This is a genomic window from Mesorhizobium newzealandense (genome assembly GCF_042682145.1).
GTDB classification, from domain to species: domain Bacteria; phylum Pseudomonadota; class Alphaproteobacteria; order Rhizobiales; family Rhizobiaceae; genus Mesorhizobium; species Mesorhizobium newzealandense.
This window is the reverse complement of record NZ_JBHUGZ010000006.1, coordinates 1-53,903: the sequence shown is the minus strand read 5'-3', so window position 1 is coordinate 53,903 and position 53,903 is coordinate 1. Positions and strand designations below refer to the sequence as shown.

Genomic DNA, 53,903 nt, shown 5'->3' with positions numbered 1-53,903 from the left:
GCGCTTTGGAAATTCCGGCCGTGATCTCCTTCGCGCTCGATGCCGCCGAGGGTGAGGGCACCGACTATGACGGCTTTGTCGCGCTTGGCACCGTGATCCGAGGCGAGACGCATCATTTTGATATTGTCGCCAACGAATCCGCACGCGCCTTGATGGATATGTCGGTGCAGGAATCGATTTGCGTCGGCAACGGCATCCTGACAACCGAGAATGACGAGCAGGCCTGGACACGCGCCCGGCGCACGGAAGGCGACAAGGGTGGTTTTGCAGCGCGTGCCGCGCTCACCATGATCGACGTCAAGAAACGGCTCGGAGCCTGACCGGCGTGACGCAATCCGGAGACAAGGACCGACCACCGGTGCGCCAGGCCAACAAGCGCGGCGCCGCCCGGCTGGCCGCTGTGCAGGCGCTCTATCAGATGGATGTCGCCGGCAGCGGCGTCTTCGAGATCACCGCCGAATACGAGGCCTTTCGTCTCGGCAAGGAAGTCGACGGCGCGCTCTACCGCGAGGCCGACGCACAATGGTTTCGCGCCATCCTGGCCGGTGTCGTCGAGAACCAGAAGACCGTCGATCCGATTATCCGCCAGGCACTGACCGAGGACTGGCCGCTGTCGAGGCTTGATTCGACGCTGCGCGCCATTCTGCGCGCCGGCGTCTACGAGCTGATGAAGCGCGAGGATGTGCCTGTTGCCGTCATCGTCTCCGAATATGTCGACATCGCCAAGGCCTTCTACGAGGAAGACGAGCCGAAGCTGGTCAACGCCGTGCTTGACCGTGTGTCTCGCCGGGTGCGTGGCGAGGGGCGCGGCAAGGACGCATCGTGACGGCAATCGCCGTCGGGGCGGGCAGGGAGGCGCGTCGCACCGCTCTGATCCTCGCCGCCTCGCAGGCGATCATCGGCTCGGCCGCACCCATCGCCATCTCGATGGGGGCACTGGCCGGGCAATATCTGCTTGGTCCCGACAAATCATTGGCGACGGCGCCGATCACCGGCTTCAACATCGGCGTGGCGCTCGGCGCGCTGCCGGCAGCGGCGATCATCCGCGGCATGGGCCAGCGCAGCGGCTTCATGACCGGCACGATCGTTACCGCGCTTGGCGGTCTGGTCGCTACTGCAGCGCTTTTCCACGGCAGCTTCTGGCTGTTCGCCTTCGGCCTGTTGGTGATCGGCGTCGGCGGTGCCTTCGTCCAGCAATTCCGTTTCGCCGCCGCCGACAATGCTCCGCCCGAGTTCAAGGCTCGCGCCATCTCGTTCGTGCTGGCCGGAGGCATCATCACCGCCATTCTCGGGCCGCAGATCGTCATCTTCACCCGTGAATCGTTCGCGCCGGTGATGTTTGCCGGTTCGTTCGCCGCCATCCTGCCGCTGGCCGCGGCCGGCGCCATCATCCTGTCGTTCCTGCGACTGCCGGCGAAGGCATCTGGCAAGGTGGAAATCGCCGACAGCGACGCAAGACCGTTGGCGGAAATCGTCACGAAGCCGCGCTTCGTCGCTGCGCTGTTCTGCGCTGTCGGCAGCTATGCGCTGATGAGCTTCGTCATGACGGGCGCCCCGCTGGCCATGGTTGGCTGTGGCCTGTCGGAGGACGATGCGACGCTCGGCATTTCCTGGCACGTCATGGCGATGTTCGCGCCGAGCTTCTTCACCGGCTCGCTGATCCATCGCTTCGGCGCCGAACGCATCGTCGCCATCGGCCTGGTCCTGCTCATCGGCTGCGCCATCGTCGCTTTGTCGGGCCTGGCGCTGTGGCAATTCTGGACGTCGCTGATCCTGCTTGGCCTTGGCTGGAATTTCAGCTTCATCGGCGCCACGGCGATGGTGGCGGCCAGCTATCGGCCATCGGAGAAGGGCAAGGTGCAGGGCTTCCACGATTTCGTCCTGTTCGGCGCCGTCGCCTGCGCTTCACTGATGTCGGGCATGGTCTACAATGCCTGGGGCTGGACCATGCTGAACTGGATGGTCTTCCCGGTTACCGCACTGTGCTTCGTCGCCCTCGGCGCGCTCAAGCTGACGGGCATTCGCAAAGCCGACGCCTGATCCTGGATTGCCGTTTGACCTGACACGATGCTGTCAGCATGGTCCCGGCGAAGCCGCCGCTGGCCGAACAAAATTATTGCGCCCATCCCCATTGTTATGAAACCGTATGCCCCGACGGGGCGTTGACGCCATGCTCATATGCGGCCGCCGCATTCCGGTTCACAGCAAGGGATTTCACAATGTTTTCAGTCAAGGTTCTGGTCCGCGCGGCATTGGCGCTCGGCATCACGGCAGCCTCCGCCAGCGCCCAGGTGGTTGTCTCGTCGAAGATCGACACCGAGGGTGGCGTGCTCGGCAACATCATCCAGCTCGTTCTCAATGCCAACAACATCAAGACATCAGACCGTATCCAACTGGGCGGCACCCCGGTGGTCCGCAAGGCGATCACTGCCGGCGAGATCGACATCTATCCGGAGTACACCGGCAACGCCGCCTTCTTCTTCGAGAAGGCCGACGACCCGGTCTGGAAGGATGCCGCCAAGGCCTATGAGACGGCCAAGAAGCTCGACTACGACGCCAACAAGATCGTCTGGCTGTCGCCGTCGCCGGCCAACAACACCTGGGCGATCGCGCTACGCAAGGAGGTCGCGGAGACCAACAAGCTCGCCACGCTTTCCGACTTCGGCAAGTATGTCGCGGGCGGCGGCCAGGTGGTGCTGGCGGCATCCGCCGAGTTCGTCAATTCCGCGGCCGCACTTCCGGCCTTCCAGACCACCTATGGCTTCACGCTGAAGCCAGAGCAACTGATCACGCTCTCCGGCGGCGACACGGCGGCAACCATCGCCGCCGCCGCCAACCAGACCAGCGGGGCGAATGCCGCCATGGTCTACGGCACCGATGGCGGCATCGCGCCGTCCGGACTGGTCGTGCTCGACGACGACAAGGGCGTGCAGCCCGTCTACCAGCCGGCGCCGATCATCCGCGAAGCGGTGCTGAAGGAACATCCCGAGATCGAGACGCTGCTGAAGCCGGTCTTCGCCAAGCTCGACCTCGTCACGCTGCAGGATCTGAACGGGCGCGTGCAGGTCGGCGGCGAGCCGGTCAAGGGCGTCGCCGAGGACTTCCTGAAGAAGAACGGCTTCCTCAAGTAGGACGATTCCGGCGCGCCGCATTCGTCGCGCGCCGGATCGACTGACGGGGGAGCGCGTGCAGATCCGGTTCGACAAGCTCGGCGTGGTCATCGCCGCGATAGCAGCCTATGCGGCGTTCGCCGCGTCCTTTGCCACGTTCCGTGCCAACCGCATCGTTCCCGGCCAGGCGCGCTCGATTCTCGAGGCGCTGCCGGCAACGACCGGAACGCTTCTGCTCGCCATCGTCGTCGCCGCAGCACTTGTCGCGCTGTTCAAGACGCCGCTTGTCCTGCGCCTTGCCGCCAGTGTGGTGGCACTTGCCGCGCTCGCACTGCTGATCGGCGTCGCCGGCACATTTCTCACGCCGCCCGGCAACACTTTTGCCAGGGTTTCGCCGGCCTCCGGTTTCTGGATACTGATCTTCACCTTCACGCTGTTGCTGGCCGATGTGCTGACACGGCTGAACCTGTCGCCATTGGCGCGGGTCGGCGTGCTTGTCGTCGCGGCTTTGGCGATCGGCCTGCTGTTGATCTCGGGAAGCTGGGACAATCTGTCGATCCTCAAGGAATACGCCAACCGCGCCGACAGTTTTTGGGCCGAAGGCTCCAAGCATGTGACGCTGGCGCTCGGTTCGCTGCTTGTTGCGGTGATCATCGGCCTGCCGCTTGGCATTCTCTGCCATCGCGTCGAAAGGCTGCGCGCCGGCGTTCTCAACGTGCTCAACATCATCCAGACCATTCCCTCGATCGCGCTGTTCGGCCTGCTGATCGCGCCGCTCGGTTGGGTCGCCACGCATGTGCCGGGGGCCGCGGCGCTCGGTATTCGCGGCATCGGCACGGCACCGGCCTTCGTCGCCTTATTCCTCTATTCGCTGCTGCCGGTGGTGGCCAACACCGTGGTCGGGCTCGCCGGCGTGCCGCGCGCCGCCAACGACGCGGCGCGTGGCATGGGCATGACCGACAGGCAGCGCCTGTTCGGCGTCGAGTTCCCGCTGGCATTTCCGGTCATCCTCACCGGCATCCGCATCGTTTTGGTGCAGAACATCGGCCTCGCCACCATTGCCGCGCTGATCGGCGGTGGCGGCTTTGGCGTGTTCGTCTTCCAGGGCGTTGGCCAGACGGCGATGGATCTGGTGCTGCTCGGCGCCGTGCCGACTGTAGCGCTCGCCTTTGCCGCCGCCATCATTCTCGACGCGGTGATCGAAATGACCGCCACCAAGCGCAGGGTTGAAACGGCATGATCGAGATCGAAGGCATTACCAAGCGCTACGACGCGACAACGGTGGTCGATGACGTCTCGATGGTCATCGAGCCGCGCACCATTGCCGTCATTGTCGGCACGTCGGGTTCCGGCAAGACGACGCTGCTGCGCATGATCAACCGGCTGGTCGAGCCGACCGCGGGCATCATCAAGCTCGACGGCGCCGACAATCGCTCGCTGCCCGGTTACGAATTGCGCCGCAGCATCGGCTACGCCATTCAGGGCCACGGCCTGTTTCCGCATCGCACGGTAGCGCAGAACATTGCCACCGTGCCGGTGCTGCTCGGCTGGGACAAGGCTCGCATCAAGGCCCGCGTCGACGAGTTGATGACGCTCTACCAGCTCGATCCCGAAGCCTTCGGGCCGCGCTACCCGCACGAATTGTCCGGCGGCCAGCAGCAGCGTGTCGGCGTTGCCCGAGCGCTCGCCGCCGAGCCCAACGTCCTGTTGATGGACGAACCGTTCGGCGCGCTCGACCCGATCATCCGCACCAAGGCGCAGGAGGATCTGCTGGCGATTCAGAAGAGCTTCGGCACCACCATCATCCTCGTCACCCACGACATGGAGGAGGCCGTGCACATGGGCGACAAGATCGCGGTGATGGATGCCGGCAAGCTTGTGCAATACGCCAAGCCCGCGGAGATCCTGGCAAACCCGGCCAGTGCCTTCGTCGAGACCCTGGTCGGCGCCAGCGAAAGGCCGTTCCGGCTGCTATCGCTCGGCCGCGTGCGCGACGCCGTGGAGAAGGGTTCCGCCGAAGGCGAGGCGATCCCGGGCGATGCCAGCCAGCGCGACGCGCTGGCTGAACTGTTGTGGTCGGGCCGGCCGGCGCTGCCGGTCAAAGGCGCCGACGGCAAGCCGCTTGGCCGCGTCACCGTCGACGGTCTGGTGAAACGCGCGGCGAGGCCGGCATGAAAGCCTGGCTTCCATCGCTGCTCAGGCTTGCTTTGGTGGTGCTGCTCGTTGCCTTTGTCACCAATCCCGGCTGGTTCGAACCGCTGCTGAAGCCGCTGACCGAGAACAATGCGCCGGTGATCTACAATCAGGGCAGCCTGCTGACGCTGACGTTGATGCATTTGCGCATCGTCCTGATCGCCACTGTGGCTGCGACCATCATCGCTGTCGCGCTGGCCATCCTGGTCACAAGGCCGGCCGGCGCCGAGTTCCTTGCGCTGTCGCGCAGCCTGGTCAACATCGGCCAGACCTTTCCGCCGGTGGCGGTGCTGGCGCTTGCCGTGCCGGCGGTCGGCTTCGGCGAAAAGCCGACGCTGATCGCGCTGTTTCTCTATGGCCTGCTGCCGATCTTCGAGAACGCGCTGACCGGGCTGACGACGCTGCCGGCCAATGTCATGGAGGCGGCGCGCGGTGCCGGCATGACCGGCTGGCAAAGGCTTACCAAGGTCGAGCTGCCGCTCAGCGCCCCGATCATCCTGGGCGGTATCAGGCTGTCGGTTGTCATCAGCCTTGCCACCGCCACCATCGGCTCGACGGTGGCCGCCAAGACGCTGGGCGAGGTGATCATCGCCGGGCTGTTGTCCAACAACCTCGCCTTCATCCTGCAGGGCGGCCTGATCGTGGCAGCCCTTGCGGTGCTGATCTATGACGGTCTGTCGGCAATCGAGCGCTACACCGCGCGACGCATGGGCAGGGAGGCAGAGTAGCCACGCGTTGCGTCAAGACCGATTTCAATCGATCTAATAGCACAATGCCGACGGCGGCGGTCTCGTGGCCCATGCCTTTTGGGCGAAAGCCGGGCAAAAACCGAACAATATCTTGACGTTCGCAGCCCTGTTTCGCATACACCGCTGCGAAGAGGCGGATTCCGTGCACGGATCCGGTCTTAGTCTCAACGGCCCAGGGAGGGGTTCTTTTGGGCCATCAATCGAGGAAAATCCGGCAATGACAATTATTTCCGTCGTCATCGCCTGCGGCCTGCTTTCAATCCTTTACGCCATCTGGGCGACACGTTCGGTCCTCGCGGCCGATCAGGGCAATGCACGCATGCAGGAAATCTCCGCCGCCATCCGCGAAGGCGCGCAGGCCTATCTGGCGCGCCAGTACACCACCATCGCCATCGTCGGCGTGGTCGTGCTGCTGCTCGCCTGGTGGCTGCTGTCGATCACCGCCGCCATCGGCTTCCTGATCGGCGCCGTTCTGTCGGGCGCCGCCGGCTTCATCGGCATGCATGTTTCGGTGCGGGCCAACGTGCGTACCGCGCAGGCGGCTTCCAACAGCCTTGCTGCCGGTCTCGACATCGCTTTCAAATCGGGCGCCATCACCGGCATGCTGGTCGCTGGCCTGGCGTTGCTCGGCGTGTCGATCTACTACCTCATCCTCACCCACTTCATGGGCCTTCAGCCCAATGACCGCATCGTCATCGACTCGCTGGTTTCGCTGGGCTTCGGTGCTTCGCTGATCTCGATCTTCGCCCGTCTCGGCGGCGGCATCTTCACCAAGGGCGCCGACGTCGGCGGCGATCTCGTCGGCAAGGTCGAGGCCGGTATTCCGGAAGATGATCCGCGCAACCCGGCCACCATCGCCGACAATGTCGGCGACAATGTCGGCGACTGCGCCGGCATGGCCGCCGACCTGTTCGAGACCTATGCGGTGACCGTCGTCGCCACCATGGTTCTCGCCGCCATCTTCTTTGGCGGCACCGCGGTTCTGGGGGCGGCGATGCTCTATCCGCTCGCCATCTGCGGCGCCTGCATCCTGACCTCGATCGTCGGCACCTTCTTCGTCAAGCTCGGCTCCAATGGCTCGATCATGGGCGCACTCTACAAGGGCCTGATCGTCACCGGCCTGCTGTCCATCGTCGGCCTCGGCGTGGCCACCTCGGTGACCCTTGGCTGGGGCGAGATCGGCACCGTTGCCGGCATGGCCATCACCGGCAAGAACCTGTTCATCTGCGGCCTGATCGGCCTCGTGGTGACCGGTCTCATCGTGGTGATCACCGAGTACTACACCGGTACCAACAAGCGCCCGGTCAACTCCATCGCCCAGGCGTCGGTGACCGGTCACGGCACCAACGTCATCCAGGGCCTTGCGGTCTCGCTGGAATCGACGGCGCTGCCGGCGATCGTCATCGTCGGCGGCATCATCTCGACCTATCAGCTCGCCGGCCTCTACGGCACGGCGATCGCGGTCACGACGATGCTCGGCCTCGCCGGCATGATCGTGGCGCTCGACGCCTTTGGCCCGGTCACCGACAATGCCGGCGGCATTGCCGAAATGGCCGGCCTGCCCAAGGAAGTGCGCCACTCCACTGACGCGCTCGACGCGGTTGGCAACACCACCAAGGCGGTGACCAAGGGCTACGCCATCGGTTCGGCCGGTCTCGGCGCGCTGGTGCTGTTTGCCGCCTATTCGAACGACCTGAAGTTCTTTGCCGCCAATGGCGACAAATATCCGTACTTCCAGGGCATGGGCGAAATCTCCTTCGATCTCTCCAACCCCTATGTCGTCGCTGGCCTGATCTTCGGCGGCTTGATCCCGTATCTGTTCGGCGGCATCGCCATGACGGCAGTCGGCCGTGCGGCGGGCGCCATCGTCGAGGAGGTGCGCAAGCAGTTCCGCGAGGATCCGGGCATCATGGCCGGCACCTCCAAGCCGAACTACGCCCGCGCCGTCGATCTTCTGACCAAGGCGGCGATCCGCGAGATGATCATCCCGTCGCTGCTGCCGGTGCTGGCGCCGCTCGTCGTCTATTTCGGCGTGCTGCTGATCTCGGGTTCGAAGGCGTCCGCCTTTGCCGCCCTCGGCGCCTCGCTGCTCGGCGTCATCGTCAATGGCCTCTTCGTCGCCATCTCGATGACCTCTGGCGGCGGCGCCTGGGACAACGCCAAGAAGTCCTTCGAAGACGGCTTCGTCGACAAGAACGGCGTCAAGCACCTCAAGGGTTCCGAAGCGCACAAGGCTTCGGTGACCGGCGACACGGTCGGCGATCCCTACAAGGACACCGCTGGTCCGGCCGTCAACCCGGCGATCAAGATCACCAACATCGTCGCGTTGCTGCTGCTGGCCGTGCTCGCGCACGGCTAAGCGATTAGCCAGGTCTACAAGACAAAACCCGCGGGGAGCGATCCTCGCGGGTTTTTGTTTGCGGCTACGACGGTCGCCTTCATTTCGTCCCTTCGCCTGCGGGCCTTGCCCGACCGATCCCCCGTAACAAAAACCCGCAGGATCGCTCCCGCGGGTCTTTGGTCGCCTGAGATGGTGTGGCTTCCGGAACGAAAGCCGAAGAGAATTAGGCGCCGCCACCTGGGAGGCCGGGGGCCAGCTTGCTGGCGCCGTTGATGATCTGGCTGAGGAAGTTCTGGTCCTTGCCGCCGGTCGGCGTGGTGCGCGAGATGAAGTCGAACATCTTGCCGTCCTTCAGGCCGTAATTGGCGATCTGGGTGACACGACCGTCGGCGCCGAAATAGACCGCCAGCACTTTCTGGTCGATGAGTCTCGGCTTGTCGAAGGCGACGTAGCGCTTGCGCGTCTGCGAAATGTAATAGAAGGCCTCATTGTCGAAGGTCGCCGTCGTCGACGGCGTGCCGAGCGCCAGAAGCACCTGCTCGCGGCTCGAGCCAACCGGCACCAGGTCGATCGCCTGCTGGTCGATGACGTAGCCCTGGGTGAGGGTCTCGCTCGGGTTGAGGTCACCGATCATCTTGGAGGTGTGGCAGGCGGACAACGCCGAAACGATCACCAGCAGCGAGATCGCGCCGGCGGGCCGGGACGAGAAGGTCGACTTGAAATTCAGCGCGCGCAACAACAACTCCATTAGCTGGCCGCAACTTGCGCTGGGCCGCAAAACCGGTAAACCAGCTTGCTGGCCGATGCAACAAGGCCACTTCAACAAACGGTCCCGGGAGACCATCCCCAATGTTCCAGCGCTTTTTTGGCCGCGAACGCCATGCCAACCGCGCTATCACCGAGGCGCTTTACGCACAAATCGTGGCGGCGGCGCGGCAGACTGTGTTTTATTCCCACTGGAATGTGCCCGACACGCCGCTTGGCCGTTTCGAGATGGTGTCGCTGCACATGTTCCTGTTCCAGCACCGCTTGCGCGGCGAGCACGGCGTGGCGCAAGAGGTCGCCCAGGTGCTGATCGACGAGTTCTTCCTCGACGTCGATCATTCGCTGCGGGAATTGGGCATTGGCGACGTCGTCGTGCCCAAACGCATGAAAAAGCTGGCAAAAATGTTTTATGGCCGAACCGCCGCCTATGACGATGCCCTGGAGAGAAACGACCGTGACGGGCTCACCGCTGCCCTTGCCCGCAATGTCCGGCCCGACGCCGGCGCCTGGCCGCAAGCGTCGCTGCTGGCCAATTATGTCACCGACGCCTGCAATCAGCTGGCCGCGCAGCCATCCGAATCGATTGTCTCCGGCACGGTGGCGTTTCCCGTCGCCAACGGAGGTTGATCAATGAAACACATTGACCCGCAAAGCCCGGTATCGTTCCGCGCAAACATTGCCCGCCTGCCGCACAAGGGTTTGCCGGTGGTGATCGAGGCCGACGCCGCGCAGCGCGCGGCGCTGGCCGAGGAGCACGGGCTGCTTTCGGTCGAAGCCTACCGCGCGGAGCTTCTGGTGACGTCATGGAAGCGCAATGGCGTGAAGGTCAGCGGTCGCGTCGAAGCCGACATCACCCAGGCCTGCATCGTCACGCTTGACCCTGTCGAAGCTCATATCGACGAGCCGATCGAAGCGCTGTTGCTGCCCGAGGACTCCAAGCTCGGACGGCAGGGTTTCGATGACGGCGGCGAGATCCTGCTCGACGCGGACGGACCGGACGGTCCCGAAACATTTTCCGGAGACACGATCGACGTCGGCGCGCTCGCCGAACAGTTCTTCGGGCTGGCGATCGACCCTTATCCACGCAAGCAGGGCGCGTCTCTGAGTGCCGGCGGCGAGGCCGAACCCGCGGAGAATGAATTTCAGCAAAAACTGCGATCCTTGCTGGGAAAATCCTGAAAACCTCGCCCGCGACGGAAAAGTCGGTTGTGCGGCAGCCCAAAACCGTTATTTTCGCCGAACCTTCGCGATCACTAAAGCGACCTGCCGCCTAACCGTGAGATAAATACCGCGTGATCAGGATTTCCATCGATGCCATGGGCGGCGATCACGGACCAGCCGTGGTCATTCCAGCGCTCATGACGGTCGCGACTCGCCGTCCCGACATCCGCTTCGTCATCTTTGGACGTGAAGAGTTGGTGCGCCCTGAACTGGCCAAATTCCCAAAGCTGGCCGAGGTCAGTGAGTTCTTCCATTGCGAGATCGCGGTCAGGATGGACGACAAGCCGAGCCAGGCACTGCGCCATGGCCGCTGGAAGTCGTCGATGTGGAAGGCCGTCGAAGCGGTCAAGGCAGGGTCGGCGGACGCCTGTGTCTCCGCCGGCAACACCGGCGCGCTGATGGCGATGTCGAAGTTCTGCCTGCGCACCATGGCCACCATCGATCGCCCGGCGATCGCCGCACTGTGGCCGACGACCCGTGGCGAAAGCGTGGTGCTCGACGTCGGCGCCACCATCGGAGCCGACGCGCATCAGCTGATTGATTTCGCAATTCTCGGCACCGGCATGGCGCGCTCCGTCTTCGGCGTCGCGCGACCGACTGTCGGCCTGCTCAACGTCGGTGTCGAGGAGATCAAGGGCCAGGAAGAGGTCAAGGAAGCGGGACGCATGCTGCGCGAGGCCAACATGGCCTCGATGAATTATCATGGCTTTGTCGAAGGCGACGATATCGGCAAGGGTACGGTCGACGTCGTGGTGACGGAGGGCTTCGCCGGCAATATCGCCCTGAAGACGGCGGAAGGCACGGCGCGCCAGATAGCGGGTTATCTGCGCGCCGCGATGAGCCGCACCCTGATGGCCAGGATCGGCTATGTCTTCGCCAAGGGCGCCTTCGATCGCCTGCGCGAAAAGATGGATGTCGGCCGTTCCAATGGCGGCGTCTTCCTGGGGCTGAACGGAATCGTGGTGAAGAGCCATGGTGGTGCCGATTCGGACGGTTTCGCCGCGGCGATCGAGCTTGCCTACGACATGGTGCGCAACAATCTGCTTGACCGCATCGAGGCCGACCTCGATCTGTTTCATGCGCGCAACCCGCATGCCCTGACATCTAGGAAATCCGACGTCGTTATCGACGCAAAGGAATAGGAAAGAACTTTGATCAGATCAGTCGTGCGCGGCACGGGCGCCGCGCTGCCCCGCCGAATCATGAAGAATGCCGATTTCGAAGGCATGGTGGAAACCTCCGACGAGTGGATCGCCCAGCGCACAGGCATCCGCCAGCGCCATATCGCCGGTGATGACGAGACGACGGCCTCGCTGGGGGAAGCAGCGGCGCGTGCCGCACTTGCCAATGCCGGCCTGACGCCTGCCGACATCGATCTGATCGTGCTGGCGACCTCGACGCCCAACAACACCTTTCCGGCCACCGCCGTCGAGATCCAGAACCGGCTCGGCATGCATCACGGCTTTGCCTTCGACCTGCAGGCGGTCTGCTCTGGCTTCGTCTATGCGGTAGCCACCGCCGACCTCTACATCCGCGGCGGCCTCGCCAAGCGCGTCCTGGTGATCGGCTCGGAAACATTCTCGCGCATCCTCGACTGGAGCGACCGTTCGACCTGCGTGCTGTTCGGCGATGGCGCCGGTGCCCTGGTCCTGGAGGCAGGCGAGGGGACTGGCTCGATCGCCGACCGTGGCGTCCTGGCGGCCAGCCTGCGCTCCGACGGTGCGCACAAGGACAAGCTCTTTGTCGACGGCGGGCCGTCGACCACGGGCACGGTCGGCCAGCTCAGGATGGAGGGCCGCGAAGTCTTCAAGCATGCGGTGGGCATGATCACCGACGTCATCGAGGCGACGTTCTCGCAGGCCGGCATATCAGCCGATGATCTCGACTGGTTCGTGCCGCACCAGGCCAATAAACGAATTATTGACGCTTCGGCCAGGAAGCTCGGGATAGCGGAGCAAAAGGTGGTGGTGACGGTCGATTTGCACGGTAACACCTCGGCTGCTTCGGTGCCTCTGGCGCTTGCGGTGGCCGTCGCCGACGGCCGCATCAAGAAGGGCGATCTCGTGCTTCTTGAGGCGATGGGTGGCGGCTTCACCTGGGGTGCTGTCCTGGTTCGCTGGTAAGTGCCAAACGGTCCGGTTTCGGTCCTTGACCTTGCCGGATCAATTACTTAGGCTCTGCCGTTGTTGTGCCGATTTTATGTTTTGAACTGATGGGACGGTCGCATGGGGGGAAAGACACTTACGCGCGCCGACCTTGCCGAGGCAGTTTACCGGAAGGTCGGCTTGTCGCGCACTGAATCGGCTGAACTCGTCGAAGCGGTGCTCGACGAAATCTGCGAAGCGATCGTCCGCGGCGAGACGGTGAAGCTGTCGTCCTTCGCGACATTCCACGTCCGCTCCAAGAACGAGCGCATTGGCCGCAATCCAAAGACCGGCGAAGAGGTGCCGATTCTGCCGCGCCGGGTGATGACGTTCAAGTCGTCGAACGTGCTCAAGAGCCGTATCTTGCGGTCCCATCAAAGCGGCAAGGCCAAAAGCGGCAAGTAGCCTCGTTCACCTGCGCGGTTGAAAACCGGCGCGCGCCATGACGCCGGGCTTGAATATTGCTTCACAAACCGCTGAAATAAGACCCGATTCGGTAGGTTAGACCGGATCATCGTCCAGCGTGAGGATTCGCCCATGGACAAGAGCCCCGACGCCTTTCGTACCATCAGCGAGGTCGCCGAAGATCTCGACCTGCCGCAGCATGTGCTGCGCTTCTGGGAAACGCGTTTCAACCAGATCAAGCCGATGAAGCGTGGTGGCGGCCGTCGTTACTACCGGCCGCAGGATGTCGAACTGATCAAGGGCATCCGCCATATGCTCTACGACCAGGGCTACACCATCAAGGGCGTGCAGAAGCTGCTGCGCGAGAACGGCAATCATTTCCTGGTCGCCATCGGCAATGGCGACATGGCTGCTGTCGAGGCGATCTCGCAGCGACGGCAGGCCGATCAGGTGCCGCTGACCCCTGCAGCCCAGCCGCGCGGCATGGATGACGAACTGGTTGGCCAGCCGCGTGTCAAACCCAGCCGCCGCTTTTTCGGCCTGGGCAAGAGCGATGAGGACGGTCCGGTGCAGGCGGACGCTTCGAAACTCTCGCGCGACAATCGCGCCTTGCTGCAGGAGGCGCTGTTCGACCTCCTGGAATGCAAGCGCCTGCTCGACCAGGTGCGCTGACCGCTCCGCACGGAGCGACTTGGAGCAATTCCAGGAAAAGTGTGAAACGGTTTTCCGTCCGGAATTGCGTCAAACCGCTCTGGTGTCTCGAAAACCGGAACCGGTCTTCCGGTGAGGCGTTACGTTTCCTTCTGCATAGCAAGGAAACACGTCATGGCATCATTTTCGACCCTCTCGGACATCGACCTGGACAAGCAGGTCGCGGCTCTCACCAGGGAATTGGCCGGCTTGAAGAAGGCGGTGTCCAGACGGGGCGGCGCTTACTACGAAGACGGTCGCGATGCTGCGCTCGACACCTATTCCGATCTTGCGGGGCGTCTGCGGGACGCGGTGCCGGCCATCCGCAAGCAGGGCAGGGTGATCGAGAAATCGGCCCGCGATCATCCGGCGGCGGCTGCCGCTGTCGGCCTTGTGGTGGTCGGTCTCGTTGCCAGCCTGCTGTTCAGCCGGCGCTAGCCCTCGGGCCTTGGCCGTCATCGGGAATACGCCGTCACAGGGATAACCCAGCCTTGTAGGCCAAGCCTGATCCGGTGGAGCGCGCCGGCCGGCAACATCCCTTTGCCGTATCGCGATTTGTCCTGGCGTAAGATTTCGCGAGCGCATCGGAGTCGGATTTACGCCGAGATCTGGACCAGCGCGGTGATTTCGACAGCGCCTGAGCCGTGTCGCGCTCGCATCGCATTGCCAAGAGAAGACGAGCCTTGAACAAGAAGCCAAGGCCGGCCTTCTCGTTGGCAGTCTGGTATGCTTATGCCTTCTTCATCGTCACGTGGTGGTGATGATGATGGTAGTGATGGCGGTGATGGACGGGATGGTACGGATGATGATGGTGGTGACGATGATGCTTTACCATCGGAGCCGCATCCGCGCTCGTCGCGCCGATCACCGGCACGGTGAAAGCAAGCGCAACTGCAAGCCCGAGGGCCGAGAGAAGGGACTTCTTCATGGATCGTTTCCTTTTTTAGCGGGCCGATTTGAATCGGTTCGATGATCCGATCGCCGCGAGTGGAATTACGCTCCTGAATTTTTTCCTCGGTATTTCCCGATTGTAGAATTTTGTTTCTGGACTGTTTCTACGGAACCGGGCTTCCGCCACCATCATCGCCGAGGCCGAGAAGCCGCGCTCTTGCGCCTGTTTTGCCTACATCGGCGGAACCACGCCATTGTTTCCCACCACCACGCGGCCGGAACTCAGCGTGCCGTCAGCCTCACGCTGGGCGGTAACGAAGACCGTCGCACCTGGCTTGAGGTCGGCCGGCGTGGCCGGCGCGAAGGTCACGACAGGTGTGGTGTCGGGTATCGCGATCTTCTTCGTCTGCCCATTATCATAGGTCAGCGTGACTGCTTTACCGTTGACATCGGTGACGTCGGCAACGGTGCCGTTGGTCATGCGGCTGTTTGGCTGCAGGTCCCAGGGGCGGTCGCCCTCACCAGTGCCTTTCAAAGCGGCCGGAAAGACCACCACCTCGAGCGCGCCACTGCCGCCATCCGCCTTCGATACGGAGGCGATGCCGAGGAAATCGCCTTGCTTGATGTCCTTCACGGATGCATTGGCGACGCCTGAAATCTTCCAGCCGGCATTGAGCTTGATCGCAGATGTATCACCCTGGCGGGTTTTCACGGTGAGCAGCGAAGGCTCGAAACTGGCCACTGTGCCGCGCACGCGCAGTATATCCGCCGCTTGAGCAGCGCCTGCACCGGCAGCGGAAAGGCTGGAAATCGTGCCGAGCACGACGATGAGTGTCTTCAAGTTCATTACAGAGATCCTTCCGGGAACGGGCTGGCTGGAACCGGATGGTTTCATGCCAGCGACCTCGGGATAACGAACGGGCGGGGCGAAACTGCCGAACAAAAGGCGATTGGACGGTCAAAACAACTTGATCGCTACGTGTGCGCGATCCGGCCGCGCAAGCCGCCTGGTTCACGATCCCGTGACGGTCAGATTGGGACTTGGCAAATCGCCGGCGAGCGGGCATCTTCCCGGTCGTCTCAGGCAACAACGTCATTTGATCAAACTCTTTCAGCCCACGGAGTTGCCAATGCCCCAAAATGCAAAACGCGAAGCCCTCTCCGAACCGTTAGCCAATGAGATCGGGCCAGATTACAACACCCTCAGAGCGATGCGGGAAACCCGCGGCTACAGTGTGGAAAAGCTTTCCCTGACATGCGGTCTGGCCGCCGACGAGATTGAAGATATCGAGAGCGGCAAAGTGACCGATCCGTCGAAGCTGCGTCGTATTGTGTCCGCGCTTCGACTTCCCCAGGACGCTTTGATCGCTTCGGCTGTGCACACGCCGGCCGCGCAAGGTCGATCCCTGGCATAGATCAACATCGGGCATGCCCGACAACCCGCCAAGGGTAACCTTGGCGGGTTTGTTTTTGTTGGTGCCGCAGCCTTTCTGCCCAGCCTGGGACTTGCCGATTTGTGAACCGCACGTGTTTATACGCACGGCGAACCGATCCGCTGCCAATCACGGCCGCCGTCCAAAAAATCTTGAACCGTGGGTTTTCGATATGAGCCTGGAATCCGTTCGTGCCTTCTTTGCCGCTCACGCGCCCGACATCGATGTTATCGTGACGGATGCAAGCTCGGCGACGGTGGCACTGGCGGCAGGGGCGCATGGCGTGCTGCCGGCGCAGATTGCCAAGACGATCTGCCTGCGCGTCGGCGACCGCACCATGCTGGTGGTGACCAGCGGCATCGCCAGGCTGGACAACCGCAAGTTCAAGGACCAGTTCGGCGGCAAGCCGCGCATGCTCGACGCCGCTGAGGTTGTCGAAGCAACCAGCCATCCAGTCGGCGGTGTCTGCCCGTTCGGCCTGCCGGCGCCGCTACCGGTCTATTGCGACGTGTCGCTGCGCGATTTCGACGAGGTCGTGCCTGCCGCCGGCGCCACCAACGCCGCCGTGCGGCTCAGCCCCCAGCGCATGGTCGACCTCACCGGTGCCGAATGGGTCGATGTCTGCCAAGGGTAGGTTGGAGGCTCGCCGACAGCCACGATGGCATCGGCGCGATAGTCGCCGAATTTCGGTTGACCCGAGCGGGGTTATCACGATACATCGCGACCGGTCCGGAGTGTAGCGCAGCCCGGTAGCGCACTTGACTGGGGGTCAAGGGGTCGTCGGTTCGAATCCGGCCACTCCGACCAAACAAAAACAAGGACTTGCCCCCAAAAGTCCGATCCCACTTTTCCCTCAGTTTCCAGCCAGGGTAACTTTAAGGGTAACAAAAAGGCCCGCCACCCAGGGAACAGGCAGCGGGCGCTAGTTCGGGAGGAGTCGGGCAGTCCCCTTTGCCCGTCAACAACGGTACGCCTCGCATAGCTGGATAATAAGCTCGCGCCGGTTGAAGCTCTGCATATTCAAGCTGCGTGACTTTTCTGCCACAAGATAGAGAAAGCCCGCCACCGTGAGGCCAGCGCGTGTGCCAGCGCGTGGTGCGTCGCGCCCGCGATTTCGCGCCTCGATTCTTAGTTTAGAGAATGTTAAATTAGCAATGCTGAAGCAAAAGAGAGAGGGAGGCCTTTATGCGTGCATTTCCAGTTTTTCTGTTAGGGGCGGTTCTGACCAGTTTTGCTTGTGGCTCTGCATGGGCAGACAAGCTGCCGAAGGATGCAGTCGAATTAACCGCAGACGAGGTCAAGGCGATATATTCAGGCAAGACCGGGTTTTATATCGTCTCCAACATATACTATGCACCTGACGGCACAACCAAAGGAATATTTGGAAAACCTAAGATAACGACAACTTTTAGGGGCACTTGGAGCGTAAGTGGTAATGAGATTTGCGCCAAGAACAAGGCAAAGGGTGACCCGAAAATCTACACTGATTGCAACAAATTTTGGCGTTCCGGGAAAAAAGTTTATGACCTTTGGACTGTCCACTATGATGGTTCAAAACCGGATCTGAAGGGTGGATATGCTACCGACACGCTGAAGCTATTTAAGAATGGCGATTCAGTGTCGAAAAAATACGCTGCTTCGGGCGGGGAATGACTGGAGCGTGTTGGAGCGCGCAAGGATAAGCCCGCCACCGAAGCAGCGGGCCAATCCTGCAAATTTGCCGGTTTATCAGGCTCGGCGTCGCTCCGCTGAGATGGTGTAAGCGACCGGCATCTCTCTGGGAAATTCGCGCGGCGCGCCGACCACCCGCCCCATGACGTTGACCGTTTGCCCAATGTCGGCCTTGGTATAGGTTATGCACCCGACGCGGAACGCCTCGGCGCCGGGGCGGATGAATTTTCCATCTTGGTCTTTCCCGGTTTTCGACCAGCGACCCATCATCGGAGTGCCGCCTAGCAATTGCCAGACGATCAAGCAGTCATCTTCGAGTGCGGCGAAGGGATCGATGGTCAGCAGCTCCTTGGCATACTTGGTGTCCATGACGTTGCCGCCGATCACGTCGGTGAAGGCCATGACATCGAAACAGAACTTGCCGGCCATCGTGTGGGCGATCACCTTTGCGAGCGGCGCGGTCATGACTGCACCAGAACTTCCTGCGACTTCAGATCATCGCCCCACATGACCGTTTCGCTGAAGTTGTCAGGCTCTGTGTCGCCGCCTTCCTCGTCGTCGCAGTTGTCGAGCTCCAGATCATCGAGGCAGCCAAGGGACGGCTCGTCGTCTGCGGTTTCCTCCAGATCGCAGTCGGCTTCCATCAGATCCAGCGCTGTTATCAGGCTCATGGCGCGGTCAACGCGGTCAAGAAGGTCATTAAGACGCTTCTCGACAGACTGGCGCCATTGGCGCGGGTCCATCCCTTTCGGCATCCCAAGGGGCTTCAGTGTCTTGATATGAGCGTTCATTTGCCGAACTCCCTCTCAAGGTTGTCCAGCACGCGGGCGCCAGCGTCATGCAGGGCGTTCGATGTCTTCAGAAGCACATAGGCGAGGCTGCAGCGCGCAAGGCGTGTCCGTAGGGCTGCTGCGGCCAGTAGCAGGCATATGGCGAGGTAGGTCATGACGGCCTCCGCTGGACGAGCAGGATGTGGCCGGAAAACCTTCCGATGATTGCTATCGCACCGCGCGAGCGATCCTGAGATGGTCAGTACGCGATCTTGCAAGCGCCGCAGGCATCGCCTTTACAACCGTGCATAGGTTCGAGAGCACGGGGGTTGCGACCGAGACGACCAAGGCAAAGATTGTCGCCGCCTATGCTGCGCACAATGTCGACATCACGAATGGTGAAGGCACTGGTGCGAGGCTCAGGAAGGCCACCCAGGTCGACGGCGGCATCGTTGGCAATGGCTGACAAGCTTTTCCAAACCGCAATCCATGAAGCCGGCCATGCCGTTGTCGGCCGCGCTCTCGGTGTGCCTTGTGGCGAGGTCACGGTAGAAGCTGAAACACCCGACGATCTTGGCCATCATGCTCGATCCACGCTTTCACTGGGAACGGGGCGACGGCGCCAAACGTCCGATTGTTGAAGCCTTTTGCATCGCGCTCTATGCCGGCGCTGAAGCTGAGCGGATCATTCTTGGAACGTCCGACGTCGGCGAGAGTGTTGATTGCGAGCGCGCAACGGCCTGCCTCGCTTGGCTGGGATTACGCGGTGCCTCATATGTTGGCGACGATGTCTTTGACCGCCACGAAGCTCGCCTAAGAGCGAAGGCGCGTTTAGCAGTCATCCAACACCGGGGAGCGATTGAACGCGTTGCTGCGGCTCTCGTAGAGCATCTGAGCCTACGCGCTTTTGCTTAGATACCGTCGCAAGAAATTTGACTTCGACATACTGCCAATTGGGAAATGATTGCCATGAGCCCGGGGGTCCGCGATCACACCATAGGCGTCTGCATGTCGATTATATTAGCTTGTGCTTTCGGACATTTCCGCCTGGGCCGGCGTCCCTTACATCCCAACACCCTGCCCAACGGCGCGCCGCGGGAAGTGAGGAAGCATGGGCAACTTAGGCGTATGGCTCGTACTCGCTACGGCGACCATGGCGATCCTTTACCTGTTGTCGTATGTCTCGATCAGGATGTAGGGCAGCCGCGCCCGGCCGCGCCTTATAGGGAAATGGCCGGTGCGGCCTTGGGGCTATCTTGGGGATGCGAAAGCCGCACCGGTCCGCGATGTTTAGCCCGCGCCTATCAAGTACATCAAAAGGCCCAAAACAGCAGCCAGTGAGGCACCACCTATGAGCAGTGACCGACGCCGCCGTTTGACGCGGGGGATCGGCTTCTTCGCCTTGGCAGCAGCCTCCTCGATAGCCTTGGCAAACTGCGCGGCCTTGGCAGCCTTCGCGGCCCTGGCAGCATCATAGGCGCTATAGAGGCGCCGGCCGTCCTCTCCGAACCGATCGCTATTAGGATAGGCCTTCTTGGACCCCTTCGGCATCACTACCCCATCTCCGTCAAGGTATGTTAGCAATCCCTTGCTTTTGGAAAAGAGCAGGATCATGCAAAGGGCGGCGGTCCTTCGGTAGCCGAAGGACTGGCAAGCTGCAAATCGACCATGTAGCGCTAGGCCTAACGCCGCTTGCGGGCAAGCGCGGGCCGATCAGATGGTGCGTTCCCCAGCATCGCCGCCGCAAGTGCATAGTTCTGGAGCGCAACGGCGCGGTGCGTCAGCCCTTCTTCATCGCCTCTGTACGCACATTAGCTGACTCGGACCGATCGGTTGTTTGTTGGCTTCCGGGAGGAATCTCCTCCGTCTGCTGTTCGATGTTTTTTCGTCGCCCATAGACAAGCCTAAATACGAGCGCGAAATACCCGACCTGTAACAAAACAGCGGCGATGATGCCCCAGGCAATAGCCTTCCAGATGGACCCCGTGTCGAGATAGGCCCAAGCCGCGACGACGACAGACGTCGTCAGCATTCCCACCAGAAACTGCGGAAAATACATCGCCCCCAACCGCTTGCCGTTCCCCAACGCCCCGTTCAAAATCACATTATTTTAGCAAGTGCGCAAGTATCGCAGTCCGAGCGGCTCCGCGTGCTTGTCTTGCTCGACGAGATTGCCGCTGCTGCGGTAGGTCCGCCGCCCCATTTGCGAAGCGACGGAACCTCACCCCAGCCCCGTATTTGTCAATGCAAGTTCGGTGCCAGGCGTAGTGACCCATTGCGGGGCACATGGGCCTTATGCGATCGAAAGTGGGCTTAACATTTAATCAATACGCCTAATTTAGCGTATTCTAATGCGTTTCTCGATTCTGCTTTTTGGGTGGGCGGCCTTCTTTGGTTGGGACTTTGCCGCAAACCAAGGCGAATTCACCATTGGCCTCGGTATGCGAGTTGCCCACCTAATCCACCTGTCTGGGCTTATGTAACGATAAATCGAGCCGGCGCCGGATGTGCTCTGAGGTTCTCAGCAATAAAACCCGCCGCCCCATTCACGGCAGCGGCGGGCGTCCCTAGGGATAAACGGGACTTGCTGGGGTGTTGGTTTGCCCCTGCTGACTAATGAACTATTAGAGGTCTCTAATGTTCCATTGCATCGCCTGCTGTGGCTGAATTGGGTGCGACCGCCCTCCGGGATCATCTCTATGGCGCGCACTTCGGACTAGTCGTGAGAGTTGATCGGGTATGTTCTTTTCGTTCCGTATCGGCGGAGGGACAGCCGCATGCGTGGTCTCATTGGCAGCTTGCTCATTTGTCGCGGCTAGCCAGGCGGCCTTTCGTTTTTTCAAAGGTTGGGATCACTGCTGCCCCCAAGGGGAGTCGACTTGCGTTTGCACTCGACTGGCGCGATGCTTGATCTGCTTGGATGGTCTCGGAATCTCGGGCGGGGGAGCCAAACAGTGTGCAGCAATTGCGACGGTGAAGGGGTCGGCCGCAGGGATTTCCTCAAAGTCGGCGCGGGGCTCCTTGCGATCGGTCTTGGCGGTGCTTCCTGGTCGGCGCGCGCGGCGGAGAGTGCTGCGCCGGCACTGTCCCCCGATGCATCGCTCGCCGCGCTGAAAGCCGGCAACGAGCTTTATGTCAGCCACCCGGAGCTCTGCTCGATCGACCTTGCCGCGGAGCGGAACGCTGTCGCCGGGCATCAGGCGCCGTGGGCCACGATCATCAGTTGCGCCGACAGCCGCGTTCCGCCGGAGCTGATCTTCGGCGGCCATGGCGTTGGCGAACTGTTCGTCGCCCGGAATGCTGGCAACCTGGTCGACACCGCCACGCTTGGCACGGTCGAGTATGGCGCGGCGGTTCTCGGCTCTCCCTTGATCGTCGTCCTCGCGCACACAAGCTGCGGCGCCGTCAAGGCGGCGTGCGACGTGGTCACGAAAAGCGCGACCTATCCCGGCGCCATCGGGCCGATGATTGAACCGATCCTGCCCGCGGCGATCTCGGCGCGGAACGAAGCGGGCGATTTCGTCGACAACACGGCCAGGGAGAGCGCACGCAGGACCGCGAGGCGCCTGACGGCGTCGAGCAAGGTGTTGGCTGGTCTCACCGGGTCGCAGAAGCTGAAGATCGTCGCGGCGATCTATGATCTCAAGACGGGCGTGGTGAGCTACATCGAGTGACAGGCTTTCCCGGCCGGCGAGCGTTTGCCCTGGCCGCCTACAGCGCCGCGGCTGGGTAGCGCCTAAATCCGCTTGAAGTCGCGCGACGTCGATTAGCGTGCACTTAATTAGTTCTGAGAAATTTTAACGAATCGTTGACCGCGCTGTCCCAGAATAGGACGGCGCGGTCAAACCCCAACCGGACTGCGCAGGCGGCTCCGGCACTCAGCGCCCGCCCACTGTCGGAGCCGCTACTCACACTCCCTAATATACCAGCGATGGTTGAATCAACTGTTACCGCAGGTGGTTTCCAGTGCGCTGTTCCAGTCGTTAGACTTTGATGGAATACGGGTTGTGGGTGCCGAGATTAAGCCCCGCCCCACAACTTGAAGCCGGCCGAGCGTGATCGATCATGCCACCGGGGGCTTGAATTCGATCTCAAAGAGGAACGGTGACTGATTGGTAGTGCCAGGGTAACTGCGGCAATCTCGGCTGGCTTCGTTAGAACCCAGTGAGTGCGGCGGCGCGGATTGGTGTGCTATATCATTGCGAGATTGGCCTGCGCTTTTCTTGAAAGGTCGGAAAAGGAGGTTGACGTGAAGATCAGGACGACAACACACAATCACCCCGGAGAACCGGGCGTCATTCTGCTGGACCAGTCATTGCAAAACATGATCGTGGCGACCGACATTCGCGATGGCGCTACGACGCTGTTCGGGACAGTAAATCTGCAGGTGAATTATTCCGGGCAGTACGACATCAGAGTCGAACTATCGCCAGGGGAACTCACGCAGATCTACCAGCTACTGGTCAAAAACCTGCTCGAGAAAATAAAGGAACTTACGAGTGCTCAAGATCCTTGACGCTCGCAAACCAACCGCCTTCCATAACTCGCTTTCCACCTTGGGCTTGAACCGGATCCGACCGCAACAGCCGCTGATGGCGGTATTCCAGCGCGATGGCGCCCCAGATCAGCCCGAGCAGCAGATAGACATGGCGCCAGTGGTCGATGTCGATGAAGGTGCCGAGCCCGATATTGCCGATGAAGGCGACATAGGCGCACAGCAGATAGGGCTGCCACGGCCGGTCACGCAGCAGGATGCGGAATCCGGCCGATATCGTCCAGGCGACGAGCGTCAGGAACGACACGAAGCCGAGCCAGCCATAGTCCATCAGCATCTTCAGCCAGATGTCGTGGGTGTCTTCGCCGAAGATCGTGCCGAAGACCAGCGGGCCGATGCCGAACGGGTGCTCGAGCGCCATCTGGAAGCCGATCGCGTAGCGGGCGAAGCGGCCGAGGCGGGCGGTGTCGTAGCTCTGCTCGAGATGGGCGCGGTTGGAAAACATCTCCGACACGCCGGGCAGCTGCAGGATGACGATCATGGCGACGACCAGCAGTGACAGCGCGGCGATCGTCATCACCACCACACGCAGCCGGAACATGCCGCTGGCGCTCTGCAGGAACAGGCAGCCGGTGAGCAGGACGGCCGAGACGGCGAACATGCCCCACGCGCCGCGCGAGAAGGAGAAGAAGATGCCGGCGGTGATGATCAGCAGCGGCACCGCCAGCAGCGGCATGCGTGGGATCGGTCCGGTCAAGAGCAGATAGAGCAGATAGATGCCGGGCAGCACCAGGAACGGGCCGAACACATTCGGATCCTGGAAGGCGCCGGCGGCGCGGTCGTATTTGGTGAACATCTCCGCGCCCGGAAAGGCGTGGAAATAGCCCGCTATGCCGAGCAGCGAGGTGATCACCGCCGACACGACATAGGCGAAGAAGATCAGCCGGTAGAGGCTGGGTTGCACCGCGGTCACCGAGGCGAAGAACACCGCGGTGAAGGCGAGAAACAGCGAGACGGCGAGATAGAGCGGCGTGTTGGCCAGATCCGCCATCTGCGTCATCGCCATCATGCCACCGATGTTCATCGTCACCAGCAGCACCAGCAGCGGCATTGCCGCGCGCGACACCCTGAGGCCGAAGAGAGCCCAGATGGCGATCAGCCCGGCCATGTAGAGTTCATAGGGCGCCGGTTCGCTGATGACGAAACCGGACAGGAATATGCCGAGGAAGACCGCGCCCGAGGAAATCAGCGCGATCAGCTTGGCATTGACCGCGGCCTGCGGCAGCTCGTGGGAAATCGCGCTCAATAGGCGTTTTCCGTGTTCAAGAGCCGGATCGGCGTCAGGAACAGGATCCGCAAGTCGAACAGCAGCGACCAGTTCTCGATGTAATAGAGGTCATACTCCGTCCGCATGCGGATCTTCTCGTTGGTGTCCATCTCGCCGCGCCAGCCATTGATCTGCGCCCAGCCGGTGACGCCGGGCTTGACCTTGTGACGCGCGAAATAGCCGTCGACCACTTCGTTGTAGAGAAGGTTGTGCGATTGCGCGGCGATGGCGTGCGGGCGCGGCCCTACCAGCGAAAGCGAACCGAGCAGCGAGTTGAAGAACTGCGGCAGCTCGTCGATCGAGGTCTTGCGGATGAACCGGCCGACGCGGGTGACGCGCGGGTCGTTCTTGGTCACCGTCTGCTTGGCGGTTGGGTCGGACTTGTCAGTATACATCGAGCGGAACTTGTAGACCTCGATGATCTCGTTGTTGAAACCGTGCCGCTTCTGGTGAAACAGCACTGGCCCCTTGCTGTCCAGCTTGATGGCAATCGCGGTGGCCAGCATCACCGGCGAGAACACGACGATGCCGATCAGGCTGAAGACGATATCGAAGGCGCGCTTGGCGACCGAATCCCAGTCGTTGATCGGCTTGTCGAAGATATCGAGCATCGGCACCGAGCCGATGTAGGAATAGGCGCGCGGGCGAAATTGCAGCGCGTTGGAATGCGCCGACAGCCGGATGTCGACCGGCAACACCCACAGCTTCTTCAACAGCTGCAAGACGCGCGATTCGGCGGTCAGCGGCAGCGACACGATCAGCATGTCGATGCGGGCGATGCGGGCGAACTCGATCAGTTCCGAAATGGTGCCGAGCTTGGGATAGCCGGCGACGATGGGCGGTGAGCGCTTGTCGCCGCGATCGTCGAAGATGCCGCAGATGCGGATATCGTTGTATGGCTGCTTTTCGACTGAGCGGATCAGGATCTCAGCCGCCTTGCCACCGCCGACGATGACGGCGCGCCGCTCCATGCGGCCATCGCGCGCCCAGCGCCGGATCACCTTCGACATCACCAGCCTGAGGCCGAAGAGGAGGACGAAACCGACGACGAACCACGTCCCGAACAGCAGGCGTGAATAGTCTTCCGACATCTTCATGACGAACGCCGTCAGCGCCATCAGGGCGAAAGTGCCGGCCCAGACCAGGAGCACGCGGCCGAAATTGGCGATGGGCCGCATCAGGGCCACGATCTGATAGCAGTCGGTGACGTCGAGCAGCACCACGGCAAGGAACGACGAGGCGGCGATCGTCAGCGGATATTGCCAGGCCAGATAGTTGAAGAACCCTACATAGTGGAAATAGACGGCGAGCCCGGACAGGAACAGCAAGCCGAATTCGACCATGCGCAGGACGCCACTGACCATGATCGGCGACATGGTATCGCGCCTGTACTGCGAAGCGACCTGGCGGGCGACATCGTTCATGCCGCCGGGCGTGTCGCCGTCGGCCGGGCCGTCGAATTTCCGCACCGCCTCTGCTGAAAAGCGGCGCGCGGGGTCGATCTCGTTCATGGGGCTTTCCGCAAGCTTCCCTACGGTGAATAGCAAAAGAGAGCTAAGAAACCCTTGAAACAACGAGTGGCTTTGAAACGGCTTGGGCTTGAGGCCTATCTATCGAGCGCGGCGAAGTAGGCCTTCTCGATGTTGGCGGCCATCACATCGGCCCCAAAGCGTGCCTTGAGGCTGGCCTCATCGGGCATCAGTCTGCCATAGGCGGCGGGGTCGGCCAGCGCCTGGCGCATCCTGTCGGCTAGCTCTACCGGGTCGGGCCGGATCAAGGCGGGGGAGCCGGTGCCGAAGATCTCTGGTATGCCGCCGACGGAGGTGGCGATCATCGGTTTTCCCGCGGCAAGCGTTTCCAGGACGATGTAGGGCATGGCTTCGGCGCGCGAGGGAACGATGACCAGCCCGGCCAGCGCGAAGGCTTCCCTGGCCGGCATCGGCGGCAGGAAGCGGACATGGCTCTCAAGCCCGAGTCGCTTCACCTGGGCATGGTAGCGGGGCAGGTCGTCGCCGTCGCCGACCATCACCGCGGTAATCGCCCGGCCGATCCGCGAGCCGGCGCTGGCCAGCGCATCGATGAAGATGTCGGGTCCCTTCAGGTCGCGCATCATGCCGATATAGAGCAGATCGGCTGCGTCGGACTTGCTCGACACCGGCTTGAACTCCACGGCGCGCAGGCCGTTGTAGACCAGGGTGTTGGGAATCGGCGGCTCCCCGACCTTGCGGCGATAGGTTCGCCTTTCGTAGTCGGAAACAAACAGCAGGTAATCGGTGAAGCGCGCCATGAAGCGCTCGAGCGCGAAGAACAGCTTTCCGGTGGTCGTGTTCTCGTCATAGTGGAGGGAGCCGCCGTGCGGCGAATAAAGGCGGGCTACGCGAGACCTTGATACCCGCAACAATGAGCCGAACAGACGGGCATAGGCGCCACCCTTGGCGCCGTGCCCGTGCAACACGTCCGGCCGCAAATCCTTGATGATCCTGTACGTGTGCCAGGCCGACGCGAGGTCGCCCGGGCCGACATGGCGCTGCATCGGCGTGCGATGGATGCCGAGCGCCAACATATCCTTCATCTGCTCGAATAGGCGTTCCTCGAACTCGCCGCCGGTGGTCGAATCGCAGACGATGCCGACGGAATGCCCGGCGGCGACCTGCGCCTCGGTCAGGTCGCGCACATGCCGGAAAATTCCTCCGACGGGTGAGCGAAAGCAGTGGACGATCCTGAGGTTGTCCGCCACGTGGTTCGTCAGAACAGGCGTTCGCGGACGTAGACGGTATCGCCGGGCAGCAGCGGGTCGGACGTGACCACGCGGCCGGTCATCACCTTGCCGTTGATGTCGCGGGTGATGTCGACGCTTTCCTGGTTGGCGCGCGGCGTGAAACCGCCGGCAATGGCGATTGCCTTCTGCACCGTCAGGCCGGGGACATAGGAATACTGACCGGCGGCGCCCACTTCGCCCATGACGAAGATCGGCCGGTAGCGGTCGATCTCGACCGAAACGTCGGGATCGCGCAGATAGCCTTGCCGCAATTTGTCGGCGATTTCCTTCTCCATCTGCTGGGCGGTGTGGCCGCGCGCCGGTATGGCGCCGACAAGCGGGAAGGAGAGGTAGCCGGATTGGTCGACGCTGTAGGTGTTGGTCAGCCCGTCCTGCTCGAACACGGTGACGCGGACGCGGTCGCCGGCCCCAAGACGATAGGGCTGGTCGAGCACCTCGTGGAAGGCCGCCGGTGTCGGCCGATAGCTGGAGCAGCCGGCGAGCATCGATACGGCAAGCAGCGCGCGAAACAGGGAAGCAGTGCTTTTCATGACCGGACAGGTACCTTCGACTGGCCGCTGCAGCGTCGCAGCAAACTCTAGGATCGAGGTCGTTATCATCCTGTTAGGGTTAATGGCCGGTAAAGGGAGCCGCCGGCACATGGCGCATCGGCAGGAGTTTTTTCGATTTTTGGCGGTTTTGTTTATCGCTCGCCAGTAAACCCTAACGCGAACTTACCCGCCATCTTAACGGCTGAGTTACCATAGTTGTTTACGGTGTGTCCTGACCCAGTATCGGAGTAGGGATGCATGTCCGTTCAGTCCGCGGCCGCAGATGTCGACGTCGATCTCAGGCAGCTCTTCGCCAGCCTGGCGAGGAACTGGCTGCGCATCCTTATCGTGGCGCTGGTGGTGACCGGCGCGGCTTTCGCGTTCGCCTCGCTAGCCACGCGTCATTACAAGGCTCAGACGCAGGTTGAGATTGCTCCGCGTGAATCCGTTTATACGCGGCCGGCCAGCAACAACGACACCGACAAGCCGATTCTCGATGAACAGGGCGTTGCCACTCAGGTCCAGATTATTTCCTCCAACGAAATCCTCAAGCAGGTCGCGCAAAAGCTCAATCTGGAAAAGCTGCCCGAGTTCGACGATGCGCTCGACATGTCGCCGTTGAGCCGCGCTCTTGTCCTCGTCGGCTTGAAGAGCGACCCGATGGAAATTCCGACGGAAGAACGCGTCCTCAAGAAAATGCATGAGAAGCTCAACGTCTATGGTGTCGAGAAGACCCGCATCATTGCCATCGAGTTCTCATCGGAAGATCCCAAGCTCGCGGCCGCCGTACCAGACGCCATTGCTGCCGCCTATATTGCGGGACAAGGGGCTGCCAAGCTCGAATCGAACAATGCCGCCGCTGACTTTCTTGCACCGGAGATCGCCGCCCTGCAGCAGCAGGTGAAGGATGCCGAGGCCAAGGTTGCCACCTACCGTGCGCAATCCGACCTTCTGATGGGCGGCAACAATTCGGTGCTTGCCACGCAGCAGCTTTCCGAACTGTCGAGCGAGCTGATGCGTGTGCGCGCCAACCGCGCCTCGGCGGAAGCGACCGCCGACAGCGTGCGCAAGGCGCTGCAGGGTGGCGGTTCGCTCGATGCCGTGCCTGAAGTCTTGTCTTCCGACCTGATCCAGCGCCTGCGCGAGCGGCAGGTTGAGCTCAGGGCCAACATTGCCGATCTTTCCACCACCTTGCTCGACAACCATCCGCGCATCCGGGCGTTGAAGTCTCAGCTTGTCGACCTCGACGGCCAGATCCGCAACGAGGCGCAAAAACTCATGAAGGGTCTGATGACCCAGGCGCAGACCGCGCAGGCTCGTGAGAACCAGCTCGTCGCCGACGTCAACACACTGAAGGCCGCATCGGCACGCGCCGGCGAACAGCAGGTCGAACTTGATGCCTTGCAGCGCGATGCGACCGCCAAGCGCCAGCAGCTCGAATCGTACCAGGCCAACTACCTCAGCGCGGCGTCGCGCAAGGACCGCAACTATCTGCCCGTCGATGCCCGGGTGGTCTCCCTGGCCCAGGTTCCGTCCGAGCCCTATTTCCCGAAGGTTCTGCCGATCGTCGGTGCGGCTTTCGTCGCATCGTTGCTGGTCATGGCCATCGTGACGCTTCTGCGGGAGCTGTTTTCCGGCCGCGCGATGCGGCCGGCGACCGGTTCCCGCTTCGAACGCATCGATGAGGTTGCGATGCCGGTTGTCCGCCAGGAGAACACCGTCCTCCAGAACCCCTTCATTCGCCAGGACCCCGTTGCTCGCCAGGAGATGGGAGAACGTTCGGCAGAAGCCGAGGCGGATCCCTACGCATCTTCGATGCCCTATAAGGCCGAGGCGCCTGACAGGGTCGCGATGCCCGATGCGGCGACAGCGCAGGAGACGGCTGTCGAGGCCGAACCGGCTCGTTCCACCCTGGGTGAGATTGATGTCGAGAAGGCTGCCGAAAAGCTGATCGCCAGCGGTGCGGCGCGCGCCATATTCGTCTCGCCGGAGGGCGACGAGGCAGCCGCGTCCGCGGTCCTAGTGGCACGCGAGGTCGCGGACGCCGGCCTGCGCGTCCTGTTGCTCGACCTTACCGCTTCGGGGGCCGCCTCGCGGCCGATGCTGGACAGCGGCCTTTTCCCGGGCATCACCAACTTGCTCGCTTCGGAAGCGCAGTTCAGCGACGTCATCCACGCCGATCTCTACTCGGACTGTCACGTCATTCCCGTCGGCACCGCCGATCCGGTCCGCGCCATGCGCGCCGCCGACCGGCTGCCGATCATCATGCAGTCGCTGACCACAGCCTATGATCTGGTCGTGGTCGAGTGCGGGCCGGCCGACGCGCAAGGCATCGGCCGTCTGGCCGGTGACGCCACCGAGGTGTTCCTGTCCATGCTGGAGCCGGATGATGAAGTGACGCAGGCCGCGGTCAAGCTCATCGAAAGCGGCTATCCCGACTTGACGCTGGTGACGCCGCTCGGCCACGAACCGCCCGGCAATCCGGTGCCGGGACGGCGCTCGGCGGCCTGAAAGAGTCCGCAAACCCGCGGCGGAAGCCTCTCGAGCTCTGCCTGGTTCTACCCTAATTCCAGGGTCGTCACGCCGAACAACCGCTGCAGGCCGAGCCCCGGGGGCGGTCCCTTGTACATGCGGGTGGTGCTGAAGGTCGGCGCAAAGCCGGCCGCCTCGAGCGCCGCAATGAAACCGGTGTTCTCGGCGGGAACGTCGATGTGCAGGTCGCCGCCCTCGCAGGCGCCCACCAGTCCGTCCAGCAGCTGCAACGCCGTGTCGGTGCTGTCGGCAAACAACGGGCCGATCTTGAAACCTGAGCGGCACGGCCGAGCCACGGCATAGCCGGTGGTGCCGCGCGAACTGATCGCCGCCAGTCCGTGATGCGGCGCCTGCAGCCATCGCTGCAGGAAGGCTCGCCGGGGTGCCGGAAAACAATACGCGTCATAGGCGATGATGTCGGGCACGAGCTGGGTCGTTACCGTACGCAATCCGTCGACCCTGACCGCCGGGCCCGCCGCGCGGCCGCTGTAGCGGATGGTCTCGTAGACCGGCCTGAAGCCCTTGCGCCGGTAATTGACCTGCTGTTCGGCGACGCCGTCGAGGCCGATGGTCCTGCCCGCAAGCCTGTTCATGCCGGCGGTCCACACCGCCTTGCCGTAACCTTTGCCGCGCTTGTCCGGCCGGCAGATGTAGAGGCCGATGAAACCGAATTCGCGTCCATAAGCCACTGCCGAGATTGCCGCGACCATTTCGTTGCCGACAAAGGCACCGATGAAGCCCGAGGGGTCCGCAGCCTGGAACATCGCCGCGTCTTCGAGGCCGGGGTTCCAGCCTTCTCCCGCTGCCCAGTCAATGAGAACCGCCAGTTCGTGCAGCGACAGTGTGCGGATGGTTGGCTTCATTCCTCTCACTCCGCGGCGACTGCTCCGGGTGAGAAGGATTTCAGCATACCACGATAGGGCTTGGCCAGCGGCCTGGCATAGGCGCCGCGCTTCGATGTCGAAAGGCCGAGCGCTATCAACGCTTCAGCTTGCTTCAGCGCCGCGCCGACGCCGTCGATGACCGGCAGATCGAACTCCGCCTGCAGCCGGTGCGCAAGATCGGCCATGCCGGCGCAGCCGAGCACGATGGCCTCGGCGCGGTCTTCGTCGATCGCCCTGGCGATTTCGTCGCGCAGCTTACCGACCGCGCCGGATGCCGGATCTTCAAGCGCAAGCACCGGAATGTCGGCGGCGCGCACGCGCGCCCGTCCCGCCATGCCGTAGCGCTGCACAAGCCCTTCGACCGGCACCCGCGAGCGCTCTGTGGTGGTCACCACGGTGAAGCGCTGCGCGATGAAGGACGCCATGGTGAGTGCCGCCTCGCAAATGCCGATGACCGGAATGGCGGCCATGGCGCGCGCGGCGTCGAGGCCGGTGTCGTCGAAGCAGGCGATGATCGCCGCCTGCGCGCCGCGGCGCTCGCCGGCGGCGATTTCCATCAGCAGGCCGGGCACGGCGAGCGCCTCGTCATAATAGCCTTCGATCGAAGCCGGCCCCATGGACGAGGTGACGGCAACGACCTCCGTCCAGGCGCCGGCGACGGCACGCGCCGCAACACCTATGGTCGCGGTCATGCTCGCCGTCGTGTTGGGGTTCACCACAAGAATCTGCACGGTCAAGCTCTCGCCCGGCGGCGGCCGACATAGAGGATGGCGCCCAGCGTCGCCAGGATCACCAGGAAGGAAAATACCGTGGTCACCGTGCCCAGCGCATAGAGCACCGGCGTCGTCACATTGGTGGTCATGCCGTAGATCTCGAGCGGCAGCGTGTTGAACGTCCCTGACGTCATCAGCGTGCGGGCGAACTCGTCGTAGGACAGCGTGAAGCCGAACAGGCCGACGCCGATCAGGCTTGGCGCGATCATCGGCAGCACGACATGGGCGAAGGTCTGCCAGGACGAGGCGCCGAGATCGCGCGCGGCTTCTTCATAGGCAGGCGAGAAACGGTTGAAGACGGCGAACATGATCAGCACGCCGAAGGGCAGGGTCCAGGTCAGATGGGCGCCGAAAGCCGACGTGTACCAGGCCGGGCGAAAGCCGATCTGCTGGAAGACGACGCCGATGCCCAGTGAAATGATGATCGAGGGCACGACCAGGCTGGCGACCGCCAGGTAGAACAGCGCCGTGGCACCGCGGAATTTTCGGCGGAAGGCAAGGCCGGCGAGCAGCGACACCGCGACGGTGACGATCATCACCATGACGCCCAGCACCAGGGAGCGCTTGAAGCTGCCGCCGAAATCGCCGACCGCCTGGCGCTCGAACAAATTGGCGAACCAGTGCAGCGAAACGCCGTTGAGCGGGAAGGTGAGGCCACCGGTTTCGCCCTGGAATGACAGGATCAGGATCGCCGACAGCGGACCGTAGAGGAACAGCACGAACAGCGTGAAGAAGGCCGCCAGCACGTAGAATTCGAGGGTGCGTTTTTCGTGGCTCACGTCACAGCTCTTTCCTGATGTCGACGATGCGCAGGATGCCGGCAACCATCAACAGCACCAGCACCAGAAGCACCACCGCATTGGCGGCGGCGGCCGGATACTGCAGCAGCGACATCTGGTTCTTCATCATCAGTGCCACCGACGCGCTCTGTCCGCCCGACATCACCTGGACTGTCGAGAAGTCGGCCATCACCAGGGTGACGACGAAGATGGTGCCGATCGCCATGCCGGGCTTGGCCAGCGGAATGATGACGTTCCACAGCACCTGCCAGCCGGACGCGCCGGCATCGCGCGCGGCCTCGACCAGCGATTTGTCGATGCGCATCAGCGTGTTGAAGATCGGCGTCACCATGAACAGCGTGTAGAGATGCACCATGGCCAGCACGACCGCGAATTCCGAATAGAGCAGCCATTCGATCGGCTTCGGCACCAGGCCCAGCTGCACCAGCGTCGAGTTGATCAGGCCGTTGCGGCCGAGCACGGGAATCCACGAGATCATTCGGATGATGTTGGAGGTCAGAAACGGCACCGTGCAGACCAGGAACAGCACCATCTGCATGGCCGTGGTGCGGATGTGGAAGGCGAGGAAATAGGCGACCCAGAAGCCGATGAACAAGGTCAGCGCCCAGACGATAACTGCGAATTTGATGGTGTTGAGATAGGTCTTCCAGGTGACCCAGGAGCCCAGCACGTCGGAATAGTTGGTGGTCAGGAAATCCGGATACATGGCCGCGAAGTCGTAGTCCCAGAAGGAGACGACGACGATCATGACAATGGGCAGAAGCAGGAACGCGCCGAGGATTAGCGCCAGCGGCGCCGATTGGAGGTAGGGCGTGACCGCGCCGAGGGAGAGCCGGCGGCGTCTGGCCGGTTTGGCGGCGGCGATTGCAGGGCGTTCGAGAGCAACCGTCATCGATGTTCCCGGTGCAGGTTCGCGATGCGGCGGAGCGGCCTTGCCTTCTCCCCTTGTGGGAGAAGGTGGATTGGCGCCAAGCGCCAAGACGGATGAGGGGTGCTGGAAGACATGAGGCTTGATACTCCGCATCGTCTTGGTGCCGTTGGTGGTGACGTATCGCGAAGCTGGACACCCCTCATCCGGCCTCGCTTCGCGAGGCCTCCTTCTCCCACAAGGGGAGGAGGAGGGGCGCTGCCTCACCTTACGCCGCGATGAACTCGTTCCAGCGCTTCACCATGTAGCGGTCCTCGTCCATCACCGAGTTCCAGCAGGCGACATGGCCCATGCGCTCCTCGAACGAGCCGCCGTCGCGCAGCGCGCCGGCCTTTTCCATGACGGTGCCGTCGGGCGCCTTGATGTCGCCCTTGGCCGGCTTGCCTTCGATCCAGTAGCCCCACTCGTCCTCGGTCATGAACTTCTTGGCCGAGACCATGTTGGCCGAGTAGTAGCCCTGGCGGTTGAGATAGCCGCCGACCCAGCCCGACGTGTACCAGTTGATGTATTCATAGGCCGCGTCGAGTTCGGCGCCCTTGAGGTGGGCCGCGAGGCCAAGGCCGCCGCCCCATGAGCGGTAGCCTTCCTTGAGCGGCTGGAAGCGGCAGGCGATGCCCTTGGAGCGCACGGCCGCCACGGCCGGCGACCACATCGACTGGATGACCACTTCGCCCGAAGCCATCAGGTTGACGCTCTCGTCGAACGACTTCCAGAAGGCGCGGAACTGGCCGTCTTGCTTGGCCTTGATCAGGAAGTCGATCGTCTTGTCGATCTCCTCCTTGGTCATGTTGCCCTTGTCGGCATATTTGATGTTGCCCATGGCTTCCATGATCATCGCCGCATCCATGATGCCGATGGAGGGGATGTTGAGGATCGCGGTCTTGCCCTTGAAGGCCGGGTCCATGATGTCGGCCCAGGTGGTGATGTCGCGGCCGACGAGGTCGGGGCGGATGCCCAGCGTGTCGGCGTTGTAGATGGTCGGCACCATGGTGAACCAGTTGGTTGGGGCCTTGGCGAAGGTCTTTGAGTCCTGCGCCTCGACGTAGCCGACCGTGTGCGGCGCGGTGCCCTGGGCGATGACGCTGTCGGGGGTGAGCTTGCCGGTTTTGAACAGTGGCACCAGCTCGTCGTAATATTTCAGCTTGCTGACATCCATCGGCTGCAGCACGCCGCTCGGGAACACCTTCTTGCAGATCCAGTATTCGATGTCGGCGATGTCATAGCTGTCGGGCTGGGTGACTGCGCGCTGGGCGGCGGCGTCGGAATCGGTCGCCGTCATTTCCAGCGTGATGCCGAGGTCGGCCTTGCACTTGTCGGCGATGGCATTGAGGTTCGACACGCCGGTGCCGAACTGGCGCAGCGTGATGTTGGACTGCGCCCAGATGGTCGGGAAGCCTGTTATGGCCCCGGAGCCGGCGGCGAGGCCCACGGCGGCTGCACCCGTCTTGAGCAGCGAGCGGCGCGAAATGCCCGTCTTGGTTTCTATGGTGTTTGTCATGTTTTTTCCCCTGTTTTGGTTTGCTTCGTTGATGTCATGAATGAAGGCGGCCGAGGACGATCGCGTCCTCGGAATCCCAGGCGAGCGGCACGGCGTCGCCGATGGCGACGGGTCTGGCGAAGAAGTCGGAATCGTCGATGATGACGGTGAAATCGTCGATGCCGCCGCCGGTGACGGACAGCTTCACCGTGGCGCCGCGATATTCGATGTTGGAGACGATGCCGGTGAAGCCGAGGCCGGGCGAGGGTGCGGCGCCGATGCGCACATGGTCGGTGCGGATGGCGATGTCGATCGGCTGTCCCACCTCGTGTGGTTTCCCGCTGGCCGCCAGCGAGCCGCCGCCATTGACGTCGAAGACGACCATGCCGTCCCGGCTGCCGGTGACGCGGCCGGAGATGACGTTGTGGTCGCCCATGAAACGTGCGACGAAGGCGGTGGCCGGCCGCTCGAACACGTCGCGCGGCGGAGCCGCCTGTTCGATGCGGCCGTCGTTCATCACAACGATCAGGTCGGCAAGCGCCATCGCCTCCTCCTGGCTGTGGGTGACGTGGACGAAGGTGATGCCAAGCGACGTCTGCAGCTTCTTCAGTTCGGCGCGCATACGGATCTTCAGGAATGGATCGAGCGCCGACAGCGGCTCGTCGAGCAGCAGCGCCTCCGGGTCCGTGATCAGCGCGCGCGCCAGCGCCACGCGCTGCTGCTGGCCGCCGGAAAGCTGTACCGGCCGCCGCGTCGCATAGACCTCCATCTGCATCAGCTTGAGCATATCCAGCGCCTTGGCGCGGCGCTGTTGCTTGTCGACGCCCTTCATCTTGAGGCTGAAGGCGACATTGTCGATGAGGTCGAGATGCGGAAACAGCGCATAGGACTGGAACATCATCGCTGTGCCGCGTTTGGCCGGCGGCAGGTCGGTGACGACAGTGTTGCCGAGGCGCACGTCACCCGACGAGATGCTCTCATGGCCGGCGATCATGCGCAGCGTCGAGGTCTTGCCGCAGCCGGAAGGGCCGAGCAGGCAGCAATAGGTGCCGGCCGGAATCTTCAGACTGATGTCCTCGACGGCGGTCGTCGTTCCATAGACTTTCGAAACGGACACGATGTCGATTTCGGCGGCTTTGGACATCAGGCTTCCCCGTTTGGTCGCATTAACCAATGCATCATGCGTGCCAATCGCCGCGCGGCCGCCCAAGCGATTGAATTGTCGGGAAAATCAGGTTTCTTGTCTGCTGCCCACTGAACGGGCTTTTTTGTGCATTGCACAAATTATGGGCGATTGTTGGCGATGTGCACAAAAATCGTATGCAATCTTTTTTGATTTCGTGTTCACTTTGCCTCTCGTGCACGGATGACGAGTCGCGTTAGAAGGAGACAGGAAGACTTCCGCCATGAACATTGCCGACCAGATCTACTCCACCGACAGCGCCACGCAGGATCGCGCCCAGGCGATCCGCGACCAGCTGCGCGACGCCATCGTCGACCGCCGGTTGGCGCCGGGTACCAAGCTGTCGGAGGGCGAGGTCGGTACCTTGTTCGACGTCTCCCGCACCGTGGCGCGCGCGGCGCTGCAGATGCTGTCCTTCGAGGGCCTGGTGCGCACGGAGCGCAACCGTGGCGCCTTCGTCGCCAATCCTTCGCCCGAGGAAGCGCGCCAGGTGTTCGCTTCGCGCCGGCTGATCGAACCGGGCATAGCCATCGCTGCCTGCGGGCGCGTCACCGCTGCCGACATCGCGGCCTTCAGGGTGCAACTCGACGAGGAGGGCCGCTTCATCGCCGAGCGCGGGCCCAATGCACGGCGCTCCGAGATCAAGGCGTCGGGCGATTTCCATCTGCTGCTGGCCTCGGTCGCCGGCAATGCCATCCTGCAGCGCTTCATGGAGGAACTTGTGGCGCGCTCCTCGCTGGTCATCGCGCTTTACGGCCGATCTGGCGTGTCGGCCTGCGGGCATAGCGAGCATACGGGGATTGTCGGCGCGTTGGAGAGCGGCGATTCCGGGTTGGCGAGCCGGCTGATGCTGCACCACATCGACCACATCGAGGCTGATCTCGATCTGCGCGTCAGGGCCGGCCCGGCGCTCCGGGAAGCGCTCAATTTCTGAAAGCTAACTAGCTCTCATCCTCAGCGCCCGCGGCTGCGGGCGCTGCCTGCCCTACGGCCTTGCGACGCAGCATCTTGGTCAGCTTCCAGATCGTCGGGCTGTTCTTGATGAAGGCCTTGATCCCGGCGCCTTGCCGAAGCGTCAGCGCCAGCACGCGGCCCTTCAGCGTCAAGGGGATCAGCACCTCGAACTGCTGGGTTTCGATATCGCACCATAGCCGCTTGTAAGGCTCGTCGCCGACGGAGAAGTCGTAGACCTCGATCCCGGTCTCGCAGGCTTCCTGGATGTTGTCGAAGAACAGGAAGTCGCCGGGGCTGGTATGGCCGAGATCGTCCTCGGCGATGGCGCCGAACTCACAGATCAGGCTCTTGCCCGAGCGGCTTGACCCGGTGATGGCGCGGAGCTTGCCGGCAACTTCGAGCCCATGCAGCACGAAGGAGGGCTTGTCCTCGGCAAGCGCGTCCGTGAACAGCGCGCGGAAGAAGGCGCGTACCTGCTCATCGCCGAAGACGTTGGCGATGCCCATCTTGCGAAAACGGAGTTCCTTCATCTCAAAAAAGGCATCGAGCAGCCTGTCCACCTCGTCCGCCGTGCGCGCTTCGATGCGGCTATGGCTGCCGACGGCATCGAACTTGCGCATCTGCGAGCGATGCTTCTTGCGCTTTCTTTTGCCGCTGGCGCGGGAAAGCAGCGCGTCGAAGCCTCCGGCGAGGTCAACGGCCAGCGACAAATTAGGGCTGGCAAAGTGGTCAAGCAAGGCGAGGGGATTGGCGACGCCATCGAGATCAGGCAGCAACCGCTCCAGCGCGACGAGATCGATGTCCGGGCGTGCCTTGGCAATGGCCGCCAGCATCGATCGGATGGCCGCAACATCCGCCTTGGCCAGCCAGTTCGGATCGGCGGCGACGAAGTTGCCGTTGGCGTGGCGGCCACCCATGAAACGGGCGACACGGAACGGACCTTGCGCGGTGACCTCCAGGGCCAGCGCAAGAACCGGCCTGCCTTCAACATTGAGTGTCGCGACAACCAGATTCGGTTGGATCTGCCCGGCCCAGTTCAGGATCCAGACAGCACTCTGCGCCGGCGCGAACAGGGCCGAGCGGCAGAAATCGGCATAGGCTGACAGTCCTTCCGCGGATACCACGGAAATCGACTGGCCGGCCTGATGCCGTGGCAAGGCGCGCGACGACTCGGTCGCCGCGAGCCGATTGCCGTCAAATGACGCTGTTGCGTCAACCATACCTCAATCCTTAGGGCGTATTGATCGCAATTTGGGGGTTCGCGTAGGCGCATTCCGTGCTTGGATCAGCCTAGGCGAAAAAGGTGAATGAATGATCGACGGGGGCGAGGCAATCCGGAAACTGGCGCTGAACGTCGCCCGTTATACCGGTCTTGCACCGCTGGCCAAGCCGTTCATCGGCGGCATTGGCGCCATATTGATGCTGCACCGCGTTACCGCGACGCCGGAAAAGCCCGACAGCGTCAACCGGCATCTGAACATCGCGCCCGGCTTCCTTGACGCCGTGATCGCCGACATGAAGGCGAGCGGCTATGCCTTCGTCTCCATGGATGAAGCCGTCGAGCGCATCAAGGCAGGCGGCAAGGGCGGTGAGTTCGCCACCATCACCGCCGACGACGCATATCGCGACAACATGACCGAGGCGCTGCCGGTGCTGGAAAAGCACGGCGCGCCGATCACCATCTATGTCGCGCCCGGGCTGATCAACGGCACCGCCGACCTGTGGTGGGATGTGGTCGAGGATGTCGTCAGCGCACGCGATAGCCTCACCCTGACGCGGCCGAATGGTCCGCTGACGATCGATTGCTCGACCCCTGCGAAGAAATTGCAGGCCAACGCACGCCTGCACGCCTATCTCACCTCCGAAGTCCGCGAGGAGGACCTGCAGGCCGTGCTGCGCGACCTGGCTGGCTCGAATGGCGTCGACGCCGACGGCCCGCGCCTGCGGACATTGATGAGCTGGAACGAAATCCGCAGCATCGCCGCGCATCCGCTGGTGACGATCGGCGCCCACACGATCAATCACAGCAATCTGAAGCGGCTTTCCGAAACCGACGCGCGGCATGAAATCGGTGCCGTGCGCGACATGTTGCAGGCCGAACTGGGCGAAAAGCCCAGCCATTTCGCTTACCCCTATGGCTATGCAAGTGCGGTGGGCTGCCGCGAAGTGGGCTTTGTCCGCGACGCCGGCTATACCTCCGCCGTGACCACGCGCCACGGCGTGCTGCGCGCCGAACATGCCGGGTTCCTGCATGCCTTGCCGCGCATTTCAGTCAACGGCCGCTACCAGAGCCTCGCCCATATTCGCACCATGCTGTCGGGTGTGACCACGCCGCTCGCCAACGCCGGCAAGATGGTCGTCACCATCTGACGGCAGCCGGCCGGGTTCCAGTTCAGCGCTTGGCCCGCGGCTCCAGCATCAGCCACTTGATGATGCCCATCGCCGGCAGCACCCACAGCAGGCCGCTGAACAGGAAGAACAGGAAATGCACCCACGGGCCCGACTCCGACAGTCGGGCGACCGCGAAGATCGATGCGAGCAGCGCATAGACGATGACCAGCGCCACCAGCAGGAACGCTCCGATCAACTTTTTCAGGCGCAAGGGCATGGTTGGCCTCCTGGTCTAGGCTGCCGGGAATTCGGTCCCGGCAAGCTCAGGGTGTTGGCTTCGCATAGGCCCTGACGCGACCCTGTGCAACCGGTGAGACGCGGCGCGACGGCGTGCCGCGCTGCCTGGTCTTGCCAGCACGGGTGCGATGGTCCACCAATCCGCCAAACCAACCTGCCGGGACAAGACCATGGCTGCCATATCAGCTGCCGCGCCATTCGTGGCTCGCGACCGCGACCTGCACAACCGGGCACTGCTGCGCGGCTGGCTCTATGTCGTGGTGCTGGTGCTGTTTGCGCTGGTGCTGGTCGGCGGAGCCACCCGGCTCACCGGTTCCGGCCTGTCGATCACTGAGTGGAAGCCGATCCACGGCGTGATACCGCCGCTCAACGACGCCGAGTGGCAAGAGGAATTCCAGCTCTATCAGCAGATCCCGCAATATGCCGAGCTCAACAAAGGCATGAGCATCGAGGCTTTCAAGTCGATCTTCTGGTGGGAATGGGCGCACCGCATCTTGGCGCGCAGCGTCGGCCTGGTGTTTGCCTTGCCGCTGCTGTTCTTCTGGGCGACGCGCCGCATCGAGCGCGGCCTGGGGCCGAAACTCGCCGGCATCCTTTTGCTTGGCGGCCTGCAGGGCGCCATCGGCTGGTGGATGGTGGCCTCGGGCCTGGTCGACCGGGTCTCGGTCAGCCAGTATCGGCTGGCGACCCATCTGACGCTGGCCGCGCTCATCTTTACGGCGACCATGATCGTGGCGCGTGGGCTGGCGCCGCATTCCGAACCCGCCGCCGATCGGTCGACGCAAAGGCTGGCCGGCTTCATCGTGCTTTTGGCGCTGATCCAGATCTATCTCGGCGGGCTGGTCGCAGGGCTCGACGCGGGCCTGAGCTACAACACCTGGCCGCTGATGGACGGCAAGATTATCCCGGGTGATTTGCTGATCCTCGAGCCGGCGTGGCGCAATTTCTTCGAAAGCCCGAAGACGGTGCAGTTCGTGCACCGGCTCGGCGCCTACACGCTGTTCATCGTGGTCCTGTGGCACATGATTGCCACGCGTCGGCGGCTGCCGGGCTCAACGCATGCCCGCCGCGCGACGCTGCTGTTCTTGGCTGTGCTGGTGCAGGCCTCGATCGGCATCGGCACGCTGCTGATGCACGTGCCACTGCATATGGCACTGACCCATCAGGGGTTTGCGCTCATCGTGCTGGGCTTTGCCGCCGCGCATTGGCGCGGTACCAAGGGCGCCTATCCCTTGCCGACGGAAATAGCTCTGAGAAGCTGAGTTCAGCCGGTTACATCCAGAATTCGTTTGAAGATGTCGTCTTCTCGCCGTCGAACTCCGCCTGGCGCAAAGCTGCGGCGGATGGCCTTGATTGGCTCTGAGCGGCTTTGGCAGCCTTGTCGGCGTCGGCGGCCCTGAGTGCATCAAGCTTGGCCTGGGCGACAGCGATATCCTGCTGCACCTGGGCGGCCTGGACCTGATCCTTGATCGCCTTGGCCTGGTCTTCCAGGTCCTGGATCTGCTTTTCGAGCGCCGCCTCCTGGGCTGCATTGCTCGATGAACTGGAAGAGGAATACTGGGTTGCCTGGGAGGAACCCGAAATCGCGCTGACCATGACAAATCCCTGATGGAGCCACGCCACGTCAGTAGCCCATCATGGTGAACAAGCAGTTACCGCCGCCGGTTGACTGGCCGGATCAGAAGCTTGCCCGCACCGCCCGGATCGCCGCCGCGATCGACAACTCGCGGTTCTCCTCGCCCGGATTGTCGTCCTCATGATGCCAGGACGCCGACAGGCAACCATAGGCGATGGCGTAATCAAGGATTGCGGGTGGTGTCTGGCCCAATGTTTCGGCAAAGACTTCGGCCATATGCGCGATGCGCTCGGGATCCAGGCAAAGCTCGTCCCGGTCGAGCGGGTTGTAGAACATGTTGGCGGCGTCGAAGCCGGGATCGCCGAGAACACCCTTCGGATCGATCGCCAGCCAGCCGCGCGGCCCGTACAGGATGTTGTCGTGGTGCAGGTCGCCATGCAGAAGCCTGATATCGTGCGGATTGGCCAGCAGCCGATCGGCGATGACGGCGGCCTCGACGTAGATGCTGTCATGGCCGGCGTCGCGGTCGATTGCGGCTTTCCTGAACAGGCTTGAAAAGCGGTCCTTGAGCGGCTGAAGCTCGGGCGGGAAGGGGTGTTTCGATGGCGAAAACAGTTTCGCCAAAAGATCCGCCGCGATTGCGGTCGCGGCGTTGTCGCCCTGTTCGTCGAGAACCTGCTGCAGCAGGGTTTCACCGGCATATTCGAGCAGCATGCTGTGGCCGTCGCGGCCGAGCAGTCGAACCGCGCCTTCGCCGCGCCGCCAGGCGAGATAGTGCTCGCCGCGCAATTCGTCGGCGACGTCATCGAATGGCTTGAGCGCCTTGACGATTGCCGGCGAACCGTCCTCGCGTCGCACCTTCCAGATGTGGCTCGAAAAGGTCTCGGCGACGAGTTCGGGCGTGCTGACCCTCCAGCGCGCCGGAAATGCTGGCGCGTCCATCAGAGGCCGAGCATCAGGTCCATGTTCTGGACGGCGGCACCCGAGGCACCCTTGCCGAGATTGTCGTAGACCGCCAGCAGCAGAGCCTGCGCGCGTTTGTCGTTGGCAAAGACGTAGACCTTCATCCGGTTGGTGCCGTTGTAGATCTCCGGATCGATGTCCGGCACGCGCTCCAGATGCGCATAGGGTGCCACCTCGACCACACCGCCCTTGATGGCGGCGAAATGGTCGGCAATCGCCGCATGAAGCTCCGCACCCGTCGGTATATGGGCGAGACCACCGAGCTGCAGCGGCACCACGGTGATCATGCCTTGCGCGAAATTGCCGACCGCCGGTTGCATGATCGGATCATGCGAAAGCCTGGCATAGGCCTTCAGCTCCGGCACGTGCTTGTGCTGCAAGGTGAGGCCATAGGGCAGGAACTCCAAGGCGTCCTCGCCCTTGGCGACATAATCCTCGATCATCGGCCGTCCACCGCCCGAATAGCCCGAAATGCCGTTGACGGTGATCGGGAAATCCGCCGGCAGCAGGCCAGCGTTGACCAGCGGCCGCAATGTCGCGATCGGCCCCTGCGGCCAGCAGCCGGGGTTGGCGACGCGCTTGGCCGAGGCGATCGTCTTCGCCTGACCCTTGTCCATCTCGGCGAAGCCGTACGCCCAGCCTTCGGCGACACGATGCGCGGTCGAGGCATCGATGACCTTGGTGTTGTCGTTGGCGATCAGCGAGACACTTTCCTTCGCCGCATCGTCGGGCAGGCACAGGATCGCGACGTCGGCGGCATTGAGGAACTCGGCGCGCGCCGCCGTTTCCTTGCGGCGCTCGGTCGGGATGGAGATGATCTCCAGATCGCCGCGCTCGGCCAGCAGCGCCCTGATCTGCAGACCAGTGGTGCCGTGCTCGCCGTCGATGAAGATTTGCGGTTTCATTGCGTGATCAAATTCCCTGATATTTCAAGACTATATGCCCTGACCGTGATTCACCGCGGCACCATTGTGGTTGCCGTTGTTCAGCTCATCAAGCCGGGCCTTTCGCTCAGCCAGCAGACCGAGATACTGCATGGCCACCATCGAGCCGGCGATCGCCGTTATATCGGCGTGATCATAGGCCGGTGCAACCTCGACGACATCGGCGCCGACAATATCGATCTGGTTGAGCTGGCGCAGCGTCGACAGGATTTTTGCCGAGGATGGCCCACCGGCAACCGGCGTGCCGGTGCCGGGCGCATAGGCCGGATCGAGGCAGTCGATGTCGAAGGTGAGATAGGTCTTCTTGCCGCCGGTGCGGTCGACGATGGCATAGGCGATGTCGGACGCGCGCATCTCCTCGATTTCATGGCCGTAGAGGATCTTGATGCCGAACGTGTCGGGCGCATGGGTGCGGATGCCGATCTGGATCGAACGGTCGGGATCGATGATGCCTTCATTGACGGCGCGGCCGACGAAGGATCCGTGGTCGATGCGCTTGCCGTCGTCGGGCCAGGTGTCCTGATGGGCATCGAACTGCACCAGGGCCAGCGGTCCGTGGATGGCGGCATGCGCCTTGAGCAGCGGCCAGGTGACGAAATGGTCGCCGCCGAGCGACAACAGGAAGGCGCCGGATTTCAGGATCTTCGCCGCTTCGCGCTCGATGGTGCCGGGCGTCTTCTGGTGATTGCCTGAGTCGAGCAGGCAATCACCATAGTCGACCACCGCGAGATGCTCGAACAGATCGCGTGAAAACGGGTATTGCGGGTCATTGTCGAGGATCGCAGAGGCGCGGCGGATCGCCTGCGGCCCGAAGCGCGCGCCGGGCCGGTTGGTGACCGCGGCATCGAACGGAATGCCCCACACCACCGCATCCGCGCCCTTCAGGTCCTTGGTGTATTTGCGTCGCATGAACGACAGCGCGCCGGAATAGGTCGGCTCGAGGGCCGCGCCCGTTTTGGAGCGGGCGGTGAAGGCATGGTCGATGTTGTTGGTCGCCATTACGGATCCTCGGTTTCATCGGGGTGCCACAACTACAGAACCGGCACGCAACATGCCAGTCACAGCTTGGGGAGACGAAATGGCGCCCCTCAAGTGCCATGGCAAAACAGGATTTGTATCATCATGACGCAGACCGCGTTCCTTAATCCTCCCCGCGCCGTCGTGTCGACCCACATAGGCACGATCGCCGGCGAACGCTTCCTGGTTCTCGATTCGTGGCGCGGCATCTGCGCGCTGCTGGTGGCGCTGTTTCACTTCCCGACCGGTTCGACGATTTCGCAAAGCGCCTTCATCGGTTCGTCCTACCTTTTCGTCGACTTCTTCTTCGTTCTTTCCGGTTTCGTCATCGCCAGCAGCTACGGCAACCGGCTGAGCCAGCCGGAAGAGGTGGCACGCTTCGCCCTGGTCCGTTTCGGCCGCATCTACCCGCTGCACCTGCTCATGCTTGCCGCCTTTGCCGGCTTCGAGCTGCTGCGGCTGGTGCTGCCGCAACTGCACGGCACAGGGGCCGCTCCCTTCACCGGCGGTTTCGACCTCAAGAGCCTGCTTGCCAACCTTCTCTTGCTGCAAGGTGTCGGCTTTGAGGATCAACTGACCTGGAATGCGCCAAGCTGGAGCATTTCGGCCGAGTTCTTCGCCTATCTCCTGTTTGCGGGCGTGGTGTTCGTCGCCGGCGCGCGCGCCTGGGTATGGTTCGTCGGCGCTGCCGTCACCGCGCCGCTGTTCCTGCTTGGTTTCTCGGCCGATCATATGGATGTGTCCTTCGATTTCGGCTTCATCCGCTGCCTGTACGGCTTCTCGCTTGGCGCCTTGCTGGCCTGGTTTCAGCATGATTCCATTGCAGGGGCGCGACAGGCCCTGGCCAAGGACGGCCCGAGCTTGGCCTGGACCCTTGCCGAGATCGTCATGGTGGCCGTCATCGTGCTTTTTGTCTCGTTGGCGGGCGACAATGATTTCGGCATCGCGGCACCTTTGGTGTTCGCGCTGGCGCTGTTTCTCTTCGCCCATGAAGGCGGCTGGATCAGCGCCTTGCTGAGGACGCCGTTCATGCTGATGCTCGGCGCGCTGTCCTATTCGATCTACATGGTCCACATCTTCGTTCAGGCGCGCATGATCAACGTCGCCGGGCTCGTCGAGCGCAAGCTTGGCCTGGGCCTGATCGACGACTTCGTGCTGCGCGGCCAGCCCGCGACGGGCTTCGGCGCCGGCTGGACCGGGGCCGTGGCGATCGTCGTCATGCTTCTCGCCACCATTGCCGCCTCCTGGATCACCTGGCGTTTCGTCGAAATGCCGGCCATGGCGTGGTTCCGCCGGCTCTCGAAACGCATCTGACGCGAGCATGATCCCGAAAAGTGGAAGCCGGTTTTCGGAAAAGATCATGCTCAAACAAGACATCCGCTAGCCGGCTTCGTTCACTCGGCTGTCACGGGCATCGCCTATCCGGGTCTTGATCCGGCAAGGAGCGATTCTCGATGCGGACCATCTGGCTGAGCCTTCTGCTTTCCGCGGCACTTGCGGCCGCCTCAGGCCAGGCCTCGGCCGGCGAGGCCCGCGCCAGGCAGATTCTCGACCGCTTCGAGCATGCCAACCAGTGGCGCGACCACGTCATGGTGGCCGCGCATCGCGCCGGCAGCATGCAGGCCGGCAAGACGCTCTATCCGGAAAATTCGATTGCGGCGGTGGAAGGCTCGATCGCTATCGGCGCCGAAATCGTCGAGGTCGACATCAGGCGCTCGAAGGATGGTGAATTCGTCGTCATGCATGACAGCTGGCTCGACCGTACCACGACCTGCAAGGGTGAGGTGATCAAGTACACGCTGGCCGAACTCAGGACCTGCCGGCTGGTGGTCGAAGGCACCGGCGCGGTATCGGGTGAAACGGTTTCGACGCTGCGCGAGATGCTGCTGGCAACCCGGGACAGGATCCTCATCAACCTCGACAACAAGCTCGATGTCGGGGACCTCTCGGGCATGATCGCGGTGGCTCGCGAGCTCGGCATGGCCGAACAGGTCATCGTCAAGGAGAACCTGTGGAACGCCACCCGGATTGCCACGGTGAAGGCCGCCATGGATGCCATCGGCGGCGGCTTTCAGTTCATGCCGATCATCGCCGACGACGCGGTGCATGATGCCGCTTTCGCCGAGACGGTCGACCACGTCTTCTCGCCGCGCGCGACCGAGCTGATCAACTGGCGGGCAGGCGCCGAGACGCTGACCGAGACCGGCGGACCGTTGTTCAGCACGCGCATGCGCGCGGCTGCCGTGCGTGGCAACTGGCACATCTGGGCCGACACCTACGCCATCGTCAACAAGCCGGGCGGCTTCCTGGCCGGCGGCCGCGGCGACGAACTTGCAGTGCAGGCCAGCCTGCCGCGCGAAGCCTGGGGCTTCTGGGCCGACCGCGGCGCCACCATCATCCAGACCGACGAGCCGAAAGCGGCCATCGACTGGCTGGCGGCCAACGGCTACCGCGTGCCTTATGCCGAGCCGCGCATCGAACCCGCCGCGACCGCCAGCATCAATTGATCTGCCGCCACTGAGGTCGCACATTGTCGCGGGCCAGTGTCTGCTGACAGAACGGTGTCAGTGAAAAGCCGCTATCCTTGGGCATGTCCGACACCATGGTCTTCAAGCGCCCCGCCCATCTCGCCTATGCCGCCACCGTTGCCGCCACCAGTCTCGGCTTCGTGGTGGTGCAACTGGATGTCTCCATCGTCAATGTCGCGCTCAACAGGATCGGTTCGGCGCTCTCGATGGGCATAGGCGGCCTGCAATGGGTCGTCGACGCCTATACGCTTGCTTTCGCCTCGCTGCTGCTCGCCGGCGGCGCGCTTGGCGACAGGATCGGCGCCCGCCGCGTTTTCGTTGGTGGCATGGCACTGTTCAGCATTGCCTCGCTGGCCTGCGGCCTGGCGCAGAGTGCAGGGATGCTGATCGCGGCGCGCGCCGTGCAAGGCGCCGGCGCTGCCTTGTTGATGCCGTGTTCGCTGGCGCTCCTCAATCGCGCCTACGCTTCCGATAAGGCACGCCGGGCGCGCGCCGTTGGCCTGTGGACAGCGGCGGGCGGCATCGCGCTGTCGGCTGGACCGGTGCTCGGCGGCTTCATGGTCGCGTCGCTTGGCTGGGAGAGCATTTTCCTGGTCAACCTGCCCATCGGCGTGCTCGCCATCTGGATGGCTTACCGGGTTCTCCAGGAAACGCCGCTCAGGGCGGAAAGGCCGCCGATCGATTGGGCCGGGCAGGGGCTTGTCGTGCTGACACTGTTCGCGCTGACCGGCGCCTTCATCGAAGCCGGCTCGTCGGGTTGGGCTTCGGTGCCGGTGATTGGCGGACTGCTGCTGGCGGCCATTGCCGGAAGCGTCTTCCTGTTGGTCGAGAGCAGGACAAAGGCTCCGATGTTTCCCCTCGGCCTGTTTGCCAGCCGCGTGCCGGCGGTGACGAGCCTCGTCGGGCTGGCGGTGAACCTGACGCTTTACGGCACGATCTTCATGCTCAGCCTCTATTTCCAGCAGCAAAGGCATTTTTCGCCCGAGATGACCGGGCTCGCCTTCCTGCCATTCATGGCGGCCGTCACGGTGTCGAATATCGCCGCCGGGCGCATTGCCGCAAACTATGGCCCGCGATTGCCGATGGCGATCGGCCTGGCCATCGGCGCGGCCGGTTTCGGCCTGATGGCGTCGATCCAGGCCGACACATCGTATTTGTCGCTGCTGTGGCGCCTGCTGTTCCTGCCGCTGGGGATTGGTCTTGCCGTTCCCGCCATGACCACGGCGTTGCTGTCCGCGGTACCGACGGAGATTTCGGGGACCGCGTCCGGAGTGCTCAACACCGTGCGCCAGTCGGGTGGCGCGATCGGCGTGGCGCTGTTTGGCTCCGCGTTGGCGCTGGGCACGATCGCGGGAATGCGGCTGGCATTCCTGGCCTCGGCGCTTGCAGTGGCCGGCTCGGCGCTCTGCGCGTTCATTTTTGTCCGCGATGCGGACCATTCCGCCGGATGAAAATGTTCAATGAAAAAGCCGCGCGCAGGCGGCCTTTTCAAAATCGTCGTTTGGACACTGCTATCGCAGCGCTCCTGGTCAGGCCGCGGCGACGCTCGCCATACCATCCAATTCCCTGAGCACGTCGTCCGAAAGCGCGAGTTCGGCAGCAGTGAGGTTCTCCCGCAGATGCACGACCGATGATGTGCCGGGGATCAGCAGGATGTTGGGTGCGCGGTGAAGCAGCCAGGCGAGCGCGACCTGCATCGACGTGGCGCCGAGGCGCTGCGCTACATCGGACAGCGTCGAAGACTGCAGCGGGTTGAAGCCGCCGAGCGGGAAGAACGGCACATAGGCGATGCCGTCACGGGCAAGGTCGTCGATCAGGGCGTCATCCCCGCGGTGCGCCAGATTGTACTGGTTCTGCACGCAGACGATCTCGGCGATCCGGCGTCCTTCCTTGATCTGCGTCGATGTCACGTTGCTCAGTCCGATGTGCCTGACCAGGCCCTGCCGTTGCAGTTCGGCCAGCACGGTGAGCGGCGCTTTGATCGATCCTTCGGCGGGACCATGTGTATCGAACATGATCCGAAGGTTGACCACATCGAGCACATCGAGGCCGAGATTGCGCAGATTGTCGTGCACCGCCTGGGTCAGCGCCTCGGCAGAAAAGGCCGGCAGCCATGATCCATCCGTGCCACGCTTGGCGCCGATCTTGGTGACGATGACCAGATCCCGGGGGTAGGGTGCCAGCGCCTCGCGGATCAGCCGGTTGGTGACGTGCGGGCCATAGAAGTCGCTGGTGTCGATGTGGTCGACCCCTTCCAGAACGGCCTCGCGCAGCACGGCCAGTGCCGCGTCATGATCTTTGGGCGGCCCGAACACACCGGGCCCGGCGAGCTGCATGGCTCCGTAGCCGAGACGCTTAACGGTGTGGCTTCCAAGGGTGAAGGTGCCGGCCTGTTGAATATCAGACATGAGTGATCTCCTTTGAGGAGACAAAGATAGGCGCTGCTCAACCTTGTGATAATCAGGTACAATCCACACAGGCTGTACGGAATGGCGCACAATGATGGACCTCAGTGATCTGAACGCCTTCGTGGCGGTGGCGCGCGCCGGCGGCTTCCGCGATGGTGCGCGTGCCAGCGGCGGCAGCGCCTCTGGCTTGAGCGAGGCGGTGCGTCGCCTGGAAGTGCAACTCGGTGTCAGGCTGTTCAACCGCACGACGCGCAGCGTTGTCCCGACCGAGGCGGGCCTCAGCCTGCTGGAACGGCTTGGCCCGGCGCTGTCGGAGGTCGAGGCGGCTCTGGACGTGGTGAATGGCTTTCGCGACAGGCCGGCGGGCTCGTTGCGCCGGAAAACCGTTTCACACTTTTCCTGGAATTGCTCCAGGGATCGATGTATGTTCAGTTCGGCGCGTGGAGCCGACTTCGACGGCGTCGACGCGCTTCAGGCTCATGCCGATCACCGGCACCAACTGGTCGTCGACGCGCACCGCACAATGGTCACCGTCATTGAATTGTCGTCGGGGATGCGCGCCTGCATGACGCCGCGCAACTGGTTGCGGTTGATGGTGAAGACACCTTGCGGGCATCGACGACATTGCCGCCAATGAGTCGACCGGCCCGGAGCCGGTCGCGGCCGCCCATGAGCTGCCCTTGTAACCTTCGCGGCCCTGGCGCTCGATCTTGGCCGACATTGGCTGGGTGAACATGCCGACCCGCAGCCACCGTCGAGCGACATGCCGACCTTGCCGTCTGGTGTCGAGCCGGTGAAGCTGCAGTTGAATTTGGTGCCCTTGTACTTGCCGGCGACGATTTCGCCGGGACCGATCCATTTGCCTTCGGCCGACTGGAAGAACTGCTTGTCCGGTTCCGCCGCGGAAGCCGCTCCGGCAATACCGACGACTGCCGTGATGACGGTTGCCAGTGGCAAGACGCTGGACAGGAATTACGCTTTTCATCGACGACACCCGGCAACAAACGAGGCTGTTTGGAACCCGTCTGACCATGAACAAGATTGGTTATGCTTCGTCACTACGGGGCCACCACAAAGCAGTCCGCCAACAATTCCGAAGGTCCAAACATTGCTGCCCGGCTTACTTGCCGGATGGGGTCGTTTCAACATCTTTCTGGTTGCAAAACGAGGTCAGCGCCGAGAGGAAATCGCCCAGTCCGACGCTTCGTGGCGCTGAAGGGCAGGGGGCGTGCGTCTCCATCGCCGCGATGCCGATGCGCGCCGTCATCATGCCATTGACGACGCCCTCGCCGAGCTTCGCCGAGAGGCGTGCCGCCAGGCCATGCCGACGATCTGCTGGACGAAACTGTCGCCGACGGCGATCGAGCCGGTGACCGCCAGATGCGCCAGCACGCTGCGCGCCAGGCGAAGAAGAACCGAGCGTTCCCGCCGTCGCCATAGAGTTCCGACAGGCGCCGATGAGGCGTTCGGCCTCGAACACGACATAGGCGACATCGACGAGCGCGCGCGGGCTGACCGCCGTCACCAGCGAGACGCGCTTGGCGGCCTCGCGAATCATCACCTTTGCCCTGGCATCGAGAGGGCGAGACTTCGGCTTCGGCCAGGCGCACCAGATTGCCGCCGTCGATGATTTCGCCGCGCAGTTCGGCCAGTGCACGCCGACCGGCCGCGGTCTCGGGTTTGGCTGCGACAAAGGCCGACAAACTCGTCGACCACCGATCGGGCCGCCTTGGGATCGTGCGCGATGCAATGGCATCGTAGCGCCCGTTTCTGCAATTTTTCGACTTCGGCGAGGCGGGCGGATTGCCAGGAAACTCACGGATCAGGATGACCAGAAGTGCCAGCACGGCGATGGCCGCCATGCCGGCTGCAGCAGCCCAGCCATCGGCGCGCGCAAGAGGTCACGATGATAGCTGATCGGTCACAGGCCGACAGCCAGCGAAACCAGCACACCAAAGGCACCGAAGAAGATGCCTGCGAGCGAGCACGACCGCCTTCTGGGCGCGATTGCCGGCGGCGGCTCGGCCGAGACGCATGTCAAGCTCGTCGAAGACATCGCTTCCGCGGAATGTACCATCGCGACATCGTTCATCATCGCCCGGGGCTTCGCTGGGCGTCCGCCTGCGCACGGATGCCGGCCTGGCAGGGCGCACCTCTGGTGCCTCTTGTCTTTGATGCGACTTCCGGCTCGATGCGAAATGCGGGCCGGCTTGCGGGGCGCGGTCATGCCAGATGATCTCCAATCAGGAACTGCAAGGCACGGTCGAGCCGGATATGCCGGCAGCGACAGCGTGAACCTCGGCCGTGCGTCGAGCTTGGTGGACGAAATCGGACGAAGCGGATTGCCGGATCCACGGAGTCCTGCTTGTGATCGGGTCCGGAAATATCGACACCGCGTCAATATTCTCCGGTAAGTCGCCAGGAAATATGGCTGTTTCCGTCTTTCCATCAAACGTTTCGCCAGTGATCTTCTCGCCGGCGATCGGCGTGCCGTGATGATGACAGGGAGTGTCTCACGACCCTGCTTGACGGTGCCTTCGCGCGTCGCGCGCATCGCCGCCATGGCAACCACATCGACATCGGCGCCGGGTGAAATGCCGCTCACGTGCCCACGGCGCGGTCGGCAAGCCGCACGCACGATCGCCTGCAGGCGATCATGGCTTTCGTGGTGCAGATGGTCGGCACTTGGTTGCGGCAACCAGTATGCGGTCGATGCGCCGCGAAAAACAGGTCGGTGAGGAAGCTGCGCGGCCGGGACGGAAAACAGCTGAGGATCTCGGTCACCGCCCGCTCCAGGTCGGCCATGGCGCCGGGGCCGGCGTTCAGCGCTTGCATTGGCGTCGATCAGCACGATCTGGCGATCCGAGGCGCGTGATGTGTTCGCGGAAGAACGGTTTGCACGACATGCGTCTTGTAGGCCTCGTAGCGCCTGTCCCATCATGGCGTGCAGCGACCCCTGGACGCGGACGCTGTCTGGCCGAGCCCAGCCAGGGGCGCGAAAGTCAGTGCGGGCGAGCCTTCGAGATGCCAGCATCAGGAAGCGGCGGGCGGCAAGGTCGAAAGCGCCCGCTCATCGAGCTTGCACGCCTTCAGATAGGCGGCGAAGCTTCGGCCAGGCGGCGCGCCGACATCTCGTCTGCATCGGCGTTTGGGTCGATCTGCGCCGACAGCGTCCGCCAGGCCTGCGACCAGTCCTCGCGCACCGGCAGAACGGCCATTTCGAAGGCTTCGCGGGAAAAATCGGCGAAGGATTGCCGAGCAGCGGCAGGTCGAGCAGCCATTCACCGGGATAGTCGACGATATCGACCGACAGTTTGCCGGAGGAAAACATGCGGCTCAGCCGGAGGCCGATTCATATTCGATGGTCAGCCGCAATTCCGAAATGGCGCGCGTCGATCAGGCCAGGCGCGGTCGTTGACAGGGCGGCGATTATGGTCCTCGTACTGGAAACGCGGCACGGCGTCGTCCGGCTGCTGCTCAAGGAAGGCGCGGGCGACGTGTCCGGATTTTCTGCGCCTCGAAACAGTGGCAGTCGCCCGCCATGGATCAGATTGTGGACCAAGGCCGATAATGAAACACGTCTTGCCGGCGCGGGACAGGCCCGTGACACCCAATCGCAGCGAGGGAGAGAAAAGCCCGGTGGCGCGCCCGACAGCGTTGTCGAGGGCAATCCTCGCCTCGTCGGTGGAAGGTGGTCAGCGATGATGCCAAAATATGATCTCTCGGGCCTCGGTTCGTCCGATATAGGATCTGGACCCCGGCTTTGAAATGGCTTCAGAGATCGGCCGGCGTCAGGAACGCTTCGAGATAACCGGCGCCCTGGGCAGCTTTTGTCAGATCGCCGTCGAAGCGGACGACGGCCAGGCCGGTAGTCGGGAACCCATGATTGAGCGTGCCCCGCGCCGTCTCGTCGCCATTGCCCGAAACCGCCATGGCGAGATCTTCCGTCATCGGTTGTGGCCGATAACCAGTAACGAACCGGATCCGCCCATTGTCCCGGATCAGCCTGAGGTAGCCGGCGGCGTCCCTCGCTGTAGAGCGAATCGAAGAACAGGACCCGGCCTGTGTCGGTCCTGGCCGGCCAGGCCTTCCAGCGTCTCTTTCGCCGTTTGGCGGTGGAGCAGAGGGTCAGGTCCGGAACATAGAAGCGGGGACCGCATGGCGACGCCCATCATCTCAGCATCGGCGCGGCCGGATGCGTCGAGCGGGCGATCGAAATCGCGCATGCCGGGCAATGCCCAGCCGGCCCTTGGCATGTCGCAACAGATAAAGCGTGCTCACCCAACCTCCGCTGACGCCGAATGCGAAGCTTCCAGGATTAGCCACGAGAACGGCGCTGCGCACAATGGCCCGGTGTTCATCGAATACAGCGACATCACCCATGGTACGTGCCGCAGAAGGCGTTTGTGCATCGGCCGAAGATCACGGTCGATCCTCGGGAAGCATGTTGCCCGGGATTTAAAGTGTCGCAGCGTAGTTTTTGTATCAAAACGACTGTGCGCCGTTACAAAAGGCGCCCGCCGCCGAACATTAACAATTGCGTGAGGACAGGCCCGCCGATTGCGCTTGTGCAGGCGCCGGACCGCGAATATATAGGCGCAAAATTGGGGCTGTTTGGGTGAGTCGAATGAACGACATCGTTACCGCCGATTACGTACCCTCCGAGGACGAGCGTTCATGAACGAGCGGCAGAAAATCCTACTTCCGCCTGAAGCTCGTCACCTGGAAGAATGACATATTGCGCGAAGCGCGCGAAACACTCGAGATCCTGCAGCAGGAAACGCCAACCACCCC

The 53,903-nt window shown here is 62.9% G+C and carries 60 protein-coding genes, 1 tRNA gene and 4 pseudogenes (1 of these 65 running past the window's edge); 32 read left to right on the top strand and 33 right to left on the bottom strand.

Features of this window, described 5'->3' with window-relative positions:
* The 8 genes from ribH to ACFSOZ_RS08235 form a co-directional block, all read left to right on the top strand.
* Positions 1 to 320, top strand: the 3' portion of a protein-coding gene (ribH, locus tag ACFSOZ_RS08270) for a 6,7-dimethyl-8-ribityllumazine synthase (RefSeq protein ID WP_379095833.1). The gene continues 136 nt to the left of window position 1, outside the view; 320 of the gene's 456 nt are visible here — the last part of the coding sequence; its start codon lies off the left edge, out of view; its stop codon occupies positions 318 to 320.
* A gap of 5 nt (positions 321 to 325) precedes the next feature.
* Positions 326 to 826 carry a transcription antitermination factor NusB gene (gene nusB / locus ACFSOZ_RS08265; RefSeq protein WP_256750781.1) on the top strand — a complete coding sequence of 167 codons (501 nt, stop codon included), beginning with the start codon at positions 326 to 328 and terminating at the stop codon, positions 824 to 826.
* On the top strand, positions 823 to 2,040 hold the full coding sequence (locus tag ACFSOZ_RS08260) for an MFS transporter (RefSeq protein WP_379095829.1): 1,218 nt from the start codon (positions 823 to 825) through the stop codon (positions 2,038 to 2,040). Before nusB ends, ACFSOZ_RS08260 begins: the two co-directional genes overlap by 4 nt.
* A 179-nt stretch (positions 2,041 to 2,219) precedes the next feature.
* Positions 2,220 to 3,131 (top strand): glycine betaine ABC transporter substrate-binding protein OsmF, encoded by a 912-nt coding sequence (gene osmF, locus ACFSOZ_RS08255; RefSeq protein ID WP_379095826.1) that lies wholly within the window; start codon positions 2,220 to 2,222, stop codon positions 3,129 to 3,131.
* A 55-nt stretch (positions 3,132 to 3,186) separates the two neighbouring features.
* Positions 3,187 to 4,350 (top strand): ABC transporter permease, encoded by a 1,164-nt coding sequence (locus tag ACFSOZ_RS08250; protein WP_379095823.1) that lies wholly within the window; start codon positions 3,187 to 3,189, stop codon positions 4,348 to 4,350.
* A complete protein-coding gene (locus ACFSOZ_RS08245) occupies positions 4,347 to 5,285 on the top strand; it encodes an ABC transporter ATP-binding protein (protein ID WP_379095820.1) in 939 nt (312 codons plus the stop codon). The genes ACFSOZ_RS08250 and ACFSOZ_RS08245 overlap by 4 nt, the downstream gene beginning before the upstream one ends.
* The gene (locus ACFSOZ_RS08240) at positions 5,282 to 6,031 is read left to right on the top strand and encodes an ABC transporter permease (RefSeq protein ID WP_379095817.1); all 750 of its coding nucleotides are present in this window, start codon (positions 5,282 to 5,284) and stop codon (positions 6,029 to 6,031) included. The genes ACFSOZ_RS08245 and ACFSOZ_RS08240 overlap by 4 nt, the downstream gene beginning before the upstream one ends.
* Before the next feature lie 238 nt (positions 6,032 to 6,269).
* Positions 6,270 to 8,411, top strand: coding sequence for a sodium-translocating pyrophosphatase (locus tag ACFSOZ_RS08235; protein WP_379095814.1), 2,142 nt, complete (start codon positions 6,270 to 6,272; stop codon positions 8,409 to 8,411).
* A gap of 205 nt (positions 8,412 to 8,616) precedes the next feature.
* On the opposite strand, the gene ACFSOZ_RS08230 is transcribed toward ACFSOZ_RS08235, so the two are convergent.
* Entirely contained in the window at positions 8,617 to 9,129 is a 513-nt protein-coding gene (locus ACFSOZ_RS08230) for an outer membrane protein assembly factor BamE (RefSeq protein WP_379095811.1), read from the bottom strand.
* A gap of 113 nt (positions 9,130 to 9,242) precedes the next feature.
* Here ACFSOZ_RS08230 and ACFSOZ_RS08225 point away from each other — a divergent pair, with 113 nt between their 5' ends.
* The 7 genes from ACFSOZ_RS08225 to ACFSOZ_RS08195 all read left to right on the top strand — a co-directional run bounded on the left by ACFSOZ_RS08225 (position 9,243) and on the right by ACFSOZ_RS08195 (position 14,056).
* The gene (locus ACFSOZ_RS08225) at positions 9,243 to 9,785 is read left to right on the top strand and encodes a ubiquinol-cytochrome C chaperone family protein (protein ID WP_379095808.1); all 543 of its coding nucleotides are present in this window, start codon (positions 9,243 to 9,245) and stop codon (positions 9,783 to 9,785) included.
* Positions 9,786 to 9,788: 3 nt separating this feature from the next.
* The gene (locus ACFSOZ_RS08220) at positions 9,789 to 10,337 is read left to right on the top strand and encodes a YceD family protein (RefSeq protein ID WP_379095805.1); all 549 of its coding nucleotides are present in this window, start codon (positions 9,789 to 9,791) and stop codon (positions 10,335 to 10,337) included.
* Positions 10,338 to 10,450: 113 nt separating this feature from the next.
* Entirely contained in the window at positions 10,451 to 11,521 is a 1,071-nt protein-coding gene (gene plsX, locus ACFSOZ_RS08215; protein ID WP_379095802.1) for a phosphate acyltransferase PlsX, read from the top strand.
* Between the two features lie 9 nt (positions 11,522 to 11,530).
* Positions 11,531 to 12,502: a beta-ketoacyl-ACP synthase III gene (locus ACFSOZ_RS08210; protein ID WP_379095799.1), complete on the top strand. Its 972-nt coding sequence runs from the start codon at positions 11,531 to 11,533 to the stop codon at positions 12,500 to 12,502.
* A gap of 102 nt (positions 12,503 to 12,604) precedes the next feature.
* Positions 12,605 to 12,928: an integration host factor subunit alpha gene (locus tag ACFSOZ_RS08205; protein ID WP_013532231.1), complete on the top strand. Its 324-nt coding sequence runs from the start codon at positions 12,605 to 12,607 to the stop codon at positions 12,926 to 12,928.
* 132 nt (positions 12,929 to 13,060) lie between these two features.
* A complete protein-coding gene (locus ACFSOZ_RS08200; protein ID WP_379095797.1) occupies positions 13,061 to 13,600 on the top strand; it encodes a MerR family transcriptional regulator in 540 nt (179 codons plus the stop codon).
* A gap of 153 nt (positions 13,601 to 13,753) precedes the next feature.
* A complete protein-coding gene (locus ACFSOZ_RS08195) occupies positions 13,754 to 14,056 on the top strand; it encodes a hypothetical protein (RefSeq protein WP_379095794.1) in 303 nt (100 codons plus the stop codon).
* 292 nt (positions 14,057 to 14,348) lie between these two features.
* Here ACFSOZ_RS08195 and ACFSOZ_RS08190 read toward each other — a convergent pair whose 3' ends face one another.
* Positions 14,349 to 14,546, bottom strand: a complete 198-nt coding sequence (locus ACFSOZ_RS08190; RefSeq protein ID WP_379095791.1) for a hypothetical protein — start codon at positions 14,544 to 14,546, stop codon at positions 14,349 to 14,351.
* Positions 14,547 to 14,741: 195 nt separating this feature from the next.
* Positions 14,742 to 15,356 (bottom strand): hypothetical protein, encoded by a 615-nt coding sequence (locus ACFSOZ_RS08185; protein ID WP_379095788.1) that lies wholly within the window; start codon positions 15,354 to 15,356, stop codon positions 14,742 to 14,744.
* Between the two features lie 283 nt (positions 15,357 to 15,639).
* On the opposite strand from ACFSOZ_RS08185, the gene ACFSOZ_RS08180 reads away from it, so the two are divergent.
* The 4 genes from ACFSOZ_RS08180 (at position 15,640) to ACFSOZ_RS08165 (ending at position 17,595) form a co-directional block, all read left to right on the top strand.
* Entirely contained in the window at positions 15,640 to 15,924 is a 285-nt protein-coding gene (locus ACFSOZ_RS08180) for a helix-turn-helix domain-containing protein (RefSeq protein ID WP_379095785.1), read from the top strand.
* A gap of 190 nt (positions 15,925 to 16,114) precedes the next feature.
* Positions 16,115 to 16,576, top strand: coding sequence for a YbaK/EbsC family protein (locus ACFSOZ_RS08175; protein WP_379095782.1), 462 nt, complete (start codon positions 16,115 to 16,117; stop codon positions 16,574 to 16,576).
* 96 nt (positions 16,577 to 16,672) lie between these two features.
* Positions 16,673 to 16,749, top strand: a tRNA-Pro gene (locus ACFSOZ_RS08170).
* 378 nt (positions 16,750 to 17,127) lie between these two features.
* Complete coding sequence (locus ACFSOZ_RS08165) at positions 17,128 to 17,595, top strand: hypothetical protein (protein ID WP_379095779.1); 468 nt, start codon at positions 17,128 to 17,130, stop codon at positions 17,593 to 17,595.
* A 75-nt stretch (positions 17,596 to 17,670) separates the two neighbouring features.
* Here ACFSOZ_RS08165 and ACFSOZ_RS08160 read toward each other — a convergent pair whose 3' ends face one another.
* From ACFSOZ_RS08160 to ACFSOZ_RS08150, 3 genes are read right to left on the bottom strand one after another with little or no spacing between them, the layout of a single operon-like run.
* Entirely contained in the window at positions 17,671 to 18,078 is a 408-nt protein-coding gene (locus ACFSOZ_RS08160) for a hypothetical protein (protein WP_379095776.1), read from the bottom strand.
* A complete protein-coding gene (locus ACFSOZ_RS08155; protein WP_379095773.1) occupies positions 18,075 to 18,404 on the bottom strand; it encodes a hypothetical protein in 330 nt (109 codons plus the stop codon). Before ACFSOZ_RS08155 ends, ACFSOZ_RS08160 begins: the two co-directional genes overlap by 4 nt.
* A complete protein-coding gene (locus tag ACFSOZ_RS08150) occupies positions 18,401 to 18,559 on the bottom strand; it encodes a hypothetical protein (protein ID WP_379095770.1) in 159 nt (52 codons plus the stop codon). Before ACFSOZ_RS08150 ends, ACFSOZ_RS08155 begins: the two co-directional genes overlap by 4 nt.
* A 26-nt stretch (positions 18,560 to 18,585) precedes the next feature.
* Between ACFSOZ_RS08150 and ACFSOZ_RS08145 the strand changes: the two genes are divergently transcribed.
* Positions 18,586 to 18,849, top strand: coding sequence for a helix-turn-helix domain-containing protein (locus ACFSOZ_RS08145; protein ID WP_379095768.1), 264 nt, complete (start codon positions 18,586 to 18,588; stop codon positions 18,847 to 18,849).
* A gap of 107 nt (positions 18,850 to 18,956) precedes the next feature.
* Entirely contained in the window at positions 18,957 to 19,298 is a 342-nt protein-coding gene (locus ACFSOZ_RS08140; RefSeq protein ID WP_379095765.1) for a hypothetical protein, read from the top strand.
* 375 nt (positions 19,299 to 19,673) lie between these two features.
* On the opposite strand, the gene ACFSOZ_RS08135 is transcribed toward ACFSOZ_RS08140, so the two are convergent.
* The gene (locus ACFSOZ_RS08135; protein WP_379095763.1) at positions 19,674 to 19,997 is read right to left on the bottom strand and encodes a hypothetical protein; all 324 of its coding nucleotides are present in this window, start codon (positions 19,995 to 19,997) and stop codon (positions 19,674 to 19,676) included.
* A 166-nt stretch (positions 19,998 to 20,163) separates the two neighbouring features.
* The gene (locus ACFSOZ_RS08130; protein ID WP_379095760.1) at positions 20,164 to 20,469 is read right to left on the bottom strand and encodes a hypothetical protein; all 306 of its coding nucleotides are present in this window, start codon (positions 20,467 to 20,469) and stop codon (positions 20,164 to 20,166) included.
* 817 nt (positions 20,470 to 21,286) lie between these two features.
* On the opposite strand from ACFSOZ_RS08130, the gene ACFSOZ_RS08125 reads away from it, so the two are divergent.
* Positions 21,287 to 22,057 (top strand): carbonic anhydrase, encoded by a 771-nt coding sequence (locus ACFSOZ_RS08125; protein ID WP_379095757.1) that lies wholly within the window; start codon positions 21,287 to 21,289, stop codon positions 22,055 to 22,057.
* A 575-nt stretch (positions 22,058 to 22,632) separates the two neighbouring features.
* Positions 22,633 to 22,899 carry a hypothetical protein gene (locus ACFSOZ_RS08120; protein WP_379095755.1) on the top strand — a complete coding sequence of 89 codons (267 nt, stop codon included), beginning with the start codon at positions 22,633 to 22,635 and terminating at the stop codon, positions 22,897 to 22,899.
* Here the strand turns inward: ACFSOZ_RS08120 and ACFSOZ_RS08115 are convergent.
* The 4 genes from ACFSOZ_RS08115 to ACFSOZ_RS08100 form a co-directional block, all read right to left on the bottom strand.
* Positions 22,877 to 24,184: an O-antigen ligase family protein gene (locus ACFSOZ_RS08115; RefSeq protein WP_379095752.1), complete on the bottom strand. Its 1,308-nt coding sequence runs from the start codon at positions 24,182 to 24,184 to the stop codon at positions 22,877 to 22,879. The genes ACFSOZ_RS08120 and ACFSOZ_RS08115 overlap by 23 nt on opposite strands.
* Entirely contained in the window at positions 24,181 to 25,716 is a 1,536-nt protein-coding gene (locus ACFSOZ_RS08110) for an undecaprenyl-phosphate glucose phosphotransferase (RefSeq protein ID WP_379095749.1), read from the bottom strand. The genes ACFSOZ_RS08115 and ACFSOZ_RS08110 overlap by 4 nt, the downstream gene beginning before the upstream one ends.
* 95 nt (positions 25,717 to 25,811) lie before the next feature.
* Complete coding sequence (locus ACFSOZ_RS08105; RefSeq protein WP_379095746.1) at positions 25,812 to 26,942, bottom strand: glycosyltransferase family 4 protein; 1,131 nt, start codon at positions 26,940 to 26,942, stop codon at positions 25,812 to 25,814.
* An 8-nt stretch (positions 26,943 to 26,950) separates the two neighbouring features.
* Positions 26,951 to 27,514, bottom strand: a complete 564-nt coding sequence (locus ACFSOZ_RS08100) for a polysaccharide biosynthesis/export family protein (RefSeq protein WP_013532220.1) — start codon at positions 27,512 to 27,514, stop codon at positions 26,951 to 26,953.
* Between the two features lie 258 nt (positions 27,515 to 27,772).
* Between ACFSOZ_RS08100 and ACFSOZ_RS08095 the strand changes: the two genes are divergently transcribed.
* Complete coding sequence (locus ACFSOZ_RS08095; protein WP_379095744.1) at positions 27,773 to 30,025, top strand: GumC family protein; 2,253 nt, start codon at positions 27,773 to 27,775, stop codon at positions 30,023 to 30,025.
* Positions 30,026 to 30,072: 47 nt separating this feature from the next.
* Here ACFSOZ_RS08095 and ACFSOZ_RS08090 read toward each other — a convergent pair whose 3' ends face one another.
* From ACFSOZ_RS08090 to ACFSOZ_RS08065, 6 genes are all read right to left on the bottom strand, one after another.
* On the bottom strand, positions 30,073 to 30,909 hold the full coding sequence (locus tag ACFSOZ_RS08090; protein WP_379095741.1) for a GNAT family N-acetyltransferase: 837 nt from the start codon (positions 30,907 to 30,909) through the stop codon (positions 30,073 to 30,075).
* 5 nt (positions 30,910 to 30,914) lie between these two features.
* On the bottom strand, positions 30,915 to 31,661 hold the full coding sequence (locus tag ACFSOZ_RS08085; RefSeq protein ID WP_379096069.1) for an aspartate/glutamate racemase family protein: 747 nt from the start codon (positions 31,659 to 31,661) through the stop codon (positions 30,915 to 30,917).
* 2 nt (positions 31,662 to 31,663) lie between these two features.
* Positions 31,664 to 32,482, bottom strand: coding sequence for an ABC transporter permease (locus ACFSOZ_RS08080; protein WP_379095738.1), 819 nt, complete (start codon positions 32,480 to 32,482; stop codon positions 31,664 to 31,666).
* 1 nt (position 32,483) lies between these two features.
* The gene (locus ACFSOZ_RS08075; RefSeq protein WP_379095735.1) at positions 32,484 to 33,395 is read right to left on the bottom strand and encodes an ABC transporter permease; all 912 of its coding nucleotides are present in this window, start codon (positions 33,393 to 33,395) and stop codon (positions 32,484 to 32,486) included.
* A gap of 244 nt (positions 33,396 to 33,639) precedes the next feature.
* The gene (locus ACFSOZ_RS08070) at positions 33,640 to 34,929 is read right to left on the bottom strand and encodes an ABC transporter substrate-binding protein (protein WP_379095732.1); all 1,290 of its coding nucleotides are present in this window, start codon (positions 34,927 to 34,929) and stop codon (positions 33,640 to 33,642) included.
* A gap of 34 nt (positions 34,930 to 34,963) precedes the next feature.
* The gene (locus ACFSOZ_RS08065; protein ID WP_379095728.1) at positions 34,964 to 36,052 is read right to left on the bottom strand and encodes an ABC transporter ATP-binding protein; all 1,089 of its coding nucleotides are present in this window, start codon (positions 36,050 to 36,052) and stop codon (positions 34,964 to 34,966) included.
* Between the two features lie 262 nt (positions 36,053 to 36,314).
* Here ACFSOZ_RS08065 and ACFSOZ_RS08060 point away from each other — a divergent pair, with 262 nt between their 5' ends.
* Complete coding sequence (locus tag ACFSOZ_RS08060; protein WP_379095725.1) at positions 36,315 to 37,025, top strand: GntR family transcriptional regulator; 711 nt, start codon at positions 36,315 to 36,317, stop codon at positions 37,023 to 37,025.
* A 7-nt stretch (positions 37,026 to 37,032) separates the two neighbouring features.
* Here the strand turns inward: ACFSOZ_RS08060 and ACFSOZ_RS08055 are convergent, their stop codons facing one another.
* Entirely contained in the window at positions 37,033 to 38,265 is a 1,233-nt protein-coding gene (locus ACFSOZ_RS08055) for a GNAT family N-acetyltransferase (protein ID WP_379095722.1), read from the bottom strand.
* 91 nt (positions 38,266 to 38,356) lie between these two features.
* On the opposite strand from ACFSOZ_RS08055, the gene ACFSOZ_RS08050 reads away from it, so the two are divergent.
* On the top strand, positions 38,357 to 39,415 hold the full coding sequence (locus tag ACFSOZ_RS08050; RefSeq protein ID WP_379095719.1) for a polysaccharide deacetylase family protein: 1,059 nt from the start codon (positions 38,357 to 38,359) through the stop codon (positions 39,413 to 39,415).
* 22 nt (positions 39,416 to 39,437) lie between these two features.
* Here ACFSOZ_RS08050 and ACFSOZ_RS08045 read toward each other — a convergent pair whose 3' ends face one another.
* Positions 39,438 to 39,653 carry a DUF2842 domain-containing protein gene (locus ACFSOZ_RS08045; RefSeq protein WP_379095716.1) on the bottom strand — a complete coding sequence of 72 codons (216 nt, stop codon included), beginning with the start codon at positions 39,651 to 39,653 and terminating at the stop codon, positions 39,438 to 39,440.
* A 190-nt stretch (positions 39,654 to 39,843) separates the two neighbouring features.
* Here ACFSOZ_RS08045 and ACFSOZ_RS08040 point away from each other — a divergent pair, with 190 nt between their 5' ends.
* Complete coding sequence (locus ACFSOZ_RS08040; RefSeq protein WP_379095713.1) at positions 39,844 to 40,935, top strand: COX15/CtaA family protein; 1,092 nt, start codon at positions 39,844 to 39,846, stop codon at positions 40,933 to 40,935.
* Positions 40,936 to 40,945: 10 nt separating this feature from the next.
* Here ACFSOZ_RS08040 and ACFSOZ_RS08035 read toward each other — a convergent pair whose 3' ends face one another.
* The 4 genes from ACFSOZ_RS08035 to speB form a co-directional block, all read right to left on the bottom strand.
* Positions 40,946 to 41,269 (bottom strand): hypothetical protein, encoded by a 324-nt coding sequence (locus ACFSOZ_RS08035; RefSeq protein ID WP_379095710.1) that lies wholly within the window; start codon positions 41,267 to 41,269, stop codon positions 40,946 to 40,948.
* An 82-nt stretch (positions 41,270 to 41,351) separates the two neighbouring features.
* Positions 41,352 to 42,191 carry an aminoglycoside phosphotransferase family protein gene (locus ACFSOZ_RS08030; RefSeq protein WP_379095707.1) on the bottom strand — a complete coding sequence of 280 codons (840 nt, stop codon included), beginning with the start codon at positions 42,189 to 42,191 and terminating at the stop codon, positions 41,352 to 41,354.
* A complete protein-coding gene (gene argC / locus ACFSOZ_RS08025) occupies positions 42,191 to 43,117 on the bottom strand; it encodes an N-acetyl-gamma-glutamyl-phosphate reductase (RefSeq protein ID WP_379095704.1) in 927 nt (308 codons plus the stop codon). Before argC ends, ACFSOZ_RS08030 begins: the two co-directional genes overlap by 1 nt.
* A gap of 30 nt (positions 43,118 to 43,147) precedes the next feature.
* Positions 43,148 to 44,155, bottom strand: coding sequence for an agmatinase (speB, locus tag ACFSOZ_RS08020; protein WP_379095698.1), 1,008 nt, complete (start codon positions 44,153 to 44,155; stop codon positions 43,148 to 43,150).
* Positions 44,156 to 44,278: 123 nt separating this feature from the next.
* Here speB and ACFSOZ_RS08015 point away from each other — a divergent pair, with 123 nt between their 5' ends.
* The 3 genes from ACFSOZ_RS08015 to ACFSOZ_RS08005 all read left to right on the top strand — a co-directional run bounded on the left by ACFSOZ_RS08015 (position 44,279) and on the right by ACFSOZ_RS08005 (position 48,152).
* Entirely contained in the window at positions 44,279 to 45,487 is a 1,209-nt protein-coding gene (locus tag ACFSOZ_RS08015; protein ID WP_379095691.1) for an acyltransferase family protein, read from the top strand.
* A gap of 140 nt (positions 45,488 to 45,627) precedes the next feature.
* Positions 45,628 to 46,680 carry a glycerophosphodiester phosphodiesterase family protein gene (locus ACFSOZ_RS08010; protein WP_379095685.1) on the top strand — a complete coding sequence of 351 codons (1,053 nt, stop codon included), beginning with the start codon at positions 45,628 to 45,630 and terminating at the stop codon, positions 46,678 to 46,680.
* 83 nt (positions 46,681 to 46,763) lie between these two features.
* Positions 46,764 to 48,152: an MFS transporter gene (locus ACFSOZ_RS08005; RefSeq protein WP_379095012.1), complete on the top strand. Its 1,389-nt coding sequence runs from the start codon at positions 46,764 to 46,766 to the stop codon at positions 48,150 to 48,152.
* Between the two features lie 78 nt (positions 48,153 to 48,230).
* Here the strand turns inward: ACFSOZ_RS08005 and ACFSOZ_RS08000 are convergent, their stop codons facing one another.
* The gene (locus ACFSOZ_RS08000; protein ID WP_379095015.1) at positions 48,231 to 49,109 is read right to left on the bottom strand and encodes an aldo/keto reductase family oxidoreductase; all 879 of its coding nucleotides are present in this window, start codon (positions 49,107 to 49,109) and stop codon (positions 48,231 to 48,233) included.
* A gap of 91 nt (positions 49,110 to 49,200) precedes the next feature.
* On the opposite strand from ACFSOZ_RS08000, the pseudogene ACFSOZ_RS07995 reads away from it, so the two are divergent.
* Positions 49,201 to 49,485: pseudogene (locus ACFSOZ_RS07995) on the top strand (LysR family transcriptional regulator); the annotation flags it as partial.
* A gap of 12 nt (positions 49,486 to 49,497) precedes the next feature.
* On the opposite strand, the pseudogene ACFSOZ_RS07990 reads toward ACFSOZ_RS07995, so the two are convergent.
* The 8 genes and pseudogenes from ACFSOZ_RS07990 to ACFSOZ_RS07955 all read right to left on the bottom strand — a co-directional run bounded on the left by ACFSOZ_RS07990 (position 49,498) and on the right by ACFSOZ_RS07955 (position 53,060).
* Positions 49,498 to 50,094 (bottom strand): annotated as a pseudogene (locus ACFSOZ_RS07990) (hypothetical protein).
* A gap of 135 nt (positions 50,095 to 50,229) precedes the next feature.
* Entirely contained in the window at positions 50,230 to 50,667 is a 438-nt protein-coding gene (locus tag ACFSOZ_RS07985; protein ID WP_379095682.1) for a DUF697 domain-containing protein, read from the bottom strand.
* A 665-nt stretch (positions 50,668 to 51,332) separates the two neighbouring features.
* Entirely contained in the window at positions 51,333 to 51,464 is a 132-nt protein-coding gene (locus ACFSOZ_RS07980) for a YcjX family protein (RefSeq protein ID WP_379095677.1), read from the bottom strand.
* Positions 51,465 to 51,654: 190 nt separating this feature from the next.
* Positions 51,655 to 51,747, bottom strand: a pseudogene (locus ACFSOZ_RS07975) (hypothetical protein); the annotation flags it as partial.
* A complete protein-coding gene (locus tag ACFSOZ_RS07970) occupies positions 51,711 to 51,944 on the bottom strand; it encodes a hypothetical protein (RefSeq protein ID WP_379095674.1) in 234 nt (77 codons plus the stop codon). The pseudogene ACFSOZ_RS07975 and the gene ACFSOZ_RS07970, both read right to left, overlap by 37 nt.
* 254 nt (positions 51,945 to 52,198) lie before the next feature.
* Positions 52,199 to 52,390, bottom strand: a complete 192-nt coding sequence (locus ACFSOZ_RS07965; protein WP_379096088.1) for a hypothetical protein — start codon at positions 52,388 to 52,390, stop codon at positions 52,199 to 52,201.
* An 84-nt stretch (positions 52,391 to 52,474) separates the two neighbouring features.
* Entirely contained in the window at positions 52,475 to 52,723 is a 249-nt protein-coding gene (locus tag ACFSOZ_RS07960; protein ID WP_379095671.1) for a YcjX family protein, read from the bottom strand.
* 160 nt (positions 52,724 to 52,883) lie between these two features.
* Positions 52,884 to 53,060, bottom strand: a complete 177-nt coding sequence (locus tag ACFSOZ_RS07955) for a hypothetical protein (protein WP_379095665.1) — start codon at positions 53,058 to 53,060, stop codon at positions 52,884 to 52,886.
* 676 nt (positions 53,061 to 53,736) lie between these two features.
* On the opposite strand from ACFSOZ_RS07955, the pseudogene ACFSOZ_RS07950 reads away from it, so the two are divergent.
* Positions 53,737 to 53,903 (top strand): annotated as a pseudogene (locus tag ACFSOZ_RS07950) (RNA polymerase-binding protein DksA); the annotation flags it as partial.

Coding starts and splice junctions, on each gene's coding strand:
- ACFSOZ_RS08110 (WP_379095749.1), bottom strand. CDS start 25,716: ATGAACGAGATCGACCCCGCGCGCCGCTTTTCAGCAGAGGCGGTGCGG.
- ACFSOZ_RS08175 (WP_379095782.1), top strand. CDS start 16,115: ATGAGCCTGGAATCCGTTCGTGCCTTCTTTGCCGCTCACGCGCCCGAC.
- ACFSOZ_RS08000 (WP_379095015.1), bottom strand. CDS start 49,109: ATGTCTGATATTCAACAGGCCGGCACCTTCACCCTTGGAAGCCACACC.
- speB (WP_379095698.1), bottom strand. CDS start 44,155: ATGGCGACCAACAACATCGACCATGCCTTCACCGCCCGCTCCAAAACG.
- ACFSOZ_RS08125 (WP_379095757.1), top strand. CDS start 21,287: ATGCTTGATCTGCTTGGATGGTCTCGGAATCTCGGGCGGGGGAGCCAA.
- ACFSOZ_RS08155 (WP_379095773.1), bottom strand. CDS start 18,404: ATGAACGCTCATATCAAGACACTGAAGCCCCTTGGGATGCCGAAAGGG.
- ACFSOZ_RS08135 (WP_379095763.1), bottom strand. CDS start 19,997: ATGATCCTGCTCTTTTCCAAAAGCAAGGGATTGCTAACATACCTTGAC.
- ACFSOZ_RS08190 (WP_379095791.1), bottom strand. CDS start 14,546: ATGAAGAAGTCCCTTCTCTCGGCCCTCGGGCTTGCAGTTGCGCTTGCT.
- ACFSOZ_RS08010 (WP_379095685.1), top strand. CDS start 45,628: ATGCGGACCATCTGGCTGAGCCTTCTGCTTTCCGCGGCACTTGCGGCC.
- ACFSOZ_RS07985 (WP_379095682.1), bottom strand. CDS start 50,667: ATGATTCGCGAGGCCGCCAAGCGCGTCTCGCTGGTGACGGCGGTCAGC.
- ACFSOZ_RS08100 (WP_013532220.1), bottom strand. CDS start 27,514: ATGAAAAGCACTGCTTCCCTGTTTCGCGCGCTGCTTGCCGTATCGATG.
- ACFSOZ_RS08055 (WP_379095722.1), bottom strand. CDS start 38,265: ATGGTTGACGCAACAGCGTCATTTGACGGCAATCGGCTCGCGGCGACC.
- ACFSOZ_RS08065 (WP_379095728.1), bottom strand. CDS start 36,052: ATGTCCAAAGCCGCCGAAATCGACATCGTGTCCGTTTCGAAAGTCTAT.
- ACFSOZ_RS08030 (WP_379095707.1), bottom strand. CDS start 42,191: ATGGACGCGCCAGCATTTCCGGCGCGCTGGAGGGTCAGCACGCCCGAA.
- ACFSOZ_RS08180 (WP_379095785.1), top strand. CDS start 15,640: ATGCCCCAAAATGCAAAACGCGAAGCCCTCTCCGAACCGTTAGCCAAT.
- osmF (WP_379095826.1), top strand. CDS start 2,220: ATGTTTTCAGTCAAGGTTCTGGTCCGCGCGGCATTGGCGCTCGGCATC.
- ACFSOZ_RS07955 (WP_379095665.1), bottom strand. CDS start 53,060: ATGACGGAAGATCTCGCCATGGCGGTTTCGGGCAATGGCGACGAGACG.
- ACFSOZ_RS08040 (WP_379095713.1), top strand. CDS start 39,844: ATGGCTGCCATATCAGCTGCCGCGCCATTCGTGGCTCGCGACCGCGAC.
- ACFSOZ_RS07970 (WP_379095674.1), bottom strand. CDS start 51,944: ATGCAAGCGCTGAACGCCGGCCCCGGCGCCATGGCCGACCTGGAGCGG.
- ACFSOZ_RS08185 (WP_379095788.1), bottom strand. CDS start 15,356: ATGAACTTGAAGACACTCATCGTCGTGCTCGGCACGATTTCCAGCCTT.
- ACFSOZ_RS08090 (WP_379095741.1), bottom strand. CDS start 30,909: ATGAAGCCAACCATCCGCACACTGTCGCTGCACGAACTGGCGGTTCTC.
- ACFSOZ_RS08075 (WP_379095735.1), bottom strand. CDS start 33,395: ATGACGGTTGCTCTCGAACGCCCTGCAATCGCCGCCGCCAAACCGGCC.
- ACFSOZ_RS08035 (WP_379095710.1), bottom strand. CDS start 41,269: ATGGTCAGCGCGATTTCGGGTTCCTCCCAGGCAACCCAGTATTCCTCT.
- ACFSOZ_RS07965 (WP_379096088.1), bottom strand. CDS start 52,390: ATGGCTGCTCGACCTGCCGCTGCTCGGCAATCCTTCGCCGATTTTTCC.
- ACFSOZ_RS08245 (WP_379095820.1), top strand. CDS start 4,347: ATGATCGAGATCGAAGGCATTACCAAGCGCTACGACGCGACAACGGTG.
- ACFSOZ_RS08095 (WP_379095744.1), top strand. CDS start 27,773: ATGTCCGTTCAGTCCGCGGCCGCAGATGTCGACGTCGATCTCAGGCAG.
- ACFSOZ_RS08195 (WP_379095794.1), top strand. CDS start 13,754: ATGGCATCATTTTCGACCCTCTCGGACATCGACCTGGACAAGCAGGTC.
- argC (WP_379095704.1), bottom strand. CDS start 43,117: ATGAAACCGCAAATCTTCATCGACGGCGAGCACGGCACCACTGGTCTG.
- ACFSOZ_RS08205 (WP_013532231.1), top strand. CDS start 12,605: ATGGGGGGAAAGACACTTACGCGCGCCGACCTTGCCGAGGCAGTTTAC.
- ACFSOZ_RS08220 (WP_379095805.1), top strand. CDS start 9,789: ATGAAACACATTGACCCGCAAAGCCCGGTATCGTTCCGCGCAAACATT.
- ACFSOZ_RS08160 (WP_379095776.1), bottom strand. CDS start 18,078: ATGACCGCGCCGCTCGCAAAGGTGATCGCCCACACGATGGCCGGCAAG.
- ACFSOZ_RS08045 (WP_379095716.1), bottom strand. CDS start 39,653: ATGCCCTTGCGCCTGAAAAAGTTGATCGGAGCGTTCCTGCTGGTGGCG.
- ACFSOZ_RS08235 (WP_379095814.1), top strand. CDS start 6,270: ATGACAATTATTTCCGTCGTCATCGCCTGCGGCCTGCTTTCAATCCTT.
- ACFSOZ_RS08015 (WP_379095691.1), top strand. CDS start 44,279: ATGACGCAGACCGCGTTCCTTAATCCTCCCCGCGCCGTCGTGTCGACC.
- ACFSOZ_RS08060 (WP_379095725.1), top strand. CDS start 36,315: ATGAACATTGCCGACCAGATCTACTCCACCGACAGCGCCACGCAGGAT.
- ACFSOZ_RS08005 (WP_379095012.1), top strand. CDS start 46,764: ATGTCCGACACCATGGTCTTCAAGCGCCCCGCCCATCTCGCCTATGCC.
- ACFSOZ_RS08050 (WP_379095719.1), top strand. CDS start 38,357: ATGATCGACGGGGGCGAGGCAATCCGGAAACTGGCGCTGAACGTCGCC.
- ACFSOZ_RS08150 (WP_379095770.1), bottom strand. CDS start 18,559: ATGACCTACCTCGCCATATGCCTGCTACTGGCCGCAGCAGCCCTACGG.
- ACFSOZ_RS08200 (WP_379095797.1), top strand. CDS start 13,061: ATGGACAAGAGCCCCGACGCCTTTCGTACCATCAGCGAGGTCGCCGAA.
- ACFSOZ_RS08240 (WP_379095817.1), top strand. CDS start 5,282: ATGAAAGCCTGGCTTCCATCGCTGCTCAGGCTTGCTTTGGTGGTGCTG.
- ACFSOZ_RS08165 (WP_379095779.1), top strand. CDS start 17,128: ATGCGTGCATTTCCAGTTTTTCTGTTAGGGGCGGTTCTGACCAGTTTT.
- ACFSOZ_RS08070 (WP_379095732.1), bottom strand. CDS start 34,929: ATGACAAACACCATAGAAACCAAGACGGGCATTTCGCGCCGCTCGCTG.
- ACFSOZ_RS08225 (WP_379095808.1), top strand. CDS start 9,243: ATGTTCCAGCGCTTTTTTGGCCGCGAACGCCATGCCAACCGCGCTATC.